Annotated in this window: 52 protein-coding genes, 1 tRNA gene and 1 pseudogene (2 of these 54 running past the window's edge); 32 read left to right on the top strand and 22 right to left on the bottom strand. The window is 52.8% G+C overall.

Going from position 1 to position 56,921, the window contains the following annotated elements:
* Positions 1-318, bottom strand: partial view of a cytosol nonspecific dipeptidase gene (gene pepD, locus ACS0RQ_RS22300; RefSeq protein ID WP_271851375.1) — the start only. The gene continues 1,140 nt to the left of window position 1, outside the view; only the first 318 of its 1,458 coding nucleotides appear in the window; it begins with the start codon at positions 316-318; its stop codon lies off the left edge, out of view.
* 258 nt (positions 319-576) lie between these two features.
* On the opposite strand from pepD, the gene gpt reads away from it, so the two are divergent.
* The 3 genes from gpt (at position 577) to crl (ending at position 2,844) form a co-directional block, all read left to right on the top strand.
* Entirely contained in the window at positions 577-1,035 is a 459-nt protein-coding gene (gpt, locus tag ACS0RQ_RS22295) for a xanthine phosphoribosyltransferase (protein ID WP_041852629.1), read from the top strand.
* 108 nt (positions 1,036-1,143) lie between these two features.
* The gene (gene frsA / locus ACS0RQ_RS22290; protein ID WP_271851376.1) at positions 1,144-2,388 is read left to right on the top strand and encodes an esterase FrsA; all 1,245 of its coding nucleotides are present in this window, start codon (positions 1,144-1,146) and stop codon (positions 2,386-2,388) included.
* A gap of 57 nt (positions 2,389-2,445) precedes the next feature.
* Positions 2,446-2,844 carry a sigma factor-binding protein Crl gene (gene crl, locus ACS0RQ_RS22285; RefSeq protein ID WP_193795203.1) on the top strand — a complete coding sequence of 133 codons (399 nt, stop codon included), beginning with the start codon at positions 2,446-2,448 and terminating at the stop codon, positions 2,842-2,844.
* Between the two features lie 121 nt (positions 2,845-2,965).
* Here crl and ACS0RQ_RS22280 read toward each other — a convergent pair whose 3' ends face one another.
* A complete protein-coding gene (locus tag ACS0RQ_RS22280; protein ID WP_271851377.1) occupies positions 2,966-3,718 on the bottom strand; it encodes an IclR family transcriptional regulator in 753 nt (250 codons plus the stop codon).
* A gap of 414 nt (positions 3,719-4,132) precedes the next feature.
* Between ACS0RQ_RS22280 and ACS0RQ_RS22275 the strand changes: the two genes are divergently transcribed.
* From ACS0RQ_RS22275 to ACS0RQ_RS22250, 6 genes are all read left to right on the top strand, one after another.
* Entirely contained in the window at positions 4,133-4,525 is a 393-nt protein-coding gene (locus tag ACS0RQ_RS22275; RefSeq protein WP_047371700.1) for a RidA family protein, read from the top strand.
* Positions 4,526-4,636: 111 nt separating this feature from the next.
* Positions 4,637-5,461, top strand: a complete 825-nt coding sequence (locus tag ACS0RQ_RS22270; RefSeq protein ID WP_041852624.1) for an ABC transporter substrate-binding protein — start codon at positions 4,637-4,639, stop codon at positions 5,459-5,461.
* A 54-nt stretch (positions 5,462-5,515) separates the two neighbouring features.
* Positions 5,516-6,253 (top strand): amino acid ABC transporter permease, encoded by a 738-nt coding sequence (locus ACS0RQ_RS22265; RefSeq protein WP_271851378.1) that lies wholly within the window; start codon positions 5,516-5,518, stop codon positions 6,251-6,253.
* Positions 6,250-6,894, top strand: a complete 645-nt coding sequence (locus ACS0RQ_RS22260) for an amino acid ABC transporter permease (RefSeq protein ID WP_271851379.1) — start codon at positions 6,250-6,252, stop codon at positions 6,892-6,894. The genes ACS0RQ_RS22265 and ACS0RQ_RS22260 overlap by 4 nt, the downstream gene beginning before the upstream one ends.
* Positions 6,891-7,628: an amino acid ABC transporter ATP-binding protein gene (locus ACS0RQ_RS22255; RefSeq protein ID WP_079497616.1), complete on the top strand. Its 738-nt coding sequence runs from the start codon at positions 6,891-6,893 to the stop codon at positions 7,626-7,628. The genes ACS0RQ_RS22260 and ACS0RQ_RS22255 overlap by 4 nt, the downstream gene beginning before the upstream one ends.
* 11 nt (positions 7,629-7,639) lie before the next feature.
* A complete protein-coding gene (locus tag ACS0RQ_RS22250) occupies positions 7,640-8,911 on the top strand; it encodes an alanine racemase (RefSeq protein ID WP_334633903.1) in 1,272 nt (423 codons plus the stop codon).
* A 171-nt stretch (positions 8,912-9,082) separates the two neighbouring features.
* On the opposite strand, the gene ACS0RQ_RS22245 is transcribed toward ACS0RQ_RS22250, so the two are convergent.
* Positions 9,083-10,162, bottom strand: coding sequence for a porin (locus ACS0RQ_RS22245; protein ID WP_271851381.1), 1,080 nt, complete (start codon positions 10,160-10,162; stop codon positions 9,083-9,085).
* Between the two features lie 296 nt (positions 10,163-10,458).
* Here ACS0RQ_RS22245 and proB point away from each other — a divergent pair, with 296 nt between their 5' ends.
* The 3 genes from proB (at position 10,459) to ACS0RQ_RS22230 (ending at position 13,019) form a co-directional block, all read left to right on the top strand.
* A complete protein-coding gene (gene proB / locus ACS0RQ_RS22240) occupies positions 10,459-11,562 on the top strand; it encodes a glutamate 5-kinase (RefSeq protein WP_047371693.1) in 1,104 nt (367 codons plus the stop codon).
* Between the two features lie 11 nt (positions 11,563-11,573).
* Positions 11,574-12,827, top strand: coding sequence for a glutamate-5-semialdehyde dehydrogenase (gene proA / locus ACS0RQ_RS22235; protein WP_271851382.1), 1,254 nt, complete (start codon positions 11,574-11,576; stop codon positions 12,825-12,827).
* Positions 12,828-12,943: 116 nt separating this feature from the next.
* Positions 12,944-13,019 (top strand) — tRNA-Thr (locus tag ACS0RQ_RS22230).
* Between the two features lie 14 nt (positions 13,020-13,033).
* On the opposite strand, the pseudogene ACS0RQ_RS22225 reads toward ACS0RQ_RS22230, so the two are convergent.
* Positions 13,034-14,194, bottom strand: a pseudogene (locus ACS0RQ_RS22225) (site-specific integrase).
* A 192-nt stretch (positions 14,195-14,386) separates the two neighbouring features.
* On the opposite strand from ACS0RQ_RS22225, the gene ACS0RQ_RS22220 reads away from it, so the two are divergent.
* From ACS0RQ_RS22220 to ACS0RQ_RS22195, 6 genes are all read left to right on the top strand, one after another.
* Positions 14,387-15,534 (top strand): IS3 family transposase gene (locus ACS0RQ_RS22220; protein WP_271851446.1). Its coding sequence is split into 2 segments (ribosomal slippage): positions 14,387-14,624 and positions 14,624-15,534, totalling 1,149 coding nucleotides; the frame shifts between segments, so codons are not numbered across the junction.
* Positions 15,535-15,621: 87 nt separating this feature from the next.
* Complete coding sequence (locus ACS0RQ_RS22215; RefSeq protein WP_271851444.1) at positions 15,622-16,812, top strand: SGNH/GDSL hydrolase family protein; 1,191 nt, start codon at positions 15,622-15,624, stop codon at positions 16,810-16,812.
* A 142-nt stretch (positions 16,813-16,954) separates the two neighbouring features.
* The gene (locus tag ACS0RQ_RS22210) at positions 16,955-18,061 is read left to right on the top strand and encodes an acyltransferase family protein (protein WP_271851443.1); all 1,107 of its coding nucleotides are present in this window, start codon (positions 16,955-16,957) and stop codon (positions 18,059-18,061) included.
* A 494-nt stretch (positions 18,062-18,555) separates the two neighbouring features.
* Positions 18,556-18,729, top strand: a complete 174-nt coding sequence (locus ACS0RQ_RS22205; protein ID WP_334312603.1) for a hypothetical protein — start codon at positions 18,556-18,558, stop codon at positions 18,727-18,729.
* Complete coding sequence (locus ACS0RQ_RS22200) at positions 18,729-18,872, top strand: hypothetical protein (RefSeq protein WP_271851442.1); 144 nt, start codon at positions 18,729-18,731, stop codon at positions 18,870-18,872. Before ACS0RQ_RS22205 ends, ACS0RQ_RS22200 begins: the two co-directional genes overlap by 1 nt.
* 579 nt (positions 18,873-19,451) lie before the next feature.
* Positions 19,452-19,676, top strand: coding sequence for a CopG family ribbon-helix-helix protein (locus ACS0RQ_RS22195; protein ID WP_271851450.1), 225 nt, complete (start codon positions 19,452-19,454; stop codon positions 19,674-19,676).
* A gap of 141 nt (positions 19,677-19,817) precedes the next feature.
* Here ACS0RQ_RS22195 and ACS0RQ_RS22190 read toward each other — a convergent pair whose 3' ends face one another.
* A complete protein-coding gene (locus ACS0RQ_RS22190) occupies positions 19,818-20,306 on the bottom strand; it encodes a MarR family winged helix-turn-helix transcriptional regulator (RefSeq protein WP_271851441.1) in 489 nt (162 codons plus the stop codon).
* Between the two features lie 133 nt (positions 20,307-20,439).
* On the opposite strand from ACS0RQ_RS22190, the gene ACS0RQ_RS22185 reads away from it, so the two are divergent.
* Positions 20,440-21,594, top strand: coding sequence for an MFS transporter (locus ACS0RQ_RS22185; RefSeq protein WP_271851440.1), 1,155 nt, complete (start codon positions 20,440-20,442; stop codon positions 21,592-21,594).
* A gap of 212 nt (positions 21,595-21,806) precedes the next feature.
* On the opposite strand, the gene ACS0RQ_RS22180 is transcribed toward ACS0RQ_RS22185, so the two are convergent.
* On the bottom strand, positions 21,807-23,450 hold the full coding sequence (locus ACS0RQ_RS22180; RefSeq protein WP_271851439.1) for a putative glycosyltransferase family protein: 1,644 nt from the start codon (positions 23,448-23,450) through the stop codon (positions 21,807-21,809).
* Positions 23,451-23,694: 244 nt separating this feature from the next.
* On the opposite strand from ACS0RQ_RS22180, the gene ACS0RQ_RS22175 reads away from it, so the two are divergent.
* Positions 23,695-23,910, top strand: coding sequence for a hypothetical protein (locus tag ACS0RQ_RS22175; protein WP_271851438.1), 216 nt, complete (start codon positions 23,695-23,697; stop codon positions 23,908-23,910).
* Between the two features lie 158 nt (positions 23,911-24,068).
* Here the strand turns inward: ACS0RQ_RS22175 and ACS0RQ_RS22170 are convergent, their stop codons facing one another.
* Together ACS0RQ_RS22170 and ACS0RQ_RS22165 are read right to left on the bottom strand one after the other, a co-directional pair.
* A complete protein-coding gene (locus tag ACS0RQ_RS22170) occupies positions 24,069-24,209 on the bottom strand; it encodes a hypothetical protein (protein ID WP_420372507.1) in 141 nt (46 codons plus the stop codon).
* A 128-nt stretch (positions 24,210-24,337) separates the two neighbouring features.
* Complete coding sequence (locus ACS0RQ_RS22165) at positions 24,338-25,015, bottom strand: helix-turn-helix transcriptional regulator (protein ID WP_271851437.1); 678 nt, start codon at positions 25,013-25,015, stop codon at positions 24,338-24,340.
* Positions 25,016-25,102: 87 nt separating this feature from the next.
* Here ACS0RQ_RS22165 and ACS0RQ_RS22160 point away from each other — a divergent pair, with 87 nt between their 5' ends.
* The 5 genes from ACS0RQ_RS22160 (at position 25,103) to ACS0RQ_RS22140 (ending at position 28,333) form a co-directional block, all read left to right on the top strand.
* On the top strand, positions 25,103-25,699 hold the full coding sequence (locus ACS0RQ_RS22160) for a hypothetical protein (RefSeq protein ID WP_271851436.1): 597 nt from the start codon (positions 25,103-25,105) through the stop codon (positions 25,697-25,699).
* A gap of 157 nt (positions 25,700-25,856) precedes the next feature.
* Positions 25,857-26,888: an alpha/beta hydrolase gene (locus tag ACS0RQ_RS22155; protein ID WP_271851434.1), complete on the top strand. Its 1,032-nt coding sequence runs from the start codon at positions 25,857-25,859 to the stop codon at positions 26,886-26,888.
* A 240-nt stretch (positions 26,889-27,128) separates the two neighbouring features.
* Positions 27,129-27,530 (top strand): BPSL0067 family protein, encoded by a 402-nt coding sequence (locus tag ACS0RQ_RS22150; protein ID WP_085006185.1) that lies wholly within the window; start codon positions 27,129-27,131, stop codon positions 27,528-27,530.
* On the top strand, positions 27,517-27,879 hold the full coding sequence (locus ACS0RQ_RS22145) for an STY0301 family protein (protein ID WP_271851433.1): 363 nt from the start codon (positions 27,517-27,519) through the stop codon (positions 27,877-27,879). The genes ACS0RQ_RS22150 and ACS0RQ_RS22145 overlap by 14 nt, the downstream gene beginning before the upstream one ends.
* An 88-nt stretch (positions 27,880-27,967) precedes the next feature.
* Complete coding sequence (locus tag ACS0RQ_RS22140; protein ID WP_271851432.1) at positions 27,968-28,333, top strand: STY0301 family protein; 366 nt, start codon at positions 27,968-27,970, stop codon at positions 28,331-28,333.
* A 109-nt stretch (positions 28,334-28,442) separates the two neighbouring features.
* Here the strand turns inward: ACS0RQ_RS22140 and ACS0RQ_RS22135 are convergent, their stop codons facing one another.
* From ACS0RQ_RS22135 to ACS0RQ_RS22125, 3 genes are all read right to left on the bottom strand, one after another.
* A complete protein-coding gene (locus tag ACS0RQ_RS22135) occupies positions 28,443-31,373 on the bottom strand; it encodes a ligand-binding sensor domain-containing diguanylate cyclase (RefSeq protein ID WP_499079241.1) in 2,931 nt (976 codons plus the stop codon).
* Positions 31,374-31,790: 417 nt separating this feature from the next.
* The gene (locus ACS0RQ_RS22130) at positions 31,791-32,372 is read right to left on the bottom strand and encodes a histidine phosphatase family protein (protein WP_271851430.1); all 582 of its coding nucleotides are present in this window, start codon (positions 32,370-32,372) and stop codon (positions 31,791-31,793) included.
* Positions 32,373-32,639: 267 nt separating this feature from the next.
* Positions 32,640-33,149 carry a hypothetical protein gene (locus ACS0RQ_RS22125; RefSeq protein ID WP_271851429.1) on the bottom strand — a complete coding sequence of 170 codons (510 nt, stop codon included), beginning with the start codon at positions 33,147-33,149 and terminating at the stop codon, positions 32,640-32,642.
* Between the two features lie 189 nt (positions 33,150-33,338).
* Here ACS0RQ_RS22125 and ACS0RQ_RS22120 point away from each other — a divergent pair, with 189 nt between their 5' ends.
* Positions 33,339-33,722 (top strand): hypothetical protein, encoded by a 384-nt coding sequence (locus ACS0RQ_RS22120; protein ID WP_271851428.1) that lies wholly within the window; start codon positions 33,339-33,341, stop codon positions 33,720-33,722.
* Positions 33,640-37,347, top strand: coding sequence for a tetratricopeptide repeat protein (locus ACS0RQ_RS22115; protein ID WP_271851427.1), 3,708 nt, complete (start codon positions 33,640-33,642; stop codon positions 37,345-37,347). Before ACS0RQ_RS22120 ends, ACS0RQ_RS22115 begins: the two co-directional genes overlap by 83 nt.
* Positions 37,348-37,353: 6 nt before the next feature.
* Here ACS0RQ_RS22115 and ACS0RQ_RS22110 read toward each other — a convergent pair whose 3' ends face one another.
* From ACS0RQ_RS22110 to ACS0RQ_RS22080, 7 genes are all read right to left on the bottom strand, one after another.
* On the bottom strand, positions 37,354-40,188 hold the full coding sequence (locus ACS0RQ_RS22110; protein ID WP_271851425.1) for a DUF4062 domain-containing protein: 2,835 nt from the start codon (positions 40,186-40,188) through the stop codon (positions 37,354-37,356).
* Positions 40,189-40,214: 26 nt separating this feature from the next.
* On the bottom strand, positions 40,215-41,963 hold the full coding sequence (locus tag ACS0RQ_RS22105; RefSeq protein ID WP_271851423.1) for a hypothetical protein: 1,749 nt from the start codon (positions 41,961-41,963) through the stop codon (positions 40,215-40,217).
* A gap of 212 nt (positions 41,964-42,175) precedes the next feature.
* Positions 42,176-42,871, bottom strand: a complete 696-nt coding sequence (locus ACS0RQ_RS22100; RefSeq protein WP_271851421.1) for an ABC transporter ATP-binding protein — start codon at positions 42,869-42,871, stop codon at positions 42,176-42,178.
* Positions 42,864-43,646, bottom strand: coding sequence for an ABC transporter ATP-binding protein (locus ACS0RQ_RS22095; protein ID WP_271851420.1), 783 nt, complete (start codon positions 43,644-43,646; stop codon positions 42,864-42,866). Before ACS0RQ_RS22095 ends, ACS0RQ_RS22100 begins: the two co-directional genes overlap by 8 nt.
* A complete protein-coding gene (locus ACS0RQ_RS22090) occupies positions 43,633-44,682 on the bottom strand; it encodes a branched-chain amino acid ABC transporter permease (protein WP_041852596.1) in 1,050 nt (349 codons plus the stop codon). Before ACS0RQ_RS22090 ends, ACS0RQ_RS22095 begins: the two co-directional genes overlap by 14 nt.
* Positions 44,682-45,581, bottom strand: a complete 900-nt coding sequence (locus ACS0RQ_RS22085) for a branched-chain amino acid ABC transporter permease (RefSeq protein WP_271851419.1) — start codon at positions 45,579-45,581, stop codon at positions 44,682-44,684. Before ACS0RQ_RS22085 ends, ACS0RQ_RS22090 begins: the two co-directional genes overlap by 1 nt.
* Before the next feature lie 26 nt (positions 45,582-45,607).
* Positions 45,608-46,744 carry an ABC transporter substrate-binding protein gene (locus tag ACS0RQ_RS22080; RefSeq protein ID WP_041852594.1) on the bottom strand — a complete coding sequence of 379 codons (1,137 nt, stop codon included), beginning with the start codon at positions 46,742-46,744 and terminating at the stop codon, positions 45,608-45,610.
* A 652-nt stretch (positions 46,745-47,396) separates the two neighbouring features.
* Between ACS0RQ_RS22080 and dgcN the strand changes: the two genes are divergently transcribed.
* From dgcN to ACS0RQ_RS22060, 4 genes are all read left to right on the top strand, one after another.
* On the top strand, positions 47,397-48,398 hold the full coding sequence (dgcN, locus tag ACS0RQ_RS22075) for an N-acetyltransferase DgcN (RefSeq protein ID WP_271851418.1): 1,002 nt from the start codon (positions 47,397-47,399) through the stop codon (positions 48,396-48,398).
* On the top strand, positions 48,398-49,375 hold the full coding sequence (gene dgcA, locus ACS0RQ_RS22070) for an N-acetyl-D-Glu racemase DgcA (protein WP_271851417.1): 978 nt from the start codon (positions 48,398-48,400) through the stop codon (positions 49,373-49,375). The genes dgcN and dgcA overlap by 1 nt, the downstream gene beginning before the upstream one ends.
* A gap of 26 nt (positions 49,376-49,401) precedes the next feature.
* Positions 49,402-50,250 (top strand): D-amino-acid transaminase, encoded by an 849-nt coding sequence (locus tag ACS0RQ_RS22065; RefSeq protein ID WP_271851416.1) that lies wholly within the window; start codon positions 49,402-49,404, stop codon positions 50,248-50,250.
* 229 nt (positions 50,251-50,479) lie between these two features.
* On the top strand, positions 50,480-51,466 hold the full coding sequence (locus ACS0RQ_RS22060; protein ID WP_271851994.1) for a transposase: 987 nt from the start codon (positions 50,480-50,482) through the stop codon (positions 51,464-51,466).
* A 403-nt stretch (positions 51,467-51,869) separates the two neighbouring features.
* Here ACS0RQ_RS22060 and ACS0RQ_RS22055 read toward each other — a convergent pair whose 3' ends face one another.
* Both ACS0RQ_RS22055 and ACS0RQ_RS22050 read right to left on the bottom strand, forming a co-directional pair.
* A complete protein-coding gene (locus ACS0RQ_RS22055; RefSeq protein WP_222555584.1) occupies positions 51,870-52,703 on the bottom strand; it encodes a glycosyltransferase family 8 protein in 834 nt (277 codons plus the stop codon).
* Positions 52,700-54,082: a D-arabinono-1,4-lactone oxidase gene (locus ACS0RQ_RS22050; RefSeq protein ID WP_271850669.1), complete on the bottom strand. Its 1,383-nt coding sequence runs from the start codon at positions 54,080-54,082 to the stop codon at positions 52,700-52,702. The genes ACS0RQ_RS22055 and ACS0RQ_RS22050 overlap by 4 nt, the downstream gene beginning before the upstream one ends.
* A gap of 432 nt (positions 54,083-54,514) precedes the next feature.
* Between ACS0RQ_RS22050 and ACS0RQ_RS22045 the strand changes: the two genes are divergently transcribed.
* Positions 54,515-55,543: a LacI family DNA-binding transcriptional regulator gene (locus ACS0RQ_RS22045; RefSeq protein ID WP_271850670.1), complete on the top strand. Its 1,029-nt coding sequence runs from the start codon at positions 54,515-54,517 to the stop codon at positions 55,541-55,543.
* A 68-nt stretch (positions 55,544-55,611) separates the two neighbouring features.
* On the opposite strand, the gene ACS0RQ_RS22040 is transcribed toward ACS0RQ_RS22045, so the two are convergent.
* Both ACS0RQ_RS22040 and ACS0RQ_RS22035 read right to left on the bottom strand, forming a co-directional pair.
* Positions 55,612-56,376: an HpcH/HpaI aldolase family protein gene (locus ACS0RQ_RS22040; protein ID WP_271850671.1), complete on the bottom strand. Its 765-nt coding sequence runs from the start codon at positions 56,374-56,376 to the stop codon at positions 55,612-55,614.
* A gap of 29 nt (positions 56,377-56,405) precedes the next feature.
* Positions 56,406-56,921: the 3' portion of a 2-keto-4-pentenoate hydratase gene (locus ACS0RQ_RS22035; protein WP_271850672.1), read on the bottom strand. The gene runs 267 nt beyond the window's last position; the window shows 516 of its 783 coding nt (coding positions 268-783); its start codon lies beyond the right edge, outside the window; it ends in the stop codon at positions 56,406-56,408.

The following is a 56,921-nucleotide window of genomic DNA, read 5'->3' as shown; positions in this document are numbered from 1 at the left end:
TTTTACCCATTCGCCATCGATGTAGGGCTGAATCGGGTCTTTGGTGAAGTCATGTACGGTGTCGTTGTTTTTCTGCGGCACCATATCCAGGTGCGCCTGCAGCACAACCGGTTTGCGGTTTTCCATACCTGCTGTTGCCGGTTTGCGCAGCAGAATATTGCCAACCTGATCGCGTTCCGCATGCAAGCCTTTTTCTTTCGCCCAGCCCATGATGTGCGCGGCGAGTTCTTCTTCATGGTAAGACGGATGAGGAATAGAACAGATTTTGGCAAAAATATCCCACAGCGGTTGTGGCGATAGTTGAGACAATTCAGACACGATGAGTCTCCTTTAAAAGGCCTGCCAGCATATTTTGCAGGTCCGAGGGTTAAACTACAGAACAATCACAAGGCCGGATTGCGAGATGGACTTGAGAATACCACTTTATTGTCTCTCTGTTAGTACGCGTCGCGTAAAAAGCGCCAGCCCGGCCCGGTAACACTGGTTTTTAGCGCGACAGATCTCTATAATCTCGCGCAACCTATTTCCCCGTAGAACACTTTTTAAGCCGTATATACACAGGCTGGGACACTTCACATGAGCGAAAAATACGTCGTCACCTGGGACATGTTGCAGATTCATGCACGCAAACTGGCAAACCGCCTGATGCCTTCTGAACAGTGGAAAGGCATTATTGCCGTTAGCCGTGGTGGTCTGGTTCCGGGCGCATTACTGGCACGTGAACTGGGTATTCGCCATGTCGATACCGTTTGCATTTCCAGTTATGACCACGACAACCAGCGCGAAATGAAAATTATCAAACGCGCAGAGGGTGATGGTGAAGGTTTCATCGTTATTGATGATCTGGTCGATACTGGCGGCACCGCGGTGGCTATCCGCGAAATGTACCCAAAAGCGCACTTCGTCACTATTTTCGCTAAACCGGCCGGGCGTCCGCTGGTTGACGATTACGTGATTGATATCCCGCAGGATACCTGGATTGAACAGCCGTGGGATATGGGCGTGGTCTTCGTTCCGCCTATCTCTGGTCGTTAATCCTCTCTTTATGATTATTTACAACGCCTGGCATCGCCGGGCGTTGTTTTTTTTCGCATCCACCAGGTTACAATACCGTCATCGACGTATTCATGGAGGCTGCGCGTAATGCCACAAGCTAACCTCAGCGAAACCCTGTTTAAACCCCGCTTCAAGCACCCGGAAACCTCAACGCTGGTGCGTCGCCTTACCCATAGTAAACAGTCGCCTGTAGAATCCACCCTTGACGGTAACAATGCGCCCCACTGGTATCGGATGATCAACCGACTGATGTGGATCTGGCGTGGTGTTGATCCGAAGGAGATCCTGGACGTACAGGCGCGGATCGCCATGAGCACGGCGGAACATACCGACCCTGAACTTTACGATACGGTGGTCGGTTATCGCGGCGGCAACTGGATCTACGAATGGTCCACTCAGGCTATGCTGTGGCAGCAAAAAGCCAGCCAGGAGCAGGATACCACCCTCAGCGGCCAGCACTGGCTGCATGCGTCAAACCTCTATAGCATCGCCGCTTATCCGCATATTAAAGGGGATGTGCTGGCAGAGCAGGCTCAGGCGCTGGCGAATCGCGCTTATGAAGAAGCAGCGCAGCGTCTGCCGGGCACCATGAAAGAGATGGAATTTGCGATTCCCGGCGGTTCGCCGGTCATTGGCTTCTTGCATATGCCCAAAGGGGAGGGGCCTTTTCCCACCGTCCTGATGTGCGGCGGGCTGGATGGCCTGCAAAGCGATTACTACAACCTGTATGAACGCTATTTTGCGCCGAAGGGCATCGCCATGCTGACGCTGGATATGCCTTCTGTGGGGTTCTCCTCAAAATGGAAACTCACCCAGGATTCGAGCCTGCTGCATCAACACGTGCTGAAAGCGCTGCCGAACATTCCGTGGGTTGACCATACACGCGTGGCAGCGTTTGGTTTCCGCTTTGGTGCCAACGTGGCGGTCCGCCTTGGTTATCTGGAGTCTCCGCGCCTGAAAGCCGTGGCCTGTCTGGGGCCAGTTGTGCATGCGCTGCTCACTAACCCCCAGCAGCTGGGGCGCGTGCCGGAGATGTATATGGACGTGCTCGCCAGTCGGCTTGGTATGCACAATGCGTCGGACGAGTCACTGTATGTCGAGCTGAATCGCTATTCGCTAAAAACGCAGGGGTTACTGGGGCGACGCTGCCCGACGCCGATGCTGTCTGGCTTCTGGAAAAACGATCCGTTCAGCCCGGAGGAGGAGTCGCGTTTAATCACGTCGTCATCTGCGGATGGTAAATTACTCGAAATCCCGTTTAATCCGGTTTATCGCAATTTTGATAAGGCGCTGCGGGACATTACCGACTGGATCAATGATAGATTGCGTTAATGGATTGCTAATTTCGATTGATTTGGTAAAACAGTTGCATCACATAAGGAGATCGCAATGACGTTACCGAGTGGACATCCCAAGAGCAAACTCATTAAAAGGTTTACCGCGCTAGGCCCGTATATTCGGGAAGAACAGTGTGCCGATAATCGCTTCTTTTTTGATTGCCTGGCCGTATGCGTCAATGTAAAGCCCGCGCCGGAGAAGCGTGAATTTTGGGGCTGGTGGATGGAAATGGAAGCGCAGCAAGACCGTTTTACCTATAGCTACCATTTTGGGCTGTACGATAAAGACGGGAACTGGAAAGCAACCGAGATAAAAGATTCAGAAGTGACTGATCGGCTGGAGCATACGCTTCGTGAGTTTCATGGTCGCGCCCGCGAGGTCCTTGCGGCGCTGGAGCTGAAACTGGAGCCTGCGGAAAATTTCTCTGACGAGATTAACCTGACGGTGTAAGCGCAGTAAAAAGATCCCCCGACGAGAGACAATCCGGATTCAGCCCGCTGATTCCGGATTTTTTACGTCTCAACGCAACTGGCGATGTCGTTGTTGATGGCTGCGCTCCCGCCTGCCGGACTCAGGTGAAATCCGACAGTTTTTGGCCGGAAACGATCAACTCTTTGAGCAACATCTGACGGCGTTCCTCCGGTGTATCGCGACTCACCATAAAACAGATCGCCGCGACCGCCTGCCCGCTACGAGAACGAATCGGCGCCGCCATACAGCAGGTAAAACTCTCCGACAACCCCTCAGTCAGACAATAGCCCTGCTGTCCTGCACGATGAATATCTTCCAGGAAAGCTTGTTTATCGAGAACTTGCCCGTTCGCCAGACGGTAATCTTCTTCGGGAATAAGGTCGAGAATAGCGCTGTCCGACCAGTTACTGAGTAACAGACGGCCAGTCGCCGTCCAGGTGATCGGTACCCGCACGCCGATATCCGACGTGATTTTGAACGGGTGAGCATTACTTTCCGACAGCACGACGGTGTACTTATTCCCCTCCAGCATACAGAGCTGCACCGTCTCGCCATGACGGGCGACCAGTTCAACCATTAACTGATGTGAGCGGTGGATAAGATCGTTATGTGCCATATAATCTGCACCGTAATAGTGCATTTCGCGGCCAAAGAACACCGCGCCGTCGGCATCCACTTCCAGCAGCCCGGCCTCGCTGAGCAGGCTGACAAGTTCATATACACTGGAGCGCGGCGCGCCGGTGGCCTCGATCAAATCGCGCATCGCCATCGGCTGACGAGCGATATGCAACTGGTGAAAAATGTCGATAACCCGGTCAACACCGCGCGCGCGCGATGGCTTCTCGTCCGGCATAAGCAAATTCTCCTGATGCAGTCGGGCGGTCGCGCCAGACAGTAAAGACAATAAAAAAGAAAAGCATGATACACCCAGCGTCGTCGTTAACCCATCCCCGGTAATTAAAATTTTACTGCCGGTGTTTATATTTCTTTGTTCTATTTTGGGGCCTCATTTTAGCGCATGGCGCACAAATTATTTTTTTAAAATTACGACCCCGGTAACATTTTCATTCTGCCATTCCCCCCATTCATTTTTTATTTTGCGATCGCCACAACACCACAAAAAATTAAATTGATCGGGATATATTGCAAAAATAAAAAACCTGTGCAAATCTTGCTCTATCCGATATTGCAGATAACAGTCCGATATACCAGACAGTTGTGACGCGGTATTCATGGCGATTCTCAGAACAAAAAGGAGCAGCATTGCATGACGATTAAGCGTTATGGCATTGAAGGCGGCACTGGTACGGGCGGGCAAAAACTGCCGTTCGCACGCGCCGTTGAGGCTGATGGCTGGCTGTATATCTCAGGTCAGACGCCGATGCGCGAAGGCGAAGTGGTGGAAGGCGGGATCATTGAGCAGACCCGTCTGGCGTTTGATAACTGCCTGTCCATTATGCGCGAGGCGGGGTACAGGGTGGAGGATGTGGTACACGTCACGGCAGTATTAACCGACGCACGTTATTTCAGTTCCTTTAATAAAGTTTTCAGCGAGATATTTACCGGAAACCCACCGGCACGTATTTGTAGCGTGCAGGATTTAGTCGTCGACTGCAAAGTGGAAGTAGATATGAAATGCTTTCGCGCCGACCGAAAATAATATTATTTATCTGATAACACACTGAGATTTTTATTTATTCGCCCACACCAGGGCTGCCCGTTAATAACTGATGCTTTTTATGTCGTCTCCATTTAATAAGCGAGCAAAACAATGAATGCAACTTCGTTAAAAATCATCGCCGGAACGCTGGCCCTGCTGGCCGTTGCCGGTTGTACCCCCACGGAAGAGAAGCAAGTGGCGGGTGCGGCCCCCCAATCGACGCTGCAAACCGTATTGCAACGCGGCACGTTACGCGTGGGTGATTGCCTGAGTTTCGCTCCCTTCGGTTTTTACGATAAAGACGGCAAACCGGATGGTTATGACGTCGATTTGGCGAAAGCGCTGGCGAAAGAGATGGGCGTGAAACTGGAAATGGTGAACACCACCAGTGCTAACCGCATCCCTAACCTGCAAACCAACAAAGTGGACGTGGTGTTCTGTAACTTCACGCGCAACCTGGAACGCGCCAAAGAGATCGGTTTCACCCACCCGTATGTTGTGGCGAGCGAAGCGATGTTGGTCCGTAAAGAGAGTGGCATCAAATCGGCGCATGACATGGCCGGTAAGACCATCGCTACGGTGAAAGGGTCAACCAACGGAGACGAAGTCCGCAGTATGGGCATTGAGGTCAAAATTCAGGAATACGACTCTTCCCAGGCGGCGATTCTGGCGGTGAAGCAAGGGCAGGCTGATGCAATGATTGAGGATAACAACTTCCTCGCTTATCAGGCCAAGCTTGATCCGACCCTGACTGTCACCAACGAAGCGCTGGTGCCGCTGGAATATAACGCCTTTGGTGTGAAGCAGGGCGACCAGGTATGGCTGAACTACCTCAATGAATTCCTGTTTGAGATCAACGCTTCCGGTGAGAACGCCACGCTCTATCAAAAATGGTTTGGTGATAAGCCGCGTTACCCACTGAATCCGCAATTCTGATTGCCTGCGGTGTAGCGCACTTTGGTCTGCTACACCGCAGGAAGGAGTCCATGCATGAGTTATCAATGGCTAACCCTGTGGAGTTACGGCGAGACCTTCCTGGCCGCCGCCTGGCTGACGTTACAGGTTACTCTTCTCGCGTTTGTGCTGGCCGTCGCGCTCGGCTTGCTGGCAGCGCTGGCGAAAGCCTCGGCTGTAGCGCCGCTACGCTGGCTGAGCCACTGCTATGTGGAATTTATCCGTAACACGCCGGTGTTGCTGCAAATTTTCATCATCTTTTTTGGTCTGCCTTCCCTCGGCATCACCATGAGCGCCTTTACCGCGGGGGTGCTGGCTTTGGGCATTAACGTCGGTGCTTACCTGTCGGAGACCTTTCGCGCCGGAATACAGTCGGTGCCGAAAGGGCAACTGGAAGCCGCGTGGATTTTAGGTATTTCACGCCGTCAGGTCTTTCTGAGTGTGGTGTTGCCCCAGGCCGCGCGTGCCGTGTGGCCGGCCATTATTAACAACCTGATCCAGTTATTGCTCGGCACGTCGCTATTGTCGGCCATTGCGCTGCCGGAATTGACCGGCACCGCCACCGTGATAAACGCCCGCACTTTGCTTTATATCCAGACGTTCAGCGTGGTGGCGCTGGTCTATCTGCTGCTGAGTAATCTCTTTTCCTGGCTCGGTAACAAGATAGGAAGGCGCTTGTTTCATCCGCAACTGGTCACGCCGGTAAAAAAGCCCGTCCGGTGGTGGGCAAAAAAATGGCTGACTAACCCACTGAAACGGGAGAATGCGCTATGAGCGATATGGTAATGAGCTCGTTGCCGTTGCTACTGGAGGGGCTGTGGATCACCCTGCTGCTTTCGGTCGCGGCCATCATTGGCAGCACGCTGCTTGGCCTGCTCGCCGCCGTATTGCGTACCAGCCGTGTTCCGGTCGCCAGCCACATTGCCGTGCTTTACACCGAGTTGTTCCGCGGCACGCCGGTGTTGATCACCCTGATGTTTATCTACTTTGGCGTGGCCTATTTTGGCTATGAAATCAATTTGTTTGCCGCCGGTATCCTCGGTTTGAGCATTTACCAAGGGGCCTATATCGCCGAAGTCTTTCGCGCCGGGATCGAAGCGGTACCCAAAGGACAATGGGAAGTGTCGTGGATCCTCGGGCTGTCAAAACGCCAGACCTTTCTTAGCGTAATCCTGCCACAGACGCGCGGCATCGTACTGCCACCACTGGTGGGGCAGTATCTTTCCCTGATTAAGGATACCTCCATCGTCAGCATGATTGGCATGTCGGAACTGATGCATCAGGGCCAGGCGATCGTTGATCGTATCGGTCAGCCGGTAGTGATTTATGCGCTGGTGGCTGTGCTGTACTTCGTTGTCTGCTTTCCGCTTTCCCGTTGGGTTCAACATCATCAAACCAGGAGCCAGTTCTCATGAGCAATTCCGCCATTACGCTGAGCCGTATTACCAAATCTTTTGGTAGCACCCAGGTGCTGAAAGAGATCAGCCTTGATGTTTCGCCCGGCGAAGTGCTGGTGCTGATTGGCGCATCAGGTTCCGGCAAAAGTACCGTGTTACGCATCATGAGCGGGCTGGAAACAGCCGATGGGGGCGAAATCTGGGTTAACAATGTGCCGCTGCACGACCATAAACGCAGCCGGGAAATTTGTGGTCATGTCGGAATGGTGTTCCAGCAGTTCAACCTGTTTCCCCACAAAACCGCGCTCGGCAACGTGACGCTGGCGCTGATAAAAGCGCAGAAGCTGTCTGAGGCTGAGGCCAATAAACGCGGCATGGCGGCCCTGACGCGTGTCGGGCTGGCTGAGCGCGCGCATTATTATCCGGCGCAACTCTCCGGTGGTCAGCAGCAACGCGTGGCTATTGCCAGAGCGCTGGCAGTAGAGCCGAAAATTATGTTTTTTGATGAAGCCACCTCCGCGCTCGATCCCGAACTGGTGGGCGAAGTCATGGAAGTGATGCGCAGCCTGGCGCGTGAAGGGATGACCATGGTGGTGGTCACCCATGAGATGGGCTTTGCGCGCAAAACCGCAGACCGCGTGGTGTTTATGGATCAGGGGGTGATCGCTGAACAAGGATCGCCAGAGCAGATATTCGTTAATCCACAAAATCCGCGTACCCAGCAGTTTTTATCGCGTGTTCTTGAGCATTGATCGGAGGCGTTATGTCGATTCATTTTCCGTTGGTGGCAGACGGTCTGCTGGATGCGCTGCAACCTGCGCCACGCTTTAAATCTGTTGCAGGTCGTGGCGATGCGCCGTTACCTGTGGGGACGCCGGTACTGGCCAGCGATAGCGTGTTTTCTCCACTGATGCTCATGAAGCAATCGGCGCTGGAGAATAATCTGCGTCAGTTGGCTGATTTTTGTCGCGAACAGGGGGTGATGCTGGCAGCACACGGCAAGACGTCAATGTCGCCCGCCATCCTGCGTCGAGCCGTCACCGAAGGTGGTGCCTGGGGATTGAGTGCGGCAACGCCTGCGCAGGTTCGCGCATTGCGCCAGTTTGGTATCCGTAATGTTTTTCTCGCCAATCAACTGGTCGACCCTGCCGGTATTCGCTGGATAGGTGAGTGGCAAAAGCAGCATCCTGACCATGGCTTCCTTTGCTATGTTGATTCGCTGGAAGGAGTGCGTTTGCTGGAACAGCATCTCGGCGACAGTCACATTGCGGTTCTGCTGGAGATGTCGGTCAGTGGCGGGCGCACGGGATGTCGCTCATCCGCGCAAGCACTGGAGATTGCCGCCGCGATAGCGGCAAGCCCGGTCCTGCAACTGGTGGGTGTGGCGGGCTATGAAGGCGCGCTGGGGGCGGGGCGTGATGCCGCGGGTATTGCCAGGGTGCGCGATTATTGCCAGATGCTGATCGCGACGGCTGCGCTGTTGGCCGGGGAGCAACAGTTCAGCAGCGACACTATTATTCTCAGCGCCGGAGGCGGCGCCTGGTTTGATGTGGTCAGCGCCTGTTTTAGCGAGGCGAGGCTATCGCTACCGATCACACCGCTGATTCGTTCGGGTGCCTATATGGCCCACGATAACGGGTTATATGCGCGCATTGCGCCGTTTGCCCAACCGGGCGCCCGTCATCATTTTGAGCCTGCGCTGGAGATCTGGGGGAGGGTATTATCGCGCCCTGAGCCAGGCCTGGCGTTTGTTGATTTCGGACGCCGCGATGTGCCCTTTGACCAGGACTTGCCGAATCCGCTGTGGGTGCGAAATGTGGATGGTAGTGCTCCTCGCACCGCTTCTGGCATGCGCATCAGCGAGGTAAACGATCAACATGCCTATTTGTTGTTGCCGCAAGAAGATGCTTTAAAGCCCGGTGACTGGGTAGGTTGTGGCATTTCACATCCCTGTACCGCGTTTGATAAGTGGCGCTATTTGCCACTGGTGGATGATGACTATTGCGTCACCGATTCACTGGAAACGGCATTCTGAGTCAGGCATGTGTGCATAACGGCGCGCTGTCGTGCGCTGTTTTTCGGCGATTTTTCGATAGCCCCCTTCTTCCTTTTTGTTGCATATACTGGCGGAAAAAAGAAAGCACCGACGAGGTTATCGTTCGGTGCTTTATATTCCGTACTTCAGTGAAGTGCGTTTATGCGAGACTTAGAACTGGTAAGTCACGCCAACAGCAACGATGTCGTCGGTCACGTAGCTTGAACCGACGTAAGTTGCGAAATCACCTTTGTCCAGTTGGTTGATTTTGTAATCAACCATTGCAGAGAAGTTTTTGTTGAAGTAGTAGGTAGCGCCTACGTCAACATATTTAACCAGGTCCTGATCGCCCCAACCGTTTTCCAGGTCTTTACCTTTGGTCTGTACGTAACCAATGGACGGACGCAGACCGAAGTCGAACTGGTACTGAGCAACGGCTTCGAAGTTTTCAGATTTGTTAGCAAAACCACGGCTGCCGATTGGCGTCATGTTCTGCGCGATGCTGTACATAGCCGCCAGGTAGATGTTGTTAGCGTCGTATTTCACGCCAGTAATCCACGCTTCCGCGTTAGCGCCTTTACCCAGAGCCTGAGAGTTCTGCAGATCAGTACGGTCTGATTTGGCGTACGCAGCAATCAGAGTAACCGGGCTGCCGCCAAAGTTGTAGGACAGGGAGGTACCGAAGCCATCGCCATTCTGTTTAGAAGCAGTACGGCCAGTTTCGTTTTTACCCTGGTACTGCAGGCCCAGGTTCAGACCGTCAACCGCACCGAAGAAGTCGGTGTTACGGTAGGTAGCCACGCCAGTGGTACGTTTGGTCATGAAGTTATCGGTACGGGTCAGAGAGTCACCGCCGAATTCCGGGAACATATCGGTTACAGACGCTGCGTCGTACAGGATACCCAGGTTACGACCGTAGTCGATAGAACCGTAGGTTTTTGCTTTCAGGCCAGCGAACGCCAGACGCGTTTTCTGAGTAGAGCTGCTTTCGTCGGTGTTGCCAGCGAATTCAGATTCCCAGCGACCGAAACCGGTCAGTTGATCGTTGATCTGCGTTTCGCCTTTGAAGCCCAGACGTACGTAAGTTTTGTCGCCATCCTGAGTGGTATCATCGCTGAAGTAGTGCATGGCTTTGATTTTGCCGTACAGATCCAGTTTGTTACCATTTTTGTTGTAGATTTCCGCAGCGTTGGAAGAAGCAGAAACAACACCAAGGCCGATCATCATTAATGCCAAAGTAGTTTTTTTCATTATGTTTCCTGATTAATTGTAATTAACGCGCTTTAGATCGCTGAACGTCGCCGCTCAAGTGAAAATTTCACGTAGGTTTTAACGTCTGCGAATTAAAGTTTTATGACAATTCTTATTTATTTTTTTACAAAGCAGGTTTTACAGGTAGTGTCATAAAAGCGTCAAGTTTTGTAAGTAGGTTTTCTGATTGCCTTCAAGGATTTTCTTAAGTTGTTAAAACTGCCAGTTGGAAGTTGGCTCTGATCCTGTTACAAAGACTGTTTACTTTTTTTCTTCTACGTTGAACGGCAGAAATCATGAGCGACAGCCAGACGCTGGTAGTGAAACTCGGCACCAGTGTTTTAACGGGCGGATCCCGCCGCCTGAACCGCGCCCACATTGTTGAACTCGTGCGCCAGTGCGCACAGCTACATGCAGCAGGGCATCGTATTGTTATTGTGACTTCTGGCGCTATCGCCGCCGGGCGTGAGCACCTGGGTTACCCGGAATTGCCTGCCACCATCGCCTCGAAACAACTCCTTGCCGCTGTCGGGCAAAGCCGACTGATTCAACTGTGGGAACAATTGTTCTCGATTTACGGCATCCACGTTGGGCAAATGCTGTTAACCCGCGCCGATATGGAAGACCGTGAGCGTTTCCTTAATGCGCGTGACACCCTGCGTGCGCTCCTCGACAACAACATTGTGCCGGTCATCAACGAGAATGACGCTGTTGCGACGGCGGAAATCAAAGTCGGCGACAATGACAATTTATCGGCGCTGGCCGCTATTCTGGCGGGCGCAGACAAGCTCCTGCTTCTTACCGATCAGCAAGGTCTCTTTACCGCTGACCCGCGTAACAACCCGGACGCTGAATTGATCAAGGATGTGTACGGTATTGATGACGCGTTGCGCGCGATTGCGGGTGACAGCGTATCGGGCCTGGGTACTGGTGGGATGGGCACCAAATTGCAGGCGGCGGATGTCGCCTGTCGTGCAGGTATCGATACTATTATTGCCGCAGGCAGCAGGCCGGGTGTGATTGGCGATGTGATGGAAGGGGTTCAGGTCGGGACGCTTTTCCATGCGCAGGCTTCACCGCTGGAAAACCGTAAACGCTGGATCTTTGGCGCGCCTCCGGCAGGTGAAATCACCGTTGATGAAGGCGCGACAGCCGCTATCCTGGAACGCGGCAGCTCCTTGTTGCCAAAAGGGATTAAAAGCGTGACAGGCAACTTTTCCCGTGGTGAAGTGATCCGCATCCGTAACCTCGAAGGTCGCGATATTGCACATGGCGTTACCCGCTATAACAGTGACGCGCTGCGTCGCGTTGCCGGTCATCATTCGCAGCAAATTGATTCCATTCTCGGCTATGAATATGGCCCGGTCGCCGTGCATCGCGACGATATGATTATCCGTTAAGGAGCAGATGTATGCTGGAACAGATGGGCATCGCTGCTAAAGCAGCGTCGTACAAGCTGGCATTGCTCTCCAGCCGTGAAAAAAATCGCGTGCTGGAAAAAATCGCCGATTACCTGGAAGCACAGTCCGACGAGATTATTCTCGCTAACGAGCAGGACGTTCTGGAGGCTCGCCGTAATGGGCTGAGCGAAGCGCTGCTTGATCGTCTTGCGTTGACGACAGCGCGTTTGAAAGCGATTGCTGACGATGTTCGCCAGGTGTGTAAGCTGGCTGACCCGGTAGGGAAGGTGATCGACGGCGGTCTGCTGGACAGCGGCCTGCGCATTGAGCGTCGCCGTGTGCCGCTTGGCGTAATTGGCGTGATTTATGAAGCGCGTCCGAATGTCACCGTGGATGTGGCTTCCCTGTGCCTGAAAACCGGCAACGCGGCGATTCTGCGCGGCGGTAAAGAGACCTGGCGCACCAATGCGGCAACGGTAAAAGTGATTCAGCAGGCGCTGGAAGAGTGCGGTTTACCCGCTGGCGCGGTACAGGCGATTGAAAGCCCGGACCGCGCGCTGGTCAATGAAATGCTTAAGATGGATAAATACATCGACATGCTGATCCCGCGCGGTGGCGCTGGCCTGCATAAGTTGTGTCGTGAACAGTCCACCATTCCGGTGATTACCGGGGGCATCGGCGTTTGCCATATTTTTGTTGATAACACGGCAGAGATTGCCCCGGCGCTGAACATTATCGTGAATGCGAAAACCCAGCGTCCGAGTACCTGTAACACCGTCGAAACGCTGCTGGTTCATCAGGATATTGCGGGCACTTTCCTGCCTGCATTGAGCAAGCAGATGGCGGAAAGCGGCGTTACCTTGCATGCGGATGCGCAATCGCTGGCGGCGCTGCAATCGGGTCCGGCAGCGGTTGTACCGGTTAAAGCGGAAGAGTATGACAATGAGTTTCTGTCGCTGGATCTGAACGTGAAAATCGTTGCTGACCTGGACGATGCTATCGCCCATATCCGCGAGCATGGCACGCAGCACTCTGATGCTATCCTGACGCGTACGCTCAGCAATGCGAACCGTTTTGTCAACGAGGTAGATTCTTCTGCTGTGTATGTGAATGCCTCCACGCGTTTCACCGACGGCGGTCAGTTTGGCCTGGGCGCGGAAGTGGCGGTGAGCACGCAAAAATTGCATGCGCGTGGACCGATGGGCCTTGAAGCTCTTACCACCTACAAGTGGATCGGTTTCGGTGACGATACGATTCGTGCGTAAATAATAGCGAGGTGATGCAAAAGTAGCCGTTTGATTCCAAAGGGCATTGACGCATCACCTCGTTAGATCTAACCTTTTGCACCGTGGTTCACCGACGTGAATCCCGTCCTTTCAGGGCCGATATAGCTCAGTTGGTAGAGCAGCGCATTCGTAATGCGAAGGTCGTAGGTTCGACTCCTATTATCGGCACCAGTTTTTTCAATAAGTTACCTCGCTTTCATATAAACAACGTTTTCCCCTTGTGCCATATTTGTGCCACTGCGCTCTAAAATCGCGTCGATTTTGTTCGCGTGCTCGGTAAGGTGACCAGCCGAAAGGTAAGCATATCGCTGTACCATTTCCAGCGTCTCCCAGCCGCCCATCTCCTTCAACGCAAGAAGGGAAACTCCGGACTGAACTAGCCAGCTTGCCCAGGTGTGCCTTAAGTCGTGGGAGCGGAAGTTGCTAATGCCTGCCAGCCTTAGTGCTCCGCTCCATGCCTTATTGCTGTCTGTGTGCATTTTTCTCACTGCTGGCGTTTTTGTTCCGTCGCTTCACCATGCCGGTGTTGTATGGACAAACACCCATTGATGGTGTTTACCCTGCTGCCTGGCAAGTATCTGACACGCAGTCTCGTTAAGCGGCACGCCGATGGCATTCCCTGCCTTCGTTTCATCCGGGTGCATCCATGCCATTTTTCTTTCGAGGTCCACCTGCGACCATTCCAGATCGGTGACATTTGACCGCCGCAGACCTGTAGTGATGGCAAACATAACGACCGGGAAAAAATGAGGTGCAATTTCAGCGAATAACCGTTTAGCTTCATCGTCAGATAGCCAACGAATACGCCCATTTTTAACCCGCGGCGTCGATATCTTTGGCGACCTGTCCAGCCACCCCCATTCCACCGACAAATTCAGTATTGCCCTCAGAATTGCAAGGTGGCGTGTTTTGGTTCCACGCGCTGCCAGCTTTGCTTTATACTCCGGAACGGGCTTGCCAAGCCTTAAACACCTTTCTCTGGTCATTTCCCAGTTCAGGCGATGGCGGCGGTTCTCCATCCCGTCTACCGCCGCTGTTATTTTATCTGCAGTAATATCCGATAATTTCCAGCCCCGAAAATGCAGCATCCAGAAACCGATGATGCTCTTATCGTCGTCCAGGCTTTTCTTATCTTCTTTCTCCCGCAGCCATCGAATGCAGGCATCATTGAATGTCCTGTTTGGGGCCTCTCTCAGTTTATCAACACGCCAGGCTTCCATTTTCAGACGATCGTGAAGTTCCTGCGCCTGCCTTTTGTCCGTTGTTTCAAGAGACTGTCTAATTCGCTTTCCGTTTGGCGCGACGAAATCGCAGTGCCATGTTTCGCCACGCTGTTTTATTGACATGTTTTATCCTCCTGCACATCAACCGCATTCACCGGCTGATTGTGGATCGGGTTCTTTACTGCTGCAATACAGTCTGTTTTGCAGATCAGGTAACGCCGCTGACATGTATCTGAATACTGTCGGCCTGGTGAATCGCCTCGAATTCAACAGACACCTCAGAGCCATTTAACGATGGCTTAAAGAGAGGTGCCTATGAGCGGTAAGCGTTATCCCGAAGAGTTTAAAATTGAAGCAGTCAAACAGGTTGTTGATCGTGGTTATTCTGTTTCCAGCGTTGCAACACGTCTTGATATCACCACCCACAGCCTTTACGCCTGGATAAAGAAGTACGGTCCGGATTCTTCCACTAATAAAGAACAGTCAGATGCTCAGGCTGAGATCCGCCGTCTCCAGAAAGAGCTGAAGCGGGTTACCGACGAACGGGACATATTAAAAAAAGCCGCGGCGTACTTCGCAAAGCTGTCCGACTGAGGTACGCCTTTATCCGTGACAACACCTGTTGCTGGCCTGTTCGCCTGCTCTGTCGGGTGCTGGATGTTCATCCCAGTGGCTTTTACTCCTGGCTTCAGCAGCCGCATTCACAACGCCATCAGGCAGACCGGAGACTGACAGGACAGATTAAACAGTTCTGGCTGGAGTCGGGATGCGTCTATGGTTATCGCAAGATCCATCTGGATCTGCGGGACAGCGGGCAACAGTGCGGAGTCAACAGAGTCTGGCGACTGATGAAACGTGCCGGGATAAAGGCTCAGGTCGGATACCGGAGCCCGCGAGCACGTAAAGGCGAGGCCAGTATCGTGTCGCCCAACAGGCTCCAGCGACAGTTCAATCCGGATGCTCCGGATGAGCGTTGGGTAACGGACATCACCTACATCAGGACCCACGAAGGCTGGCTGTATCTTGCCGTGGTTGTTGATCTGTTCTCACGCAAAATTATCGGCTGGTCAATGCAATCCCGGATGACAAAGGACATTGTCCTGAACGCATTGCTGATGGCTGTATGGCGGCGTAATCCCCAAAAACAGGTGCTGGTTCACTCTGATCAGGGCAGTCAGTACACAAGCCATGAGTGGCAGTCGTTCCTGAAATCACACGGCCTGGAGGGCAGCATGAGCCGTCGCGGTAACTGCCACGATAATGCGGTTGCAGAAAGCTTTTTCCAGTTGCTGAAGCGTGAACGGATAAAGAAAAAGATCTATGGAACGCGGGAAGAAGCCCGCAGCGATATTTTTGATTACATCGAAATGTTTTATAACAGTAAGCGTCGGCATGGTTCGAGTGATCAGATGCCACCGACGGAATATGAAAATCAATATTATCGACGGCTCAGAAGTGTCTAGATTATCCGTGGCGATTCATCCCTTGAGGGCTATAGCGTTCAGTCGACGACTATTACTCACCCGCTTGCAGACAACCCGGCGTACAACATGGACATGTCAGAGATCGGCATCAAAGTCCATTCTCCAACCTCTTTCTCCCTGCTTTGCAACCATGTAGAAATCGTCCGCATGGATGGATTGACATCAAATATAGTTGCTGCTGGCTGGGGTGCTGGCTTGGCGAATAATACCAACACTGCATATATAATGTATTTGGTAATGGCAAAACGCAATCGGACTTACGGTATGCGCCCCTTAAAAATCGTTACCGTAGGGGATTCGACGGCGGACAAAAATAACCCATTCTCCTGGGTTAATCATATGGCTCGGGTAATGTCCGGTGTTGGTGGTGTGCAATTCAAAACTATTCTGAACCAGGCCGTAGCAGGTCAAACCTCAGTGCAGCAAGCCGCTATTTTTAACGCAACCAATTTCCAGGCGCTTGGCGGGTTTGACTACGCACTGATCGACGTTGGCATCAATGATATCGGCGGTAATGTAGCCGTCTCGGATTTTATTGCTGCCATTGTGTCGATGATTAATACGTGCACTTACTACAACATTACGCCGATAATTGGCCTTTCTGCGCTTTTTTACAATCAGTCTGCAGCTACGCCTTACGGGCAGACAGGCCAGAATACGGCAAATGCAGATCACGGGGCACCTTACCGGCTACAACTCCAGCGTAAACTGGCAGAACTTGGCGTTCAGGTAGCGTTATTGCCGTTGCAAGACATGGGAGCAATTGTACCAAGCCTGTTAAGTAATTCCGCGCTTGATCCTGTTGTGCAGGATCATGTTCACCAGTCTGCATGGGGTGCAGAATTAAAAGGAAGGGGATGGGCAAAAGCTTTTGCCGGATATTTGGTTGCAAGAACAAGAAAAGGAATAGCATCTCGACAAATTAAAGCAACATGGATTCCAGCCGCAATATCTGCAACTTATGGGCTGGCAGCAAAGGCTTCGTTTTCCATTAATGCAAACGAGTTTGCCATGAGCGGATTAATGGACACTCCGGCATCGGTACCTAACGGAACAGCTTTGTTGCAATTGCCGCCGGCATATGCGCCGATAGCACAGATATATGTGCCTGTGATTTGCCTAGACGTAAACTCTGCCGCCCTTAGCTCAACTGCCACCATCAGGGTTGATACATCGGGGCTGGTCGTAGCGCTCACTGTACCAGCAGCCTCTCGTTATATCTGTTTCGGTAACGTTCACTACTCATTACCAGACTAATCCTCGTGGCAAGGATGCCGCCCTACCATTTTTGCAGCCAAAAAGATCGAGAAAACGCACATCAAACCCTGTATATTTGTTGCCACTTTATGGTTGGCATCGCTGGATGTGATGTTGTTTTCTATATTTTTGGCGAAATATCATGCAATTAACAAGCAAAGAACGTATAGCAGGACCTGATATATTACGCGGATTTGCCGCAATATCAGTAATAATTGTACACCTGATAGCTCAATCTGGAATTGATTTTGGGCCCGTGGTGTCGCAAATTGGCAGCAGGTTCACTGCCAGCGTTACTCTGTTTTTCACAATCAGCGCATTCTCAATTGCGTATACGTATAATGACGAGTTTATAAATAAAGCCGATTTCAAGGCATTTTTTATTAAACGTTTTTTCAGGCTTGCACCATTGTTCTACTTCGCGATGCTGATTGAAGGCATGATAATATTTAAAGCATTTGACCACCTCCCTTCATTATTTGAATTGTTAATGTCAGGAACGTTTTTATTTAACCTGGTTCCTAAAATGCAGGACGGTATCGTTTGGGCTGGATGGTCTTTGAGTATTGAGTGGATATTTTATCTGCTTTACCCGGCAATTTTTGTACTCAGTAACCATAAGAAACTGGTCGGCGCTCTGTGGCTGGTATCAATATTCGTATCGTCTAATATTGCAGTAGTACCAGGTGCGACTGGTGTTGAAGTCTACATGAACATTCTTAACCACATGGTTTTCTTTATCTCTGGTATCGCAGTATACCTGTGGCTCCCTGAGTTGAGGAAGGCCAAAGAATTGCTCGGCAACAATGCTGGGAAGGTAAGTGGTATTGCACTTATCGTACTGTTCATATTCCTTATTTATTATTTCAGCTTCAAAGACTACCCGATTAACCTGTACCTGTTCTATTCACTAATCTGGATTGGCATGATTTCATTTTCAATCATTGGCATGCCTGCTCTTATAAACACAAAATTCACCAGATTCTTAGGTAAAGCAAGCTACAGTATTTATCTAATGCACAGCATCGTTCTCTATACTCTGGAGAAATTGGGTGTGTTTGCATATATAAATGAAATGGGGATGAGACCAGCAATTAAGTTCATTATTGCTGCATTTGTGGCTTGTGGTTTAACAGTGATCGTTTCACGCATAACTTACAAATATATTGAAATGCCTGGTATGAATTTTGGTAAATGGATTATAAACCGCAAGATTAAAAAAGAGCAGGTATCTGAGCCTGCTGCTTAAAACAAAAGGCCGCATTCAGCGGCCTTTTCTCTACTCATCCCTGAAATAAACCTTACCCCCTTCGTAGGTATATTTTATTTTTTTCAGCGCAGGATTCGCTGTAAAAACCGGATCACCTTCTTTCATTATATCGCTGCGAACGCATTTGTTTTCTTTGCTGATGCATCCCAGTCATTAACGTCAGGCGATGATCCAGTTCTCATGCTGGCAATAAACACCACGAAAGCCATCGCGGCGACGGCTGTCAGCGCCGTTCTGTAATTCTTATTCATGCAGATTCACTATCTGAAAAATGATGGCGCGTATGCTGAAGTGCGCATTCATAATTGTAAAGCGCAAACCATTACATTTTCCAAAATCGATAGCTTGAAACGTTCATTTATATCTGATTGTACTGTTTTTGTATACAGTATTTTCAGGAGGTGCCTATGCCCCGCCGAAACGATGTTTTTGTTGCGTTCCGTGAAGCATTATAACTCAACCCAAAGGGCTACATGTGCCTGCACACACACGATTTCATTCGGGTGCTACGGCAGTACAACCACCACTTCACCGAGCAGGATGCCAACAGGTGGATCGAGCTGAACCAGCCCAGTTTCGTCGATAAAACGCCCGATTTCAGTGAAAACCGCCTGTGGCTTCTGAGAAACATGGGGATTGTCCGCTAATGCCAACAATCGATGCGATTTGCGGCGTAAACGCCACTACAGGATTAATGCTTACTGCAACCGGCTATGCCGTCGTTGAGGCCAATCCTGGAAAACTTGAGCAGGGTTGTACTGTCGTTCTTTCGCTGTACGGGCGCCAGTAGTTTGCGAAACTGATGGGCCAGTCGTTCATTATGGAAGATGGCGAGGCGATCGAGGGAGAGTCGTTAGAGGATGTGAGTGTTGTTGGCAGGGTGAGGTATTTCGTTAACCGTGCCGATGAAGACGACAGCCCGGTGATGTGATTGGTTGTGCCATGAATGTGACATACACCAGAAATTACTGCACATCATCTTTCTTTATGTGCCATCAGCATTGGCTTTGTGAATGCGGTCAATACTTTTTAAAACATACAGTTACATACGGTGCTTCTGATTCGTAATGCGAAGGTCGTAGGTTCGACTCCTATTATCGGCACCATTTCAAACTCTCCCCAGGTTTCCTGAAACCAGTTCAAAGTCCGTATACTGCAGTTTGCAGCCCGTTTCTTATTTCCTGTTATCAACTGGACTCACGTTCAAATATAGAGATCTGAACGATATCGTAACAAAGCACTATTCGGGAGCGTTGCCTGCGAAATAAGAAGTGATGCTTTTATCGACACTGTTATGTTCACCTTAATAGAAGTTATTAAATGTTATTAAACGAGGTAATCCCTATGGGGTTCTTCCGCTAAGCAAACTATCAGTGCTCAGATCCCTGTCGAGTTGACCGCTGCTGTCGAAAACCTGGCGATAGAGCTGGATAGTTCAAAAAGATGGATCATAGAGGAAGCGTTGCTCTCCATGCTGGCAGAAAGAGAGCGGGGGCATCAAAGTGTACTGGCGGGTCTTGCTGATGTAGATGCGGGGCGAGTGGTGAGTCATTCGGATATGGCGGATTTCGCGAACCGTTTAAAGAAAGCCTGAGAAATGGAAATTTACTGGACGCTTGTATCGCCTCGAATTCAACAGACACCTCAGAGCCATTTAACGATGGCTTAAAGAGAGATGCCCATGAGCGGGCCTTTAATTACCAGGCCATTATCGATATGAGCGAGGTCCGCAATCTCAGCCCGGAAATGTCAGCAGCAACTCCCTTAATAATGATTCAAGCTGCTCCCGTTTAGCCTGGGAGAGGTTAGCCAGTATCGCGTTTTGCGTTTCAGTGTGGACGAGAAGCGCTTGTTCGATACGTTCTCGCCCATAAGCTGTCAGGCTGACCAGTGTGCTGCGTTTGTCATCGGGATCATGAATTCGCTCAATCAGTCCTTGCTCTTCAAGATGGTTAAGGCGATTCGTCATCGCCCCGGACGTGACCAGCAGCGATTTATAGAGCTGTGTTGGAGAAAGACAATAAGGCGCGCCGGCTCGGCGTAAAGTGGCAAGGACGTCAAATTCCCCGTCGCGAAAGCCGAACGGCTCCAGCGCCTGAGCGCGCATCTTCCCCAAATGCTTCATCACCCTCAACATTCGGCCAAAAACTTTCATTGAAGAGGCGTCCAGCTCAGGCATTGCGCTGTCCCACTGGCTGACAACGAAGTCGATATGGTCATGCATTTTCGTACCTTAAATAGGGTTATTTATCGAGTTGTGCGGTCCATCTTACACAAGGAACACATTTATCTTAATGTTAAGATAAATGCTTACGCATTTTTTGCTGGAGCAATCACATGCCTAAAAGGATTACGTTTTGAAACGCATAGCATCTTCGCCCCTTATGTTCGCATTTATCGCTTTTTTGATCGGGTTGAATCTTCGCCCCATCCTGGCTTCCATCGGACCGTTATTTCCGGTTTTGCAGCGTGAAGCAGGGCTATCCGCCACGGAATTCAGTCTGCTCACCACCTTGCCTGTCGCCATGATGGGACTGGTTGCGCTGAGTGGACCATGGCTTTTAGCCAGAACCGGTGCAGTCCGGGGTATTACAGTAGGGCTTTCCATACTGCTTTTCGCCTGTTTATTCCGGGGCTTTAGCACATCACTCACGGGGCTTATGTGTACAGCTTTAGCGGGTGGTGCGAGTATCGGCATGATCCAGGCGTTAATGCCAGCGCTGATAAAAAAAGAATACGCGCAATCGGCCAGCACGTTTATGTCTCTGTTCAGCACCGGAATTATGGCCGGTGCGGCGCTGGCTGCCGCCACGGCCGAGCCTTTGTTTACCCGGCTTGATCTAAAGCCTACGCTGGCAATAGCCGGTTTGTTAGCACTTCTTGCCCTGATATTCTGGCAGTCATGGGCCAGACACCGCCAGGTGGAAAAAACGGTGTTCGCAGAGGTGACATTATCTTCATCCAGGACATGGTTGTTATTGCTATTTTTTGGCATCGGGACAGGCGCCTATACCCTGGTACTGGCGTGGCTTCCTCCTCTCTATATCCAGGCGGGTTGGAGCGCACGGAGCAGCGGCTATATGCTGGCCTGGCTTACGTTAACCGAAGTTGTGGCAGGCTTTGCCGTTTCAGCGCTAATAACGCGCTTTCCTGACCGCCGTGTTCCGCTGCTCATCGTGCTGTTGATGTTGCTGGCAGGGTTGATGTGTCTTGTCTTTTCTCCGGGAACCACGCCAGTTGTGTCAACATTACTGCTTGGTTGCGGTATCGGCGCGCTGTTCCCGCTATCGCTCATCGTGACATTTGATCATGCACGAACGCCGGCCGAGGCAGGGAAACTGTTATCACGAGTGCAGGGTGGTGGGTACCTGATTGCCGCGCTGATGCCATTAATCGCCGGTATGGTGCGCGACAGCGGTGCGTCACTGACAAACGCGTGGCTCATTATGAGTGCAGGCGTCATCCTGTTGATTGCGATAGCTTTACGCTTTAAGCCTGGTGTGAGCAGGTAAAAATAACGGCCTTATTCCCGCTCTGCCAGTTACCTTCGGTATTGACCTTACCTTCACTGTCAAACCAGAAGGTATCTGGCAATCAGATGGGTTTATTGGCAAACAATATGTGTATGTTCTGCGCTACCTTCGAACCATGCTGAGCGTTTTTTGTAGTACCACGCTAGTGATGAACAACGAAAAAATCACTATGCGTGGCCGTTCAGAGGTGTTTAGCGGTGTCGTCGTATATACAATCGAGTTTCTGAAACGATAATAATTAATAGCATCGCAAGACTAATTAATCCTGGGATGATGTAAATGTTTTTATCGTATCCTAGAGCGATGGTGTGCATGCCTTTCTCTATGTTCGCGCCTATAAAACCATTCTCTAAATATATTGGCTGTGTCTTTTTATTATCAATCATAAGATAATAACCAGAATACATAATATAAGGTAGGGTAAAGAGGGTCGGTTTTTCTGCTTCAACCTGAAAATAAGGATATCCATTATTAAAACCATTCGGTTTTTCAATAACAAGAGATCCTGCTGTATTGAGGGACTCATGAGTGATTGGGAATTTTATATTATTATTAACATAATCACGGTATAAAATGTTTGAACTGAATTCTGGCGGTGTGGAAAAAATTGCACCGTGAATCGGGAATGTGATTTGCAATGCAATGAGTATCGGTAAAATAAATAGCCAACTTTTTGTTTTATTCATCCATTGCAATACAGGCAGTACAGCATAAAGGGAGAGGATTGCAGTGATGCAACTCAACAACCTCCATGAGAACTGAATTAGCTGTAATACAGATATTTTTTCAGGTATCCAGTTCCATGAAAAAACAGGGCATAGCATTAATGTAAGAATACCAGCGATTAGAAGCATAGATCTTGATATGCGTTCTTTATCAGTGAATAGTGCAATAATAGATAAAACAATAATTAAAATTCCAGGGCTTAGAAATAAGCTATACCCAATCGTTCCACTTGTGTTTTTAGTCGCAAATAATACATGGGTAATTTTAACCCTGGTTTGATTTATAAATTCATAAGATTTCTGCATTTTGGTGAATGCAAAGATATCAGAGTAATGCATATGATAGAACAGTGGTAACCAGTAAAAAATGGAAATTAGCAGACTGACCAGAGCTGATTTTGCCAGGAAAATAATGTTTTCACGGGTAATTATTTTTTTTATGTTTATCAGCGAGAATATGAAAAAGAAAATTAATGCAACGATGAAACTAGGGATGTTGGCTAATAGTATTAATGTGCAGGACAAAGGAATGAGTTTTCGATCTTTGTCTCCTGTTAATAATGCATTGCATCCCCTAATAAGCAATGGCATGAACGCCATTGCGAGACATTCCCCGACAGCAAATCTTTGGAAGAAATTGCATAGGAAATAACTTGAGCTAATAAAAAGTGTTGCGCTGATATTGCCGGCTGTTGCGGATGAAAACTCCCGTTTAGCTGCATAGTATGCTGAAAATGCTGAGATTAGAATAATTGATCCCAGGGTGAATTTCATCTGTAGCGCATTATTGTCAAAGCCAAATAGAAAAAGTCTGCTTATAAAAAGCAATAAAGTACTCAGAGGGGGATAAAATGCTCCCCACGATAAGCCGTACTGATTTTCTGTCCAGTAGTCAAAAAGGGGAGGGAATTGTTGATGGTCAAGTTGTGCATTGAGAGCTTGCAGCCTTAATACATGTGGCCCCCAATCATCGCCTCCCCATAAGTTATGGTGGAACATTGGAATGAAGAGAGCCGCTAAAGTCAAACTCAGCAAAAAGAAGGACCACCGTTGAGTGGTCATTTTATCGCGCATATCTCTTCCCATCAAAGGTTGCAGTTTTACGTCCATAAAGGTCAGGTTCCACACAAATTTTGTGACTTTTGCGGTACTCTAAGGGATCTAATTATTATTTGTACATAATTTTTTCAAAGATTCATCTGCATACTCTCCATTGCAAGGAGCCGATAGTAATGAATTGATATAAATTAACCTGTCTCACTATTCTTAGACGTATTAGCATGGCTTTTTTGCGTTTTGCTTGTGCTATGATCCCGCGGCGCATAATCCCCTTTACTCTTTTCGGTGATGTGAGATGAAAATTATCCTGTTTATTGTTGTGCTGATTGCTGCGTTCTTTCTGATCCCAGATCGTTGGGTTAACGATATTTTTATGCGTCATATTTCTGTTACGGGTGATGGCGAAGAGGCGATGAATAATTACGCCTTCACGCTGTTGCTTATCAAGACTGGTCTGGCTGTTGTGATCGCTGCTCTGGCGCTATGGAGCTACCGTTTATTTAAACGCTGATTAAATATTGAGTGGTAAACGTTCTGTATGCGATGAAACACTGCGGAGTGTGAACAATTTACTGTTCACCTCTTATTGACGGTTTATGGCGTATCGCCAGTTCCGCTAAGCGGGCGATATCTGGCAATGCGCAGGTTTATTCACAAGAGGCGTAAAACTCATCTTTGCTGTATCCATACCATTTCTTCGCCTGTATCCGCTAATAATGACGCCCTTTCTTCTGGCGGCCCGACGAAAACATCTACTACATTCATTCGGTATGTTTTATTGCCATCCTGTAAAACAGGCGGGCAGTTGATTTTTTCGGCAAAAAACAGCGCTGGAAAAGAGAAAAACCGCGCAACCTAAAATTATTTCCTTATTCCACGACATAGTCATTCCCTCCGGTCTTTTTGGGGCGGGAGAATTTTCCTGCTGATCATATCAGTTAGAGGGTCTTAAGGTAGTCCTCAAATAACTTGCCACGTTCATGGCGAAATTTTTCCCCCGTACTCTCGACCGCCAGAATGTTATCGATCCTGAGATTACGAAAATCTGCGCGATTCTCGCACCAGACCGTCAGTATCCAAACCGTATCAAATATGGTGAGGCCAAGCGGGCGGGCAATGCGGTGGCTTTCCCTTCCTTTTAAATCAACATAATGAATATTGAGCTGGAGTCGCTGACGCGTGGCAAGACGGAGAAACGCCAGGTGTTTTACCGCCTTTTCGCTTTCCTCGCTGCGCCGGGTGGCGGCACGAAGAGGGCGTTGTTTGTAGCTGTCCGTATTTTTGACATCAATCACTGCACTGATCTTCGCGGAGACTCTGCTCGCAGCCGCTGACAATTCTTCGTCACCCCGCGCGCCAATCAATCGCATGCCCAGCATGATGGCGTCCAGTTCATCGTGGTCAAAAGTCAGCGGGGGGAGAAAATATTCTTTTTCAAGCACATAGCCCAACCCGGACTCGCCGCGCACAGGCGCCCCGATGGCCTGCAACGTTGCCATATCCCGATAGATCGTTCTTACCGAAACATCCAGCGCCTGGGCCAGCGCCTCGGCGGAGACCGGATGTATGCGACCACGCAGATGGTCAAGCAAGGTGAAGAGTCGGATTGTTTTCATAGGGAGATATTACATGACCCTGACAAGAACTGTCAGGGGGAGAGCATACGATGCAGGCCTCACATCATTATCATTACGGAGCCCGGCATGACCACACCCTGTTACGAACTCGTCATCTACAAGGTAGAAAACCCACAAGAGGCGGATGCCGCAAGAGTAACGGCCCAGCAACTGTTACAACATTTTCCTGGGTTTATTGGCTGGTTGGCACTTTCCGGTAGCGATAACCCCGCCGAACGCGTGGACCTCGTTACCTGGCATAGCGCAGAAGAAGCTCAGGCGGCGGCAAAGGCTGTTGGCAGCCAACCCGAGTTTGCCGCTTTCAGGGCCTCTGTCAGTTTACTGCACAGCATGGGACATTTCATCGCACGAGAAGCACAGGCCTCATCGTTAAGCGCCGGGAATGGCATCGAAATTGGCCGATTCCGGTTAAAGTCAGGTGTCGATGAGCATGCAATGCGCAACGCTTATCGCCAGATGGTCGACAGTTACCTTGCGCTGCAACCGGGGTGGAAAAGCCAGCATCTGGTAAGCCTGGGGGATGGGGTCTTTGTCGATCTCGTCTTTGCTGACAGTCAGGCAAGTGCGAAGGCTATTTGTGCCTCCTGGCAGGGTCAGCCGCTCTGTGACGCTTTCCTGGACGTCATTGAGCCTGAAAGTATGGAGTTTGGTTCAGTATGCTAAGCACTTGCCGATGACATCACCCGCGCCAGAGATTTTCTGGCGCGAATCATCGGATTACTGCATCAATTACATCGACTTCTTGCGTTATTCATCGGTTAATTCGAATGATATCCTGCGTCAGGATCGGGAAAAAATCCCCCTACACAAGAAGGACATTATGAAATCAACATCCCTTATTCTGGCGGGCTGTATGCTGTTATCGTCCGCTATTTCACATGCGGTTGCCGCTGCCGACACCTTACCTGGATCAACCGAGGGCGCACAGATAATGCAATTCACGCCGTCACAGGATCAGACCGATTTATTCAGCAACGTGATTTACTCGCAGGTCAAAGATGGCGTGGCGCTCAGGCAGCTCAGGATGTCGCTGTTGGTCCCGCGCAATAATGACCTGAAACCGGCCATTGTCTATTTCCCAGGCGGTGGTTTTATGACGGCCAATCACGATAAATACATCGCGATGCGTATGGCGCTGGCGAACGCAGGTTATGTGGTTGCCGCCGCGGAATACCGCGTAATTCCGGATAAATTCCCCGCGCCATTGGTCGACGGGAAAACGGCGGTACGTTACCTCAGAGCGCACGCCAAAGAGTACAACATCGATCCTGCCCGCATTGCCGTGTTGGGTGATTCCGCCGGGGGATGGCTGGCGCAAATGCTGGGAACGACCAACGGCGAAAAAGAGTATGACAAGGGAGATTACCCCGAGCAGTCATCTGACGTTCAGGGTGTGGCCACGATTTATGGCATCTCGAATTTGCTTAATATAGGCGAAGGTTTCCCGGAACAGATACAGCAGGTGCATCGCTCAGCGGCGGTGACCGAAGCGTTACTGGTCCACGGCGCGGCATTTCGCACTTTTGCCGGGGCAACCATCGACAGCGACCCGAAAAAAGCGCTTGTCGCAAGCCCTATGGGCCATATTACCGGCCATGAACCGCCATTTTTGATTATGCACGGAAGTGCGGATACGCTGGTTTCTCCTCAGCAAAGCGCGCAGTTATATCAGGCGTTGAAAGCTAAAAAAGACACCGCCGATTATGTCCTGGTTGAGGGGGCGGAGCATGGCGATATTCACTGGTATCAGCCGCAGGTGATTGACCATGTTGTCGGCTGGTTTAAGCACACGTTAGGCGCGCCGACAAAACAGAATGCGCCCGCGAAAGCGGATAAAAAATCTAATCTGTAATCCCGTCATGGGATGCTGAGCCTGCCATAAATAGCTTTTTATCAGGGGGGGGGCAGGCTCAAATCTTCATTTTCAGCGGCCAACAATCACGGCGCGCTTTTAATATAATCGGCTGATAAATATATAATACATACTCCAGCCAGGAATTATCTTAATTTAAAATCCGTCCTTGTCCTCTATTTGCATATCTTTACATTAGATGCAGAATGTCATCACTCAACTTCTACGGGTGTTAACTCCATGGCATATATCGCAAAAACACCGTTAGCGTATGTCGGTCAGTCTGTAGGTAATGGTCAGTGTGTGGCGTACACGCAAAAAGCGGCCAATATGCCGCGCACGGTAGCATGGAAACGCGGCGAATTAGTTAAAGGTAATATGACCATTGCGCCCGGTACGGCAATTGCCACGTTTGATGCGGATGGTCGCTATGGCAACCATACTGACGGACGTTCCCACGCCGCTATTTACCTTGGGCAGGATGCGTCGGGCATACAGGTATTGGATCAGTGGATGAACCACCGGACACTTCCTTCTGGTGAACGTGAGGCCACACCACATTATGTCAGCAAACGCACCATCCGCTTTCATAAGGCACCACGTGCGGAAAACAATGGAGATAATTACTATGTTGTGGAGTAAGACGCTTTTGCTCGGTGCGGGGCTGTTTTTATCTGTTGGCGCGGCCCAGGCAGCAACGGTTTGTCCGCAATATCCTACGCAGCAAGATAAAACACACGCCTTAAACGATGCCAGTTTGTTCGTGGGGCCGCCTAAAGATTTAGTCGAACTGATGCCGGATACCGATCGGGAGACGGTATGGACGCTGCCTGATTATCAGGATGAGGCGAAAGAGCATAAAACGTCGCTCTATTTTATATGCCACTATAAGAACACGAAGCAGAGCGTCGAGTTGATTGTTCCGGCCACGGCCAAAAAATGTTCCGTTGCCTATGATAAGAACCGTAAGCTTATAGCAGCTTGCGAATAACGTCTCTCTGCACAGGTATGGATTCGCGGTTTTTGTTCAGAAACCCGCTATCAGCATGGGTTTCTGAATGGCAATAACGGAGACAAATATGTCGTGGAGTAACGCATTATTATTGAGCGCCAGCATATTTTTGTTTTCAGGTATTGCCCAGGCCGAAAAAATAAACTGCCCTGAGACGTTAAAGGAAAATAATAAGACATACATAATGAATTACGTCAGCCTTTTTATGGGGCCTCCTGAAGAGAAAGCGGATGTAATGCCAGACACGCTTGATGCATGGGTGTGGGCATTAAAGGATTATCAGGGCTATGTGAAAGAGCATAATACGTCTTTATTCCTGGTCTGCCGTTATAAAGGGATAGATAAAACCACAACAATTAAAGTCCCTGCCGATGCAAAAAAATGCTCAGCCCACTATGGCAAGAAAGACGCTGTGTTAGCGACCTGTGAGTGATCCTGGGCGTACACGGGAAAATGCCGGGGTATTGACGCCAAATTGAGTTTTAAACCGTTAATACGCCACAAAACCCGCCTCCCGGCGGGTCTCTATTCAACATCAAACCTTAAATCTGAAAATGACCGGGTACGCTCTCCTCTTCGCCGGACCAGCAAACCACTTTGTTGCGGCCAGTCTGCTTGGCGATATACAGCGCGTGGTCGGCCTGCTTAATTAACGCATTGCTGTCACTGGCAGAGGACGACTCCGCCAGGCCGAAGCTTGCCGTCACCTGCAGCCCTTCGGCGATATGCCGATAATCCGTCTGCGATAAGGTAACCCGTAGTGATTCGCAAATCGCCGCAGCCTGCGCTATCGGCATATGCGGAAACAGCAGAGTGAACTCTTCACCGCCCCAACGGGCGCTCAGCCTGGCGTCCTGCTGTGTATTACGCAGCAGGTCCCCGATACTTTGCAGTACCTTATCACCCACCACATGCGACCAACGGTCATTAATCTGCTTAAAGTGATCAATATCGAAGATTGCCAGCGTCAGCGGATAATCATGCGCACGGGCATCGTCGAAGCCGAGCATCAGTTGTTTATCAAAGACCCGGCGGTTTGCCAGCCCGGTCAACTGATCCTCTTTGGCCTGTCGTTCAAACTCCTCAGCCTGCTCCTGTAAGGCCAGCGTCTTGGCGGCAATCAGCGTGCGCAGACGCTCTTCGTTACGGCGTGCCTGCCTCAGACGCCAGCGAAAGACCATAAACAGCGCCAACAGAAACAGCAGCACTAACAGCACCTGAAAGAGGGGCCGCTGCCAGAAAAATGGGTTGATGCGCAGATTGATAACCGTGTCCGAGCCATTCCACTCGCCGTTGGGGTAACTGGCGGAAACGTTGAAGCGGTAGTTCCCCGGCGGCAGGTTGGTGTATTCCGCTGACGTATTGTTTTCGCGATCGATCCACTGTGGGTCAAAGCCCTCCAGACGGGTACGATAACGAATACGCTCCGGCAGAACGTAGCCTAATCCGGAATAGTTTATCCGGATGCGTGTTGTTCCGGCAGGGAAGGTATAGTCATTATCGAGCGGCGTGGTGTTACTCTCAACCGACTCCACCACCGCAGCTAACCGTGTCTTGCTAAATTCCCCTAATCGTTCAGGGTGAACCATCACCGCACCGCGGGCGGTCGCCACCCAGATACCGCCATCACCGGCGCGCGTGGCGGCGGGCATTGAGCCGCCATTGGCCTGCGCGCTGATCATTCCGTCACTTTCACCGAACGTGGTCACGGCAATCTGCCGCTTACGCCCCTCAATAACATCCACGGCTTCGGCTTTGCTTATCCGAATCATGCCGCGGTTCGAGCTAAGCCACAGATACCCCATATTGTCGGGTATCACCTGGAACAGTTTATCGATGGGCAGACCGTTTTTACGTCCCACCATACCGATTGCGCCATCGCTGCTCCGATAGCGGAGCAAGCCCCGGTCAGTCGTCATCCACATATAGCCAGGTTCGCTGTAAAAGCCGAAGGCATATTCGGCATTCTCCATGGCGGAAATATTGATGTGCTCAAATTTTCCGTTATGAAAAACGGAGACCCCCACGCCAGTACCCACCCAAATGCGCTGCTGTTCATCTTCCTGCAGCGCCATAATAAAGCTGGCAGGAAGACAGTCATCTGCCGAGTAGGTATGGAGCGTGCCATTGGCGCGTAAGACGCTCAATCCGGAGGCGGTGCCAATCCACAGGTTCTGCTGGTGATCGGTGAGGATGGCGCGTACTTCGTTACCGGGCAGACCATTAGATTGCTGTAATACCGGGGTTAATTGGCCATTTTTCCAGTGCAGCAGGCCATCGGTATAGGTGCCCACCCATACGCTGCCATCCGTGGCCTCGCCGAGGCTCAGTACCGACGGCTGCGTGTGTTGATTCCAGTTAATTTGTTCTACGCGCCCATTCCGAATGCGGTTCAGCCCGGTACTGGTGCCCACCAGGATACTGCCGTCCGAGTGGGTCATCACGGTACGAACATAATCGCCGTTCAGGCCCTGACGGGTGCTCACGGTGATAAACGGCGCGCGACGCAGGCGAATCAATCCCGAGTTAGTACCAATCCAGATACTTTGTTCCCGATCTTCCAGGATGCTTTGCACGCGGTTATGAACGATACCATTATCAATATTCAGGTGTTCCAGCCCTTCCTGACTGAGGCGGAATATGCCGTGGTTAATGGTGCCGAACCAGATATCTCCACGCTTATCCTGCATCATGGTGGAGACCACTTCGTTGGTAAGTTCCGGGTGCAGCGGCTGAAAATCTTCACCGACGCGCTTCCAGACGCCGGCTTCGGTACCCACCAGTAAGGTGTTATCGTCTGTTACCAGCAAACTAAAAGCGCGGACTTGCGGCAAACCGCTGGCTGGCGGCACCGGGGTCGCTTTATTGTCGATCACCTGATACAGGCCGTTGTCGGTTGCGGCCCAGATAGTGCCGTCCGCGTCTTCTACGCTTTTGTTGGCGGTGACGTTATCGAGAATATGCACATCCCGCGTTGCGCCGGTTTCATTGGCGGGGCGCATTAACAGGCCTTTTCCGGGCATGGTCACCCACAGATTGCCTTTACTGTCGCGCATGGCGGAACCAATCATGGTCGGTGCCGCAGCATAGGGCGTCCAGATGCCATCTTTCCAGGATGAGAGACCGCCGCGCGCGCCTGCAACCAGCAGGCTGCCGTCTGGCCCGGCGACAAACGCCAGCGTTCCGGAGTCGGGCATGGCGCTTTCGCCGCCGCGCTCGAAGACCTGGAAGGTTTTGCCGTTGTAGCGGGCGAACCCTTCCCAGGTGCCGAACCATAAATAACCTTCTCGGGTCTGTGCGATGGCGTTGATGCTATTGTGTGGCAGGCCGTCTTTTGTCGACCAGGTTTCAATAAAATATTCGCTTAATGCAATGTGTGGCTCATCTGCCAGTACCGGGCGGCAGAAAAAAAAGAGAAACCCAAAAAAGAAAAGGCGCAGGGTATCAGTGAAAGTATCGATATATTTATGCATTGCTCTGTGCATTAATTAACCACCCTGTCTTTACTGGTTACAGTATAAATACAGATAAGACTCAGCGCTAAAGTCGCAAAAGGGATTTTCTTTTTTTGCTTTATTTTTCGATATATTCCAGGCGTATATTTCGGTCGCTATTTTTCCTTACGAAATTTTCGTTGCCTTAAGCTAAATCAGGCTTATAAACGTTTTGATATTCGGCACGGGAGATGGGCCATTTTTATGCGCTGATTTAAAGATAATGCGCTGTTGTGTCCCGAATTGTCTTCTTGTTTTTAATTAGAGTTATTAATAGCACTACTCTTCTGTTTTCGCGCATTTTTATCGCACTTTATTGTTTCTATAAAAGAAATATTAGCATTTTAAAAGGAATAACGAGGTAATCCTTTTCCTCGCTATTTCCTTTTACACCGATTATTGCGCCGGAGCAGAACACTGGCTGGAGACGTCATTCAGCCCTTCGGTATCCTGGGTAAACGATTTAAAATGCTGCTGTGCGTCAAGCTGAACCACATAAATCGAATCAAAGTCCGCCGACGGCCATGAAGGCACCTGCGACGCATCGCCACCCGTCTGGGTAATCAGCGTTTTCGCGGCGGTGACCAGATTTTTATGCTCCCAGGAAATAAACGTCAGCGGCTGGTTTTGCTGCGCCAGCAGTGCGGAAACCAGTTCGCTGGTGTCATCAGCATGGAAACGCAGTACCACCGGTTTGGATACCTGAATCGCCAGCGGCGTAATGGTGGTCAGCGGGCGCAGCGAGCTGCCGGTTTTTTTCTCTTTCGGCGCTGAGGCATACAACGCGTCCGGGTTACCGTAGCGCTTGAGCAGTACCGAGGGGAGACTCAGCGCCCGGTTTAACCCTTTGCAGGTGAGCTGCCCGCTGTTGTTGTCCGGTTTCTCGCCGTGACGAAAGAAGACGTAAGTGCTGTCAGCCGATGCGGCCAGGGGAGAGAGCAGTGCCGCGCTAAGTAACGCTACAAGCCAGCTTTTCATTGTGTTTTTCCCACGTATAAGAGAGAGATTTTATCAGGGGGATAAAGACGTGACATCCTTCCATCCCCTGCGCTGCAACATCGAATAACGCTGTCGAAGAATAGGGCGAATCTGCGTGTTTCCTTGCCACCGACACGGGTCACAGGGAAGGACATCATGCTACGCGCAGTCACGTTCCGGCGAAACCAGCAATATTTCATTACCCATTGCCATTTTGTCACTAACAGTAAATATGTCTGATGCTCTCTCAGGCTGGCAGGCGAGGCCTCAGGGGAGTGTGGTGGCGTCTATCACCACCATGCCCAGTACGTTGGTCCGCTTTATGACCCGCAGATTTCTATCTGAAAAGAGATTGCCGGAGGGTTCGCAGATACGGATCTCTTCATCAAGATCGCGGTCATAGACGCTGGCTCCGGAGCAGTTTCGTGAGCCGCCAGAGCTGTAGCGATAAGGGGCGGTATAGGTCGATTCAACGCCGGGCAGCAGCCAGGTGAGCGTGGTGAAGAGCGCGGAAAAAACAAACACCATCCCCAGGGCCATACCGCACCAGGCTTTGAGATATTCCGTCCGTGTGCTGATATTGGCGGCAAAGCGTTTTCGTAGGGCAAAGCAGACGACAACCGTCATCGCAAGCGCGGTCATCACCATATATCGAAACGCCGTGTGGGACAGGAAGGTGGGGCGATAAATCATGTTGCGCCAGGCGAAAAAGCCAAAAATCGCCGCCACAGCGGCAAGGGCGAGAGTCAACAAATACGGGTAAGAATACTTTTTCATCTGTGGCTCTCCCTGCGCGGCTACCTTTATATTTTGTCATTGTCAGATAACAGCGGGCGGGTAACAATCCCTGTTTTCAGGAAGGCGCGTTTCGACCAGTTCTGGGGGATGACGAACCCGGTTAGAAAGAGCAAAATGCCAGGCTGACAGCCCCTCTTGCAGCGGTGACATTGGGGTCCAGATAAATACATGGATAAGCCAGATTGCACAGAACAGGATTTATCCTCGTTACGCGCTATTGCTTTATTGTCTCTGCATTTAAAAATACGCACCCTTTTACATGCGCGTGGTGTTCTGCGTACCCAAAATCATCCGGTGGATGATGAGGCGCGGTGGCGGGTGGCCAATATGAATCGGGGTTTGGGTATCTTCACGCTGGAGAAAATTCTGGCGTCAGAGCGGGTCGATGATTCGGTGAAAAGCCAGGCCCGGAACCTTATTCGTCGTTACGGATACATATGTTACCGACCAACCACATGGAACAGCGCTAATGCCAACGTCAGCCAGTCAGCCTCGCCAGATTCGCCTGTTTTTGTCTTCCACCTTTCGGGATATGGAAAACGAGCGTCATGAATTACTGACCCGCGTTTTTCCCCTGTTTCGACAGCAGTGCCTTGAACGCCAGGTGGTATTTAGCGAGATTGACCTGCGCTGGGGGATTACCGAAGAGGATGCGCACAACGGCCAGACGGTGCAAATCTGCCTCGAAGAGATCGCCCGCTGCCGCGCGCTGGGCATTTCGCCGTTCTTTATTGGCTTTATCGGCGAACGTTACGGTTGGGTACCACAGCGTCACGAGTTGGAAAATTACTGGCACCAGGCGGCGCAGGAAGAAAACCCTTATGCCCGACGTATCGAAGCGGCGCTGGCGGAAGGTATCAGCGTTACCGAACTGGAGATGCGCTTTGGGTTTATGGACGATGCGCAGGGGGTCAGCAGGCAACGGGTCCAGCTCTATTTTCGCCATCCGGATTTAACGGCTTCTCTTGCCGGGAAAGAGTCGGCCACGTTCTATGAAAGCACAGAAGCGGCCCGCGACAAGCTTGCGGCCCTGAAAAGGGCAATCAGAGAGACGCACGCGGAGTGCATCGGTGTTGATGGCTACCAGGCGATCAGCGAGTTTGGTCAGCAGATCCTCGATTTCTTAACTGCCGAACTGGATACCCACTTCCCCCTTGATGAGGTGCCGAATGAACGGCAGCTCAGGTTACATGCGCAACAATGCTATGCGCTTTCCCGGCGCGAGAACTATGTGCCGTTGCCGGCTTTTAAACAGCAGGTTGAGACATGGGCACAGGATACGCTTGCTGCCATGCGCCCGAATGGAGATCAGGCGCGCGATCCCCTGAACCGTCTGGCGCTGGTCGGCGATTCCGGACGGGGAAAAAGTGCGTTTATGGCCGACCTGGTGGCCTCTGAAACCTTTAACACGGCGTTGGTGATCGCCCATTTCGTTGGCGCGGACGGCGATAACACGCCGGAAAGCTGGCGTGAGCGGGTGCTACAGGTGCTTACGCCTTATCTGCCCGCCACGCTTGATGTTCCCACCGAAGATGACGCGCGCTGGGCGGCGTTTGCGGAACTCGTGAGCGCCGCCCAGGTGCAGATGGGCAAGCCCATCATTCTGCTGCTGGATGCCATTAACCAGTTCTCCCCTCAGGAGGCGGGATTGCGCCGCCTCAATGGCCTGCGCTTCTTACCGGGCACATTGCTGGTGGTGACCTCAACGGAACCGCTACCGGACACGTGGCAGACGCTGGCTTTCCCGGAACTGACCGAAGCGCATCGCCGCGAGGCCATAACGTTATTTTTGCGCCAGTACAGTAAAAAACTGCCAGAGACGTTAGTCGGGCAACTGGTTGCCGCGCCCGCCTGCGGTAACGCGCTGTTTTTGCGTCTGGTGATGGAAGAGTTACGACTGCATGCGGATCACGACTCCCTGGCGGCACGGGTGAGCGCATTGCTCACTTTTGATGATGCGGGGCAACTGTTCCTGGCGCTGTTAAATGAAACCGACCGGGATTTTCGCGCTGAGGGATACTCCCTTGCCAGCCATGCGACGACGCTGATTGCCGCTTCCCGCGCGGGGGTATCACACAGTGATTTAGCCGTCCTGCTGGCACCGCATCTGCATCAGTCAGGTCTGAAAATGGCCGACCAGACCTTGCTGCGCTTGCTGGCGCGTATCGCGCCGTTTTGCCTGAACGAAGACGGCAGGTTGCGTATCACCCATACCATCTTTACCCAAACGCTGACCGCGCTGTCGCCGTTGATGTCCCCGTCCCGGCGGGCGCTGGTGGCCCGGTTTAATCAACGGGATGCGTTTTCGGTGGCCGAACGCACATACCAATGGATGGCGCTGGAAAATTATGAGCAACTGGTGGAGACCCTCGGGCATGTCGACGCTTTTTGCGCGTTACAGCAAAGCTACCCGGAGCTGGCCTCGCAGGCGATGCTCTCACTTGGCGCCGGGAGAAGCTCCCTTTCGCTGTTATTACATGCGCTGGTGGAAAACTGGAATGTCTGGCGCCCTGAGGTGGTGTTTACGCCCATAATGAACGCGGTAAGCGCCTGGTTTTTGCAACGCGGATTCTGGCAGATTGGTGTGCGCTGGAGCGAACTGGCGGCTGTTCTGGTACGCAAAGCCACGCCCGTTAACGTGATCAACACCATGGGGACGATCAATAGCCTGGCGCTTTTCTATCGCCTGCTTGGGCAGTATGACAAAGCGGAACCGCTGCTTCATGATGCGCTGGCAATGATGCGCAAGATGTTGCCCGCAGGGCACCCGGATATTGGCGTCGTGCTGAATAACCTCGCCGGAATTTATGGCGCGCTGGGCCAGCCGGAAAAAGCAGAGCCGCTGTTGCGCGAAGCACTGCAAGCGGTGAGCAACGAAAACAGTATCGATTTTGCCAACCTCGCCCAGAGTCTGGGGGAGTGTTATCAGCAACTGGAAGAATATGAGCAGGCGGAGTCTTTACTGCGTAAATCGCTGGCGGTGAGAACGCGTCTGCAGGCCCGCGACAATCCCCATCTCATTGGCTTAAAGCGCAGCCTTGGCGGGCTCTATATGGAGCTTATGCGTTACGACGAAGCCGAACCTGTTTTGCTTGAAGTGCTGGCCTTGCGTAAGGCGGTTTTGCCGCCGGAACATCCCGATATCGCCACAAGTCTGAACGATTTGGGAGAACTCTATTATCGTCAGGGCGACGCCGATAAAGCCGAACCGCTGTTTACGCAGATGATGGACATCCGGCGTAAATCGTTATCGCCGGGCCATCCTGACTTCATTGCCGGGCTATTCTATATGGCGGAGTTATACCATTCTATGGGGCGCCTTGAAGACGCCGCATCGCAACTGCGCGAAGCCATCCCTTTGCTTGAACATCTGCCGGATAATCAGGCGGAGCTGCTATTTGCCCGACAATCGCTGGCAAACCTCTATATGGAAGACGATCGCCATGAAAAGGCGATCCCGCTGTATGAAGCGATGCTGACCACGCAGTCTGAACTGAGTCGGCCTGAAAGCCCGGTGATGTTACGGTTACTTGATGACCTCGGCATGCTCTACCTGGGCCAGGATCGTCTGGATGAGGCGGCCGCCTGCTGGGCGAAATGGCTCGCTGTACAGGAGGGTAAGCTCGCGCCGGAGAATGCAGGCAGGCTCAAGGTTATGCGTAATCTGGCCTGTACTTACAAAGCACAGCAGAAATATCAGGAAGCGAAAGCATTGCTGCTGCAAATTATGTCGCTTCGTGTTGAGCATGACCATGGTGACGTTGAGCTTAAGGTGCAGTCCGTGGCGGAGGCAGCAGAAATGCATTATTTTCTGGCCGAGTATGCGGCTGCGGAAACCTTGTACCGTACGCTCTTTACCATGGTGGAGCCGCAGTGGCTTGAAGCATCCCCGGAAAAAAATGCGCTGTTTCAATGGCTGGTGGCAAGAGGCGTGCTGGACAAAACGGGGCGCAAGGAACAATGGGGGCAGACGCCTGTCAGTATGGCGACCCCGTCATGGCAGACATCCCTAAAAGTCGACGTCTCAACATGGTCAACAGCGGCACAACCTGGAACGCCAGCGGAGCCGGTATCCATGACAGATGAATCTCCGGCGGAACCTGCGAGCGCGCAAACAGAGGCAAAGCGTAGCGTGGGTGAAAAGCTACGCAGTGCCTGGAATAAGCTCGTTCACTAAGCGGGCTTACTCTGTCTGGCCGTGCTCGCCGGCCAGGCGGTAAAACAGATCGCGACTTTCCTCGAGTTTGCGTATCTCGGTTGCGTCGCTGCTGTAAATTGTTTCTACCGCGGCAATAGCGCGGTCATAGAGCTCGACGGCGCGGGCAACGTTTTTTTCCACCAGATAAACGGTGGCGAGTTCCTGATAAAACGATGACAGCATAATTTGCCGCTGCGGTGTTGGCGGCATCTGTTCGATGAGTGCAACCGCTTCCTGCAGATGCTGTTCCGTTTCGGCGGTGTTGCCGCTTTGGGCCTTAATCTGCGCGATTTGCATGATAATGTTGGCCAGAACGGCAGGGTCCCGCGGGGGTTGCAGGGCCGCGACTTTTGCCTTTTGGTAAAGTTCCAGCGCCTGTTCACTCTTACCCGCCGCATTGAGTTGCTGCGCCATGTTAGACATGGTTACGGCCAGCATTTTCATGCCGGCTTCACCGGGGTTAAACAGATTTTCCAGCACCTGATCCATGGCCTCTTTTGCCAGTGCCGGGTTAGCGGTTTTTTGCGCCAGCACCGCGAGCGTATTGTAAAAGTGCGCTTTCAGCCCCGGCGGCGTTTTATCGTCCTCTACGGCAGGTTTAATCATCTCTGCCCACTGTGTCGCCGCCGTTTCCGCCCGGCTCTGACGTAACCAGGTAAAGATGGAGAGCGCGGCAGGCAGGTGGTTTTGCAGAACCGCCGGGTCCGGGGCGGTCCACGCAAATGTCTGTTCAAACCGGGGGTCAAGACGCCGCCCGTCGTAAATACCACTAAACTGCCAGACGGTGTGTAACAGGGCCGGATCCACCTCGTGCAAACGGATCACCGCCATCACCTCAGAGAGTTCGCGTATGACCGGATCGATCTCACCGAGCGACAGCCACTGCCAGGTGCGTTCCGCCAGCGCAAAGCCGCTGCTGTCCTGGATCTCCCCGAGAATACGTTCCCGGCAGCTTTCCATTTCATCATTGTCCTGTAGCGCCTGATAGAGCGTGTTATGCAATAACCGCAGTCGACCATCGCTGTTCTGGCAATACGGGGCAAGCCGTGCCAGCAGCGGCACTAACTCGCTATCCGCGACTTTCAGCGAGGGGTAAATCGCCAGAATGCGGGACAGTTCGCCATGGGTCAGCCCGCGACGAGAGGCCGCAATGGCGCAGGCTGCGCGGGTCGCCAGTTTCGATGAAAAATCACGGTCAGACGCCGCTAATACGGAGGTAAACAACGCGCCAGGCCCGGCACAGGCCAGCAGCGCGCTCAGTCTCTCCGGCAGCGCTTCGTGTCGGGCATGCAGGCAAAGCTCTTCTAATACCAGGCGCATAAACAGCGGATTGTCGCAGGCGGGCGCGCTGATAAGCTGCCCGGTCAGCTCCCCGGACAAGGACTTGCTGACCAGGCTCAGGCTTGTCTGGCAAAGCGCTTCGCGCTCTTCCTGCGTCAGCGCCGGGAGCGAGCGGCATTTCCAGGTGAATTTTTGCTGCTCAAGGAATGGCTGCACCTCTGGCGTGGCGGACAAGACCAGCAGCACGCGTGAAGGCCATTCAAGCTGTTGCAGGCGGTGAATCGCAAGCTCAGGTTTATCAAACTGGTTGATGGCATCCAGAATCAGAACCAGCGTCGCATTCTCGCGCTGACGGAAGCGTTGAACTCTTTCCATCACCTGTTGCCAGGCGTGATGGTCATCGGAGGCGGGCTCTGTGCTATCTCCCTCTTCGGCCAAAAACCAGAACAGCCGGTTACGCCAGTTGTCGAGCGTCGTGTCGCCATCCGCGCCAATATAGTGGCTGAATACACGATAGTTATCGTCCTGGCTCAGGAGTTCGCTAATTTCAAGCGGCACATAATCGTCGTCCCACGGCATCGGCGCCTGTCGGTTTTTCTCCCGCAGCGTGCTTTCTAAGTCGGCTAAAAAGGCGCTTTTACCCATTCCCGACGGGGCGGTAATCAGCCAGGGCTCCGGGGAAATGGCCATCCAGCCCTGGTTAAGCTCGCTGACTATCTGCTGGCGAAATGCTGTAAGCGGCACATAGGCCCGGCGACGCACGGCGGCGAACTGCGCGTGTTCATGGGTGCGCTGTTGCCAGCGATTGGGCATCTTTTCCGCCGGATACAGCGTATCGATGGCGCTGAGCAGGTAAGCCCTTACCGCCTCGCCGAATTGTTCCACGCTGTCATAGCCGTCGATAGCAATAGTCTGCGGAAAATGCTGACGCAGCCGTTGTTTCAGGGAAGCCAGTTGTGCTGTGCGCGTGCTGTCCGGCGTGCCATCAGGCAGGCGATCAAACCAGACATCCTGCGGAGCGTTAGCGCTTGCCATGGTGGCAGTGAGGGCCGGATCACGTAAAAACATCTGCACACGCGGCGTGCTGGCAGAAGAGAGGGGGGCGACATCCGGCGGGGGCGCCAGAAACGCAAAGCGAATTTCCAGCTCCGTGACGCTGATATTTTCTTCCAGTGCGTCACGGATCAGCCCGGCGTAGCGCTGGTCCGGTGATTGCTGCCAGTAGGCGGCCAGATCGTCAGCCTGCGGCACCCAGCCGTAGCGCTCGCCAAGGAAACCGATAAAGAAAGGAGGAATGCCAAGCGACCGGCAGCGTTCAATCTCTTCAAGACAGATTTGCACCGTGCGGCCATTGTGGGCCGCCTCTTCGGTGATTCCCCAGCGCAGATCGATTTCGCTGAAATTGATCATCCGCTGATAGCAGATCTGGCGGATCTCCGGGAAGACGCGGGTCACCAGATAGTGGCGTTCGGCGTCCATATCCCGAAACGTGGAGGAGAGAAATACCCGGATTTCGCGCTGCGTGGTTGCCTGAGTCATCGTGCCATTCCTTCGCCTAAAATGTGTTAGCCGCCAATAATTTCCACATCACGTCCGGTGGTGCGCGCCACCCAGCGTGCATTTTCCTGTAGGGTTTCGATACCGAGCGCATACAAAATTTCCTGCAAGTCTTCGGTATCCGGCGTCGGCGAATGGGCTTCCATTTTCGCCAGCGCAGTAGAGAACAGCACCGCAGACCGTTCGTAGTCGGCGATATCCTCTTCATAGCCAAGAAATTTCGCGTAAGCGGCGCAGAGTGCGGCGCAGGCGATCAAAAACTCCGCCAGGTGCTCGCCTACCATATTCCAGAAATGGAGCGTATGCGCCAGGTGCTCATCGGTAAGCCCCCACAGGCTGGAGGCCAGCACCACAGACGTGATGGCGATACCGCAGATAAACAGCCCTAAAGCCATGCGTTTTGCGAGACGGTGCTTGCGCTCTTTTTTATGGACGTTTTTTTCGAAGTAATTTTTCTGATCGCGCACCCAGCTCTCTTTCACTGCGTTAATCGCCGTTTTCAGCGTGCTGGCCTCGCTTTGTGGGTAAATACTCGCAGCCAGCATTGCCCGGCGCACCCAGGCGATATTGTCGTGGCTGCGGCGCAGATAATGTAGAGAAACGGCGCGCGCAATCCCGGCCTGACGCCAGACGTTCTGCACACGCAGCCCCTCCGCCAGCGCACGCAGTTCGGTGGCATTGCGGTTAGCGCGAGAACTGTGGACGCGGCTGAGCGCGACGGAAAGCAGTACCAGCAGGAGCAGCGACAGGCTCAGCGAGGTGATAACCCAGTGCTCGCCATCACCCGGCACACGGTTGCCCACCAGGGCCATGATGGCCGCCAACCCAAAGATAACGTTGTACACCTTACGCATATCTTTCATCTGTTTATTCGCCAGCCTGTCGATATGGGCGAACGCGGCATGGCAGAGATGCGATGCGCCGAGGCTGGCATTTGCCTCATCTTCTTTGGTGATACGCGCATTCAGCGTATCGAGGCGCTCAAGGCTGCGATACCAGGACTCTTCGCCGTGGATCGATGGCGTCTCCGGCTGGCCTTTGACCGGCAGCGGCGGATACCATGAGACAGAAGGGGCGGTGGCGCCGTTAGCATAGGTTCCCGCTTTACGGCGCACGTGAATATGGCACACCAGGCCGGTGTCCGGTACATCCAGCAGGTTGGATTGGCCCAGATAGCGCTTGATGCCGGGCAGTCTGGCATTCAGCGCGGCCAGGTCGTGCTCCTGAATGCGCCCTTCGCGGCGGAAGTTAACCACCTGCGCGGTGCCCCCTAAGCCCCTGGCTTTTTCGCCATCCCACAGCGCGAAAAGAATATGACAACGCTGCGCCAGGTACATACCCGCTCTGGCATATTGCAGGTCGCGGTAGAGAGAGCCCTGCGGGTTTTGATCCAGGGAAATCATCGATTCAGAACCGGGGATCACCGTGTCGATGCAGTAGATACCGCCGGTCTTTTGCGCGTAGTCGTAGAGTTCGCGAAATTCCGTCACCGTGTCGGCGAAGTCACGCTCGTACTCTTCTTTGGCAAAAGGCAACACCACATGCAGCGGTAATCTTTTTTCCATGATCACGCGGGCAAACAGGCGGTCCGCCCCTTCGGCCAGAGAAGAGAGCGCCATGACCGGTGAATGAGGATAGCGCGCCTGAATCGCGCTGATTTCACTCTCCAGCAGGGTGAGAAGCTGCTCTGTATCCTGCACATCGCGGTGTCCGGTGACGCCTAAGGTCACGGGTAAAGATGAAAATTGAACGGGCATAGTATCGACAACAAGATGAATGAATTTGCGTCAATATACGTTCTATTTCCCGGAGGGAAAACTACTAATATTTCGACTCATCATGCGGAAAATAGAGGGTTTTTTGCGCGCAACGGCCGCAGCAATCACCGCTAAAAGGTAAGGTTATGTTGACCCGCGATGGTGGCGAGGTAGCCCGGACAAGGCGTTGCGCCGTCATCCGGGAACCGGGCTTATCCTCCCAGATACATCTTCTTCACTTCCGGGTTTGCGAGCACATCCTTTGCCTCGCCGGAAAGCACAATCTTGCCGTTTTCCAGTACATACGCCCGGTCGGCAATCCGCAGGGCCGCCGTGGCGTTTTGCTCCACCAACAAGATGGTGATGTTCTCCTCACGCAACTGGCGAATGGTGGCAAATAACTCACCCACCACTTTTGGCGCAAGGCCCAGACTCGGCTCATCAAGCATCAATAACACCGGCTCGCTCATCAAGGCGCGGGCGATGGCGAGCATCTGCTGCTCACCGCCGCTCATCGTGCCTGCCATCTGTTTACGGCGCTCTTTCAGACGCGGAAAGAGGCTGTACATCCTGTCGCGAAGACGGGTGAAATTCGCCAGATTGTTATACGCCCCCATGCGAAGGTTCTCTTCGATGGTCAGGTTGGTGAAAATTTTTCGCCCTTCCGGTACCAGCGCCAGCCCCTTGCGGACAATGTGGTGCGTCTGACTGCGGGAGATATCCTCATTGAGAAAATTGACCGTTCCGGTGGAGCGCACCATATTGACGATACCGTTCAGCGTCGAGGTTTTTCCCGCGCCGTTGCTGCCAATCAGCGTCACAATTTCCCGGTCGTTAATCTCGATATCGATGCCTTTCAGCCCCTGAATAACGCCATAAAACACTTTCAGCTCATGGGCGCTAAGCATAATTTACGTCCCCCAGGTAGGCGGAGATCACCTCCGGATGTTGAATCGCGTCGGACATCAGTCCGCTGAATAACGGTTTGCCATATTCCAGCACCATGACGCGTTCACACAGGGCGTTCACGAACGGCATATCATGCTCAATTAACAACACGCTTAACTGGTAATCCTTACGCATGCGGAAAATCAGGCTTGCCAGATCTTCTGTCTCTTTGGGGTTCATCCCGGCGGCGGGCTCATCCAGCAACAGCAGTTTTGGCCCGGTCGCCAGCGCGCGGGCAATCTCCACTTTGCGCTGGTTGCCATAGCTCAGATTGGTGGCCTGCATGTTGGCGTACCCGGCGATACCGATATAGTCGAGCAGCGCCATCGCCTTCGCCCTGGCGGCACGTTCGGCAGGGAAATAGCGGCCAATGTGCAGCGCGGCTTCCAGCAGTGAATAGTGGCTGCTGTGATCCAGCCCGACCATCACGTTTTCCAGCACGGTCATCGAGTTAAACAGGCGGATGTTCTGGAAGGTGCGGGCAATCCCTGCGTTCACCACCTTGTTTGGTTTTAAGCCCTTGACCGATTTGCCCGCCAGCAGCACGTTGCCACTGGTCGGTTTGTAGTTGGCCGTGATGACGTTAAACAGGGTGGTTTTCCCGGCACCGTTGGGGCCAATCAGGCCAAAGATTTCGGCTTCATCAACGTGAAAGCTGACATTATCAATCGCCCGCAGGCCGCCGAACTGCATGACGACCTCCTGCACTTCCAGAATCGCGTTATTTGACGTCATGACGGCGTCTCCCGAAGCGGACTTGCCACACTTCTTTTTTGCCCAACAGACCTTCACGGGCGAATAACATAATGATCAGCAGCAGCAGTGAGAACACCACCATACGCAGCCCCGGATAAGAGCCCAGGTCGTGGCCGAACAGCGACAGCGGCTGGTCGAGGAAACGCAACCATTCGCCGCTGCCCACAACCACGATGGTGCCGAGCAGTGCGCCCGTGGTGCTGCCCAGACCGCCGAGCACGATAATGATCAACAACTGGAAAGTCAGCATAAAGTCGAACAATCCCGGTGCGATGGTGGTCAGCAGCGAGGCCAGCAACCCACCGCCAATGCCTTCGAAAAAGGCGCTGGTGGCAAAGGCACAGGTTTTGATACGAAAGGTATTCACCCCCATGGCGATGGCGGCGTCTTCGTCATCGCGGATCGCCTTCATCATACGGCCATACTTCGACCACACCAGTTGCAGGATCATCCCCGATGCCGCCAGGGCGAACAGCCCGCACCAGAACAGCAGATGGGGCTGCTGAGGAATATCATTAAGCCCAATGGCGCCGTTGGTGATCTGCGGGTTATTGATAGCGAGGATCTTGATAATAAAGCCAAAACCCAGGGTCACAATCGCCAGATAGTCGCCGCGTACGCGAAACACCGGGAACGCGAGGCAGACCGCCAGGAAAGCGGCGCATAGTCCGCTTATCAACAGCGCCGGTAAGAAACTGGTGTGTAACATCAGGATAAACGGGCTTGGCGCGGTCATCTCGAACATATCGATTTTGCTGTCGCTGGAGAGAATAAACAGCGCGGTAACATAGGCACCCACGGCGACAAATCCGTTGGGTTCCAGTGACAACTGCCCGGTGACGCCGTTAATCAGGTTGTAGCTCACCGCCAGGATCATAAAGACAAATACAGTGCTGATTACCCGAATAATGTAATCGTTGAAAACCAGATTCATCCCGGCCAGCAGCGCAATGGCGAGCACAATAATGACCAGGTTACGCCCCTGAGCGCCGAGAGTGGTTGAAGCGTTAAACATTAGAAGCGGCTCCTTTCCAGACGTTCGTCACCCATAATGCCCACCGGGCGGAACAACAAGACCAGAATCAAAAACATAAAGGCGAAGGCGTCTTTGTAACCCCCCAGTTCGGGGTACAGCGCGACAGCGACCACTTCGGTGAAGCCAAGAATAAACCCGCCCAGCACCGCGCCGGTGACGCTGCCAATCCCACCGAGTACGGCGGCGGCAAACGCTTTCAGGCCAATCAGTACGCCCATCAACGGATCGATAGTCGGGTAGCTGATGGAGTAAAAAACACCGCCCAGCGCGGCGAGACTGCTACCCAGGGCGAACACCAGCGAGATAATGCGGTTCGCATCAATACCCATCAGGCGCACGGTATTGACGTCAAACGCCACCGCACGGATCGCCATCCCGTAGCGGGTGCGGTAGAGCAGCCAGAGGATCGCCAGCAGCAGAAGCACGGTGATCAGCGGCACGACCCACGCCACGTTAGTGATGATGATGTGACCAAAAGCCAGGGTGTTGTTGAACCAGTCCGGAGCAGAAAAGAAACGCGAGCTGCCGCCGAAGAGGACGTTAAACAAGTTTTCCAGGAAGAAGCTGACGCCAATGGCGGTGATCAGCATGGAGATTTTTGATGCCTGACGCAGCGGGCGATAAGCCACCCGGTCGATAAACATTCCCAACAGGCCGCAAAGCCCGAGGGTCAGTAAAATGGCTACCCAGAAGGGCAGCCCAATGGAAGAAAAAAGAAACAGGGTCGCAAATGCGCCGACCATCATGACATCCGCATGCGCGAAGTTGATCAGGCGCAGGACCCCATACACCATGGTATAGCCAATGGCGATCAGGGCGTACATGCCGCCCAGACTCATGCCATTGACGACCTGCTGGAGAAAAATGGTGCCATCCATCTCGTTTAATAACCTCTTATTACAGCTTACGGATTCACCACAGTTTTGAATGCCAGCTGACCATCTTTCACTTCGTTAATCACCGCGCTACGAATGGCGTCGCCGTCTTTCAGAGTTAACGTACCCGTTACACCCTGGAAGTCTTTGGTCGCGCGGATTTTCTCGTTAACACAGACGCGATCGTGCGGATCGCTACACTGGTTCATCGCATTGACGATCACGTTGTAGGCATCGGCTGCCATTGCGCCCCAGGTATGGGTTGGCGATTTGAATTTCTCTTCCCAGCCTTTGATAAAGGTTTCGCCTGCCGGAGTCTGCTCTTTGGCGTTCGGTGAGTAGTAGTCGGTGGTCATGTACCCGTTCACCGCATCTTTGCCCACATCAAAGAACACTGGATCCGCCGCCAGACCATCGCCGCCAACAACCGGTTTGTTTAAGCCCAACTGTTTTGCCTGTACGGCAATCAGTGCGCCTTCGGTGTAGTAGATCGGCATGTAGATCATGTCGACGTTTTTGGCCTTCACGCTGGAAAGTTGCGCTTTAAAGTCTTTGCTGCCCGCAGGTGCCTGGACTTCAATAGGAATGGTGCCGCCGTTTTTCAGGAACTGGGCGCGGAAGGCTTTAGCCAGGCCAACGGAGTAGTCGTTGCTGCTGTCAAAGACGATAGCCGCCGTTTTCGCATTCAGATCGCGTGAGGCCAGGTTGGCACCCACCACGCCCTGGAAGCTGTCGGAGAAACAGACGCGGCTGACATACGGGTGGTTACGGGTGACGCGGTCGTTGGTTGCGGTAGAGGAGACCAGCGGAGTTTTGCTGTCGTCGGCAATTTTGACCATCGCCAGTGTGTTACCGGAGGTGACTTCACCGATCACCGCGTCGACTTTGTCGCTGGAGACCAAGCGCTGCATGGCGTTCGCGGCTTCAACTTTGTCACTTTTATCGTCAATTACGATAAGCTTGACGGTGTCGCCGTTTTTCAGGGTCGGGGTGATGCTCTGAATCAGTTCCAGGCCTTTCTGCGAAGGTTGACCATATCCGCTGAGCGGCCCGCTCAGGGGCAATACCACACCGATTTTAATCTCTGCCGCCAGTGCGCTGTGCGCCCCAGCCAGGCCGGAAATCAGTACTGCCATTAAAGAGACTTTCCCACAAAAACTCTTCATTGTTACCTCACCGTCCGTCAGTTAATTGTGAATGTTGAATCATCAAATACCGCGTAACACTGAATACTGATGCGCCTGGCACCACGCGGTCACTTCGTCTGGAATGCGCTGCATGTCGTACTGACTTCTTCCATAAGCGCGAGCCTGATATTTCCGTTAGAAACGAAATCCGGAAGAAAGGAATATTAATTAATGGCCAGGCCTTTTGATTTTCCAGAGATATTTCTGGCGACAATTTCCATCAATAACGGATTCACCTTACATCCATTAATTGGATTTTTCTCATCCATTCTTCTTATAGATTTATCGTGCGTAATAGCACTGTTTTGGATCGCTAAAATAGTGCATTGCGCTTTATTGGTGCGTGAATAGTGATGAGATCACATTATGATAAATATTTTTATTGCCTGGCTGATGGGAGGGTGTGGATTTAAAGATTAATATTTTCACAAGCGTTTTCTGGATTTCTTTTATCAGAATAAAACACTGCCTATTTGCAATAAACATGGTAAATAAAGCCTGCGATAGCGACAGTTGACAATAATAAAACCCTTGTTATTCTGCATAAACAGTCAGCCTTTATTTAATTTTTTTTCAGAAATGTTATTTCTGCGTTAATTTATTTTCAGTCTTATCCTGAGGGGGATAAATAATGAATATCCAAAAGCCCTATCTGCTTTTTCTTGGTGATGCGCATGACCAACTGGCAGCAAAAGTTGCCGATGGGATTAAACAATGGCACCCGGAATATTGCGTGGGTCAGTACCGTATGGCGAATTGCCATGCCGATTGCCAATTAACGGATATGGATATTGATGCTGCGGTTAAAGCGGGGGCAAAAACACTGGTGGTGGGTGTGGCTAACCGTGGCGGTATTATTTCAAAAGAGTGGATTTCAGTACTGAGTGCGGCGCTGGAAAAGGGAATGGATTTAGCGGCTGGCCTGCATAATAAACTGGCCGATGTTCCTGAGTTAAAAGCGCTGGCCGACCGACTGGGTCGCAATCTGTTTGATGTTCGCCATCCGACGCAGCAATACCCGGTTGCCAGCGGACGCAAACGCAGCGGTAAACGCGTACTGCCAGTGGGCACTGACTGCTCTTGCGGCAAAATGTATACCGCGCTGGCTATTGAAAAAGAGATCCTGGCGCGCGGCGGCAAAGCCACATTTCGCGCCACCGGGCAAACCGGCATTCTGATTAGCGGGGCGGGCGTTAGTGTTGACGCAGTGGTCTCCGATTTTGTCTCCGGCGCGGTGGAAACGCTCGCCCCGGCGAACGAGGCCGATCACTGGGATATTATTGAAGGGCAGGGGTCTCTGTTTCATCCCTCTTTCGCTGGCGTGACGACTGGCCTGATTCATGGCGCGCAGCCGGATGCGCTGGTGCTGTGTCACGAGCCGACCCGCACCCATATGCGCGGCGTAGATTATCCGATTCCGGACATCGCTGACTGTATGGCGCTGAACCTGAAAATGGCGCAACTGACCAACCCGGATGCCCGTTTCGTGGGGATCTCTTTGAATACCTCCGCCCTGAGCGATGCCGATGCGCGGGCACTGATGGCTGAACTGGAAGCACGTCACGGACTGCCGGTTGTGGATCCGTTCCGTCAGGGCGTTGGCGCGATTGTTGATGCGCTGGCGGCACTGTAATGGAACTGACCATCGCCCATGAACGCTGGCCATTGCGCCATGCGTTCACCATCGCCAGGGGGAGCCGAACCGTGGCTGATGTGGTGAGTGTCACCCTCCAGTTGCAGGGATTTACCGGACGCGGCGAATGTCTGCCTTATGCGCGTTATGGCGAATCGGTTGAGAGCGTCATGGCACAAATCGAGCGTCTGCGCCCGGCGCTGGCGGCGGGTATGACACGTATGCAGTTACAAAGCGCACTGCCTGCGGGTGCGGCGCGTAATGCGCTGGACTGCGCGTTCTGGGATCTGGAGTGTAAGTCGTCCGGGCAGAGTGTCTGGCAGCGGGCCGCATTGCCCGCACCACACAGTTTGCATACTGCGTACACCTTATCCCTTGATACCCCGGCGCGCATGCAGCAGATGGCGCAGGAAAACGCCTGGCGTCCGTTGCTTAAACTCAAGCTCGCCGATGATGAGGACATTGCCCGTGTCAGCGCCGTGCGGGAAGGGGCGCCGCACGCCAGACTGATTGTGGATGCTAACGAAGGCTGGGATGAGACGATCTATCTGCGTCAGGCTCCCGAACTGGCGCGCCTTGGCGTCACGCTTATTGAGCAGCCGCTCCCGGCAGGCAAAGACGCAGTGCTGGCTCAGTTGCCGCATCCGGTGCCGCTGTGCGCCGATGAATCCTGCCACGATCTTGGCTCGCTTGGCGCTATTGCCGGGTGCTACGAGATGGTGAATATCAAGCTGGATAAAACCGGCGGATTAACCGAGGCGCTGCGCGTGCGGGAAGAGGCCACGCGTCTTGGCCTGCAGATCATGGTGGGTTGCATGGTCAGCACATCGTTATCAATGGCGCCCGCCGTGGTGGTGGCGCAGCAGGCGAGCGTGGTCGATCTCGACGGGCCGCTATTGCTGGCCGAAGATCGTGAAGACGGGTTGCGTTACGACGGCAGCGAACTTTTTCCCCCGACCCCGGCGTTGTGGGGTTAGTGGCGTAATGATGTAAGGAGATGGACATGTCACGCACGGTTTACCTCAACGGCGAGTATGTGCCGGAAGAAGAGGCCAAAATTTCCGTTTTTGATCGTGGTTTTTTATTTGCCGACGCAGTGTATGAAGTCACGGCGGTGGTGAACGGCAAGCTGGTGGACTTTGCCGGCCATGTTGCGCGGCTCGCGCGATCTTGTCGTGAGCTGAGCTTACCTCTGACGCTCTCGCAAGACGATCTGCGCGAGATCCATCAGCGCCTGATCGCGGAGAATGGGCTCACGGAAGGGGGGATCTATTTGCAACTGACGCGCGGTAACAGTGGCGATCGCGATTTTCACTTTCCGTCGGCGCAGACGCCGACCACGCTGGTGTTGTTTACCCAGGCGCGTGCGGTTGTGGATCATCCTGCTGCCAGTAAGGGCATCCGTGTGGTGACCTGCCCGGATATTCGCTGGCAGCGGCGGGATATTAAAACCGTGCAGTTGCTGGCGCCGTGTCTGGCAAAAGCCTGGGCCGAGGCCAACGGCGCGGATGATGCGTTTTTGGTGGAAGATGGCTTTATTACCGAAGGCAGCGCCTGCAACTGTTATATCGTGACGGCGGATAAAACCATCGTTACGCGGCCGTTGAGCAATAATATTTTACACGGCATTACCCGTAAGGCATTGTTCCGTCTGGGTAAGGAGCACGGCATCACCTTTGAAGAGCGGTTATTTACGCCGCAAGAGGCACGCCAGGCGAGCGAAGTGTTTATCAGTTCCGCCACCACCTTTGTCTGGCCGGTGGTGAGCGTGGACGGTCAGCAAATCGGCGACGGTAAGCCTGGCGAGATAACGAAGCTGTTGCGCCGGATTTACCTTGAGATGGTGGGATAACGTTTTCCCGGATGCGGCGCAAACGCCTTATCCGGGCTTGTATTATTAAAAAATCCAGAGATAACCGGCCAGTTCTCTCTGGTGGTGGTCCGGATGCCGTATCCGGGCTCAGACTTTGAGTCTGTATCGTAGATCCCCGCACCGGACCACCGTTATCCACAAGTGATAAACCGAACAGTATCATGGACCGGATTACCCGGTACCCCGCATTTGCAAGGAGGGTTACACTATGGAGCACGAACTTCACTTTATCGGCATTGATGTTGCCAAAGCTAAACTCGATGTCGATATGTTGCGGCCTGATGGCCGTCACCGCAGCAAAAAATTTGCCAACACCCCCGGAGGGCATGACGAGCTCGTCAGCTGGTTGCAGGGACATCAGGTCAGCAATGCCCATATCTGCATGGAAGCGACCGGGACGTATATGGAAGATGTCGCCGCTCATCTCTCTGACGCAGGATATCAGGTCTCTGTTATCAATCCGATGCTCAGCAAAGCGTTCGTTCAGAGCCAGGGAATACGCAGCAAAACCGATACGGTGGATGCCCGCCAGCTGGCATATTTTTGCCGGGAGAAACGCCCGGCGATATGGGAAGCCCCCCATCCGGTTGAACGTGCCCTGCGGGCGCTGGTGCTGCGGCATCAGGCGCTGACAGAGATGCATGTACAGGAGCAGAACCGGCGGGAAAGCGCGCGTGAGGTTCAGTTGCCGAGCATAGACATGCATCTGCTGTGGCTGGAGACGGAACTGAAACGTCTTGAAAAACAGATAAAAGACCTGACGGATGATGACCCGGATATGAAACAGCGGCGCAAACTGCTGGACAGTATCCCGGGCATAGGCCCGAAAACCGCAGCGGTGCTGCTGGCTTATGTGGGACTGAAAGACAGGTTCAGGGAGGCGAGGCAGTTCGCGGCGTATGCAGGTCTGACGCCCCGGCAACATGAATCAGGCAGCAGTATCAGGCGGGTGAGCAGGATGAGTAAACTGGGCCATGCGTCGCTGCGTCGTGCGCTGTACATGCCAGCGATGGTGACGCTGTACAAAACGGAATGGGGTCGGGTGTTCAGGGAACGGCTGGAGAAGAACGGGAAGAATGCGAAGCTGATAATCGGGGCGATGATGAGGAAACTGGCGCAGGTTGCCTATGGCGTCCTGAAGTCAGGACGCCCGTTCGATGCCACGTTACATCAGGGAAATGCTTGCGCGGCATAACAGTATCTACGACCGGTTTTCTCCCTCTCCCCCTGGGAGAGGGTTGGGGTGAGGGGAATATGCGGCTCGGAAGGTGGGTTCCGTTCACCTTATGTTCATGGCGAAATGTCACCTGCGGACACGTGAACGGGTAAAGGGGAACACCGCGTTCCCCTTTACAATCCCCGCGGCCCCGCAAAAAATCGGTGCTTCGCACTGCGTTCGCCTCCCTCGCTGCACGCTCTGCACCAGGGGGGCACAAAAATGTCACTGTGGTTGTCATGCGGGAAACGAGTCAGCCATGGCTAACAAGGTTGAAGACGTTCACAGTATCTACGATTTGTAGCCCCGGTAAGCGCAGCGCCACCGGGGATTTTTCCTGAATGTGCTCTGGTGAGGGGAGCAGACCACACAACCCCCCCCCTCAATGCGGGTAATACTCCCACCACAGACGGTGCAATGCGTACCACTTATCGTCCGGCTCGGGGAACTTCTCCCAGGGTTTATCAATGATGTAATGCACATTCTTCACCCGGCTGAAATCCCACATCTTCGGGTGCTGCAACGCCAGCGTCTTTAACGCGTTATAACCATAATGCAGCGGCACCCAGCGATCGCGGAAAACATCGTTGAGAAAATCCTGCTCGGCAAACACGTAATCGGAGATATCCGCCATGGCGGCCAGTTGTGTCACCATCCTGTCGTACACATCTTTATCCGGCGTCAACAGTAGAAAACCGCCATTAAGATAGTTATCCAAAGTCGCTGGTGGATGCGCCGTCATCTGCGGATCTTCACACCAACTGTAATAGCAGTTTTCAGGCTGCCAGCTTTCCGGGTAGCTGGCGATACGGTTGGGATTACAGCGGCACGCGTGGCAGGCGGCAATAAAACCCGCCTGCAGCGGTAACTCGAACACTTCATCCATGTTCTGTACCACCAGCATATCGGCGTCGAGAAACGCCACGCGCTGATACTCCTCAAGTGTCCATACCGCCAGTTTGCTCCACACCTCGGCAAATCGGGCATTAGCGTAACGGTGTGCCAGTGCGGGATCGGGGCCAAGAATCGGCACCTCCCGGACCACACATCCGGCATCGCTCAACGACCTGCGTGTCGCGGCCTCAATACCAGGCGTCACCATCACCACCAGCGGCCACGGTGAACCGCTTTTCTGCAGCGAGTGGCGCAATGCCTCCACGCCCGGTACGTAGCCGGGCTGGGTGAGCAACGTCACCCAGGCGAATGCGGCACTCATGACAACAGCTCCGTCATAAAGTGATTGAGGAATTTACCCTGCGGATCGAGCGCCTGTCGCACCTCCTTAAAGGCGGGTAACTGTGGGTAAAGCGCGGGCCAGTCATACAGGCTGGCATCGAAATATTTCCCCCAGTGGGGCTTCCCACCCTCGCTTGCCAAAAGCGTCTCCACCGCGCGCAAAAAGGCCAGCCCCTCTTCGGAGAGTGAACCATCCTCGGCGTAATAGACCACAAAACCGAAGAAGCAGGTGGGCTGCTGCCAGGATGGGCTCAGCCAGGCGCCTGATGGCCCGGTACAGCGCAAAATGATCGGGTAGTGCATATGAGGTTGTTCGCGGGTGTGCCACTCGCGGATCCGCGTGATAAGCGCGGGGGCGCGGTCCATCGGTACGCCAATCTCAATATTGATCTGCGGCGTGGCGATGCCGCGACAGAAGACCTGATAGACATCGCCAATCACGTCGGAGAAATCTTTAAAGCGCGTCACTGTACGAAACGGCTTACCGTTTTCATCCACGATACGGGTGTCGTTGCGCATATTTTGCAGGGTGTTTTCCACCGCGACATTCATCTGATCACTGGTCTCTTCCAGCGTCAGCAGGTCACCATGGTTATCCCGCCAGGCCTGACGCTCATCGTCATGCGCTTCACGGGCATTCCAGGCGTGGACTTTGTTTTCATCTACAAACCACCAGGCCTTGCTGAATGTCCATTGCTGATTCCAGGCCACCAGATCTTCTTCGAGCGTATCGGCACTGTGCGCGCTTTTAAAACAGGTAAACTGCGTGTAAGGACGCGTGCGGAGCGTAACGGCGCTAATGGCGCCCAGCGTTCCCAGCCCCAACTGTGCCGCCGCAAACCAGGGATGCTGGTCATCCAGCGTATGAATCTGGCCCGCTGCATCAATAAGCCGGATAGCAAGCGCCTCATCCGCCAGCGAGCTTTGCTGCATACCCTGACCATGCGTGCCGGTCGAGATCGCGCCCGCCAGCGTCTGCGAGGCAATCACCCCCGGCGAGGCGTGGAGCATACGGTTCATGGCGGTCAGCACTTCATAAACCTCATGCAGCGGAGTGCCTCCGGCAAAGGTAACGCTGTCGTCGCTCACCGCCAGCAGGCCCCGCAGACGGGAGAGATCAATCAGGATATCCTGCGGCTGGGTTATCGCGAGCATCCTGCCCGGAGACATGCGACTGCCCATGATGCGTACCCGCCCCTGACAACTGGCAATCGCCTGCTGCAACTGCGCTTCAGTTTCTGGTGTGATAACCGCGCGTTCCTGTGCCAGCGTGGCGTTTTGCGCCCAGTTTAAAACAGCGTGCTCGTCTGCAACAGGATGCGTCTGGCGGCGTGGGAAAAGCGGTTGCCGGGTGGTCATTGGCGTCTCCTTAGAATGAAATTTGTCCTCCCTAACAGCATAGCCTGTCATGTAAAAGTGTGAGGAATGTCTCGCTTATTCTTGTAAAAGATCGGTACGACGGGCAGGAGAGGCGCACAGGGAAGGGAGCGTTTCGGGGAATTAAATATCATTTTTCATTATCAATAATAATAACCCTTAATTTTTTCTTAATAAGAGAACAATTCTTAAGGCAAGTTAAAATATTTATAAATTTGCACTATGTCTAATTAATTCAGGCAGATGTTAGAATGGTAAAACGATAGTGCCAGATATAAGAATCTGTTATTATGGCTTATGCACAATATTCTTGATGCATTTTCACAGCGAAAAACTGTAGGGATTATAATTTAATCCCCGGCTTTCTGAATTGATGACGGGAAATCCGCGCCAGGACGACATTAAGGTGACGCAGTGACAATAAAAAAATTGGCTGCAATATTGGGCTTATCTCATACCACGGTATCACGTGCTTTAAACGATCACCCCGCCATTAGCCAGGCCACCAAAGACAGTGTGCTACAGGCTGCAAGAGATTATGGTTATATTCCCAATAGCGCCGCGCGCGCGCTGCGTAATGCCAGTACCGGCGCATTTGGTCTGGTGATCCCGGATATTCAGAACGATTTTTTTATCACCGTCACCAATGCTATCGCGCATGTCGCCGCCGAGCGCTCCTGGCAGATGATGCTGGGCATTACCAGCGACAAGCCGGAGATGGAACATGCCGCGCTGTTGCGCTTAATGACCGCCCGTGTGGATGGCATTATTTTCGCTCCAACCGCCAACCCCCTTTCAGAAACGCAAGAGCTGATTACCCGTACGAATGCCGTCCAGCTACTGCGCAAACATCGCAGCCTGCAGGCGCCGGTTATCGCCATAGACGATCGCCACGGTATTTCGCTGGCGGTAAAACATCTGCGCGAACTTGGCCACCAGCGTATCGGTTATATTGGCTCCTCCGAAGAGTTGAGCACCGGCTATGAACGGTTACAGGGTTTTCTGCAATGTTTCACCCCGGCAGAACAAACGGCGCTCCAGGCGCTTATTCATGTGGGTCCGCCGCAGGCCGAGTTTGGCGGTGACGCTTTCAGGCGCGTGATGGCCGCAGAGGCGCCGCCTACCGCCCTGGTGCTCGGTAGCCCACGTTATGCCATGAGCATTTTACTGGCCGCGAAAGAGAAAAATATTCGTATCCCGGACGACCTTTCGCTGGTGGCCTATGGCGATGTCTCCTGGGCCAGCCTGCTGGAGATGAAACTGACCTATATTTCTCTGCCGGAAAAACAGATTGCTGACGCCTGTGTTGCCATCATTGATCGCCTGATGAATCAGGAACAGACACTTGCCCCGGAGGCCTTTTATGCCTCCACCGATAGCCAGATCTTTACCCCGCAACTGGTGACTGGCGACTCCACAAAAGCGATTCGCCCCCGTCGCTAAAAGAAAAAACCGGATGAGGCTGCCGCGCGCATCCGGAAAAGAGAAACCAATACAAGTACTTCGGGAAACTATCTGAATTTCGCCAGCAGTTGCTCCGCGCCTTTGGTCAACAGCCCCTGGTCAGAACCAATGGCAATCATCTGGAAACCCAGCTCGATATAACGGCGGGTTTGCGCTTCATCCGTACAGAGAATGCCGACGGCTTTTCCAGCCGCTTTGATGCGTCGGCCGGTCTCTTCAATCACTTTAATGACTTCCGGGTGCATCGGCTGACCAATATAGCCGAGGCTGGCCGCGAGATCGCCGGGGCCGATAAAGAAGGCGTCAATGCCATCAATGGCCGCCATCGCCTCGATATTTTCCAGCGCGAGGGTGGTTTCCGGCATCACGATGAGACAAATTTCTTCCTCGCAGGTGGTGGCGTAGTTTTTTATCCGCCCAAAGCCGGAGGCACGCGGCGCACCACAGTAGCCGCGCACGCCATGAGGTGGATAACGCACGGCGGAGACCAGCGCTTTTGCCTGTTCGACGGTATCTACCTGCGGCACCATCAGGGTATTTACCCCCGCATCCAGATAACGCTTAATCAGCGAAATATCGTGGTTGGGGATGCGTACGATGGGCTGAGTCGGTCCGCCAGCCGCGCAGGCCTGCAACTGCGAGTAAATTTCGATGTATTCACTCGGGCCATGTTCCGCATCAAGTCCAATAAAGTCATAACCGCAGCCGGAGAGGATCTCTGCGGCGATATAGCTGCCCAGTTGAGTCCAGAGACCGAGCTGTACGCTATTGTTTTTAATAGCATGCTTGAAATGATTTTTTTGCAGTTCCATAACGGCTCCTTTAAGCCTGCGAGACTTCCTTAGTCGGCAAAGCGGGTGCTGATGAGCCCCACGCCAGTGATTTCTGCATCAAAGGCATCCCCCGGCCTGGCGGATACCGCCGGACCGATAGCGCCGGTGATAACAAACTCCCCGGCGCGCAGCGGCTTACCGATACGCACCAGGTCATCCGCCAGCCATTTCAGCGCATGTAGCGGGTGGCCGAGAATGGCGGTCGCTTTGCCTTGTGAGACCACTTCACCCGCGCGCCTGGTGACCATTTCGCTGCGTGTGATGTCGCAGTCATAGAGGGAGACCGGCCTGGTGCCCAGTACCACCAGACATGCGGCGGCGTTGTCTGCAATAAAATCACAGGACTTCACGTTCCAGCCGGTGACGCGGCTGTCGCAGATTTCAAACGCCGGAAGGAGGTAATCAACGGCGTCGATAATGTCGAGGATGGTGTGTTCAGTTTGCGTCAGGTCTTTTTTCAGGACGACGGCAATCTCGGTTTCCACGCGCAGATCGCTGACGACCGGTTTAGTGATTTCCGCACC

It is taken from the genome of Phytobacter diazotrophicus (assembly GCF_052061655.1).
Classification (GTDB): domain Bacteria; phylum Pseudomonadota; class Gammaproteobacteria; order Enterobacterales; family Enterobacteriaceae; genus Phytobacter; species Phytobacter diazotrophicus.
Note: the sequence above shows the minus strand (reverse complement) of the source record. Positions and strands in the feature narration are given on the sequence as shown.

What these genes read in the sequence shown, in the direction of transcription:
- ACS0RQ_RS22255 (WP_079497616.1), top strand. Translation starts at nt 6,891, where the DNA reads ATGAGCAATTCCGCCATTACGCTGAGCCGTATTACCAAATCTTTTGGT.
- proA (WP_271851382.1), top strand. Translation starts at nt 11,574, where the DNA reads ATGCTGGAACAGATGGGCATCGCTGCTAAAGCAGCGTCGTACAAGCTG.
- ACS0RQ_RS22200 (WP_271851442.1), top strand. Translation starts at nt 18,729, where the DNA reads ATGCCAACAATCGATGCGATTTGCGGCGTAAACGCCACTACAGGATTA.
- ACS0RQ_RS22085 (WP_271851419.1), bottom strand. Translation starts at nt 45,581, where the DNA reads ATGGATGGCACCATTTTTCTCCAGCAGGTCGTCAATGGCATGAGTCTG.
- ACS0RQ_RS22180 (WP_271851439.1), bottom strand. Translation starts at nt 23,450, where the DNA reads ATGGACGTAAAACTGCAACCTTTGATGGGAAGAGATATGCGCGATAAA.
- ACS0RQ_RS22165 (WP_271851437.1), bottom strand. Translation starts at nt 25,015, where the DNA reads ATGAAAACAATCCGACTCTTCACCTTGCTTGACCATCTGCGTGGTCGC.
- ACS0RQ_RS22205 (WP_334312603.1), top strand. Translation starts at nt 18,556, where the DNA reads ATGTGCCTGCACACACACGATTTCATTCGGGTGCTACGGCAGTACAAC.
- ACS0RQ_RS22140 (WP_271851432.1), top strand. Translation starts at nt 27,968, where the DNA reads ATGTCGTGGAGTAACGCATTATTATTGAGCGCCAGCATATTTTTGTTT.
- frsA (WP_271851376.1), top strand. Translation starts at nt 1,144, where the DNA reads ATGCCACAAGCTAACCTCAGCGAAACCCTGTTTAAACCCCGCTTCAAG.
- ACS0RQ_RS22055 (WP_222555584.1), bottom strand. Translation starts at nt 52,703, where the DNA reads ATGAGTGCCGCATTCGCCTGGGTGACGTTGCTCACCCAGCCCGGCTAC.
- ACS0RQ_RS22145 (WP_271851433.1), top strand. Translation starts at nt 27,517, where the DNA reads ATGTTGTGGAGTAAGACGCTTTTGCTCGGTGCGGGGCTGTTTTTATCT.
- crl (WP_193795203.1), top strand. Translation starts at nt 2,446, where the DNA reads ATGACGTTACCGAGTGGACATCCCAAGAGCAAACTCATTAAAAGGTTT.
- ACS0RQ_RS22275 (WP_047371700.1), top strand. Translation starts at nt 4,133, where the DNA reads ATGACGATTAAGCGTTATGGCATTGAAGGCGGCACTGGTACGGGCGGG.
- ACS0RQ_RS22130 (WP_271851430.1), bottom strand. Translation starts at nt 32,372, where the DNA reads ATGAAAAGCTGGCTTGTAGCGTTACTTAGCGCGGCACTGCTCTCTCCC.
- ACS0RQ_RS22110 (WP_271851425.1), bottom strand. Translation starts at nt 40,188, where the DNA reads ATGACTCAGGCAACCACGCAGCGCGAAATCCGGGTATTTCTCTCCTCC.
- gpt (WP_041852629.1), top strand. Translation starts at nt 577, where the DNA reads ATGAGCGAAAAATACGTCGTCACCTGGGACATGTTGCAGATTCATGCA.
- ACS0RQ_RS22260 (WP_271851379.1), top strand. Translation starts at nt 6,250, where the DNA reads ATGAGCGATATGGTAATGAGCTCGTTGCCGTTGCTACTGGAGGGGCTG.
- ACS0RQ_RS22250 (WP_334633903.1), top strand. Translation starts at nt 7,640, where the DNA reads ATGTCGATTCATTTTCCGTTGGTGGCAGACGGTCTGCTGGATGCGCTG.
- ACS0RQ_RS22040 (WP_271850671.1), bottom strand. Translation starts at nt 56,376, where the DNA reads ATGGAACTGCAAAAAAATCATTTCAAGCATGCTATTAAAAACAATAGC.
- ACS0RQ_RS22105 (WP_271851423.1), bottom strand. Translation starts at nt 41,963, where the DNA reads ATGCCCGTTCAATTTTCATCTTTACCCGTGACCTTAGGCGTCACCGGA.
- proB (WP_047371693.1), top strand. Translation starts at nt 10,459, where the DNA reads ATGAGCGACAGCCAGACGCTGGTAGTGAAACTCGGCACCAGTGTTTTA.
- dgcA (WP_271851417.1), top strand. Translation starts at nt 48,398, where the DNA reads ATGGAACTGACCATCGCCCATGAACGCTGGCCATTGCGCCATGCGTTC.
- ACS0RQ_RS22120 (WP_271851428.1), top strand. Translation starts at nt 33,339, where the DNA reads ATGGATAAGCCAGATTGCACAGAACAGGATTTATCCTCGTTACGCGCT.
- ACS0RQ_RS22175 (WP_271851438.1), top strand. Translation starts at nt 23,695, where the DNA reads ATGAAAATTATCCTGTTTATTGTTGTGCTGATTGCTGCGTTCTTTCTG.
- ACS0RQ_RS22115 (WP_271851427.1), top strand. Translation starts at nt 33,640, where the DNA reads ATGCCAACGTCAGCCAGTCAGCCTCGCCAGATTCGCCTGTTTTTGTCT.
- dgcN (WP_271851418.1), top strand. Translation starts at nt 47,397, where the DNA reads ATGAATATCCAAAAGCCCTATCTGCTTTTTCTTGGTGATGCGCATGAC.
- ACS0RQ_RS22155 (WP_271851434.1), top strand. Translation starts at nt 25,857, where the DNA reads ATGAAATCAACATCCCTTATTCTGGCGGGCTGTATGCTGTTATCGTCC.
- ACS0RQ_RS22100 (WP_271851421.1), bottom strand. Translation starts at nt 42,871, where the DNA reads ATGCTTAGCGCCCATGAGCTGAAAGTGTTTTATGGCGTTATTCAGGGG.
- ACS0RQ_RS22160 (WP_271851436.1), top strand. Translation starts at nt 25,103, where the DNA reads ATGACCACACCCTGTTACGAACTCGTCATCTACAAGGTAGAAAACCCA.
- ACS0RQ_RS22065 (WP_271851416.1), top strand. Translation starts at nt 49,402, where the DNA reads ATGTCACGCACGGTTTACCTCAACGGCGAGTATGTGCCGGAAGAAGAG.
- ACS0RQ_RS22090 (WP_041852596.1), bottom strand. Translation starts at nt 44,682, where the DNA reads ATGTTTAACGCTTCAACCACTCTCGGCGCTCAGGGGCGTAACCTGGTC.
- ACS0RQ_RS22190 (WP_271851441.1), bottom strand. Translation starts at nt 20,306, where the DNA reads ATGCATGACCATATCGACTTCGTTGTCAGCCAGTGGGACAGCGCAATG.
- ACS0RQ_RS22270 (WP_041852624.1), top strand. Translation starts at nt 4,637, where the DNA reads ATGAATGCAACTTCGTTAAAAATCATCGCCGGAACGCTGGCCCTGCTG.
- ACS0RQ_RS22265 (WP_271851378.1), top strand. Translation starts at nt 5,516, where the DNA reads ATGAGTTATCAATGGCTAACCCTGTGGAGTTACGGCGAGACCTTCCTG.
- ACS0RQ_RS22150 (WP_085006185.1), top strand. Translation starts at nt 27,129, where the DNA reads ATGGCATATATCGCAAAAACACCGTTAGCGTATGTCGGTCAGTCTGTA.
- ACS0RQ_RS22245 (WP_271851381.1), bottom strand. Translation starts at nt 10,162, where the DNA reads ATGAAAAAAACTACTTTGGCATTAATGATGATCGGCCTTGGTGTTGTT.
- ACS0RQ_RS22080 (WP_041852594.1), bottom strand. Translation starts at nt 46,744, where the DNA reads ATGAAGAGTTTTTGTGGGAAAGTCTCTTTAATGGCAGTACTGATTTCC.
- ACS0RQ_RS22095 (WP_271851420.1), bottom strand. Translation starts at nt 43,646, where the DNA reads ATGACGTCAAATAACGCGATTCTGGAAGTGCAGGAGGTCGTCATGCAG.
- ACS0RQ_RS22210 (WP_271851443.1), top strand. Translation starts at nt 16,955, where the DNA reads ATGCAATTAACAAGCAAAGAACGTATAGCAGGACCTGATATATTACGC.
- ACS0RQ_RS22215 (WP_271851444.1), top strand. Translation starts at nt 15,622, where the DNA reads ATGGACATGTCAGAGATCGGCATCAAAGTCCATTCTCCAACCTCTTTC.
- ACS0RQ_RS22280 (WP_271851377.1), bottom strand. Translation starts at nt 3,718, where the DNA reads ATGCCGGACGAGAAGCCATCGCGCGCGCGCGGTGTTGACCGGGTTATC.
- ACS0RQ_RS22125 (WP_271851429.1), bottom strand. Translation starts at nt 33,149, where the DNA reads ATGAAAAAGTATTCTTACCCGTATTTGTTGACTCTCGCCCTTGCCGCT.
- ACS0RQ_RS22050 (WP_271850669.1), bottom strand. Translation starts at nt 54,082, where the DNA reads ATGACCACCCGGCAACCGCTTTTCCCACGCCGCCAGACGCATCCTGTT.
- ACS0RQ_RS22135 (WP_499079241.1), bottom strand. Translation starts at nt 31,373, where the DNA reads ATGCATAAATATATCGATACTTTCACTGATACCCTGCGCCTTTTCTTT.
- ACS0RQ_RS22060 (WP_271851994.1), top strand. Translation starts at nt 50,480, where the DNA reads ATGGAGCACGAACTTCACTTTATCGGCATTGATGTTGCCAAAGCTAAA.